Here is a 42,050-nt window from a genome sequence, read left to right as displayed (position 1 = left end):
GTGTAGCCGAACATGTTACGCACGTCGGTTACGCGCTCCGCGTTCTCGAGAAAGTTTTCGGCAATGTACTGCGCACGCAGCGGATCACCAGGCATGAGGACAGTTTCAGCAAATGCGCCGTCTACAGCATTAATATGTGGGGTAGCCATAGTGTGCTCCAATTATCTTTAGTTAAGAGAAAAAGCGTTCGATCACGGCTTGGTAAGCCATGCCGCCAAGGTAGATACCAACAATGCCCATGATCCCAGAAATGACCGGGGGAGCAGGCAATGGTAACTTGATCGCGCTGAAGAAAAAGCCAACGATGGCACCAGCGACGACCGCAAGTAAAATTTCGTTCATTATAACCCTCAAACATCTAGTTAGGTGCAGTCCAGCTCAAATCGGTACCTAAATTGCGACAGTCATAGCTGTCTTTATTGTCTTTTAAGTGGTTCCGCATGAGATGGGCCCAGTGTATGTAACCCGTGCGCATTTACGCGCGATCCTGATCACAACTATCCCCATATTAGCGCGTAAAACCCTTAATGATTACTAAATATGTTGATAGTGTCGATGCAATCGCTTGCGTTTTGCGCAAGTCGCGCGGTTTTTTCGTTTCTATAACGCGTGCTAGTGACGCATTGTCCGCATGTCGTCGACTCAATTGCGGTTTTTTTGCGCAAGATCAAAACAGTTTTGGTAAGCGTCGTTGGTATGCTTGAATGCAAGACATGATGACTGGTTTGTGCGTGCAAAACCTATCGCCTCATGCCATGCGCTTGATCAATAACATTATAAATATGAATAATTCTCACTTCTATTCGTGACTTAATTATTCAACTGCGTTAGCATTCCTCCACCGATTTTTACGAGGAAAGGGCTATGCAAGCTTTTCGTTCATTTTTTCAATTTATTTTTCTTACTGTTTCCTTAGTGCTAAGCGGCCATGCTGCGGCGAAAACAATCACCCATGCGATGGGCACGGTTGAAATCGACGGCGTACCACAACGCGTCGTTGTCTTGGGGCAAGGCAGTTTAGATGTACTCGATCGTCTTGGCGTTGAGCCTGTTGGCGTGGTGAAGTCCTTAATGCCGGATTATCTCGCTAAAACCTATCAAGACGATAAATATGTTGCGGTCGGGACGGTGAAAGAGCCTGACTATGAAGCCATTTTTACCGCAAAGCCTGATTTGATCATTGCGGAAGCGCGTATGGCATCGCTCATGGGCGAGTTAGAGGAAATTGCGCCGACTATCATGTTTAAAGCCGACTACGAGCACTATTGGCAAAGTGTGCAAGCCAACTGGCGCATGCTTGGCGAAGTGTTTAATAAGCAAGATAAAGTCGACGCAATTATTGAGCAAATGAGCAGCAAAATTGCGCAGACGCATGAGAAAGCGGTGGCGGACAACTTTAACGCGCTGATGGTCATGAGTAACGGTAGTAAAGTGGCGATGTTTGGCGAGAATAGTCGTTTTGGTATGGTGTTTGATGAGCTAGGCTTAAAGCCAGCGACAAGCGACGATGTGGAAGTCGCCGGCTCACACGGTAACTTGATTTCATTCGAATATATTGCTGACGCCAACCCAGATGTCTTATTAGTCCTTGATCGTGAGCAGGCGATTGGGGAAGGTGAAGGCAAGGCGAAAGCGCGTTTTGACAATCCTTTGGTCAATAAAACGCAAGCTCACCAACAGCAACGTATCAGCTATCTCGACCCAACCGCTTGGTACATCACTATGGCTGGCATGACGGCGATGGATAAGATGATTGATGATGTAAACCGCGTGCTTTAATCATCATACGACAAACAAGCAGACCCAGGCTGGACCTGGGTCTTTGTGGTTCTAGACCTCAACGGTAGTGATTCTGTGAAGTATCTTTCTATTCCTGTCCTTGTGGTGTTGGCGATCTTGTCGATATCCATTGGTGTGGCGCATGTGTCCCTCGCGAGCTTATGGGCGGGCGACCCAGAAGCGTGGACGATTTTTACCACCAGCCGTATTCCTCGTTTACTGGCTATTTGTCTGGCTGGTGCGGGCTTAAGTGTGGCTGGACTCATCATGCAGCAGATATGCCAAAACCGCTTTGCCGCGCCTGATACCACGGGCACCATTGATTGTGCGCTGCTGGGTTATGTACTGACGTTGGTTATGTTTGGGGGGGCCAGCCAATGGCTGGATCTGTCCGTTATTGTGGGAATGGCAATGGCCGGCACCTGGTTGTTCGTCCACTTTCTCCAACGTCTGAAGTTTAAGAATACCGTGCTGGTTCCCTTGATAGGGATCATGTACGGCAATGTGGTCTCTTCGCTGACCCAGTTTTTAGCTTATAAGTACGATCTGATTCAAACCTTGCAAGCGTGGACGGTCGCCAACTTTTCGTCGGTGCTGGCGGGAAATTACGAAGTGCTTTTTGTGGCTATTCCAGTATGTGGTATCGCCTATGCGTATGCCAGCCAATTCAGCGCCGCCAGTATTGGTGAAAGCTTTGCCAAAAACATCGGCCTTGATTATCAAAAGGTGGTGCTATTTGGTGTCATGGTGGTTGCGTTGTTGTCTTCCGCTGTGGTGATGATTGTCGGCGTTATCCCTTTCCTTGGCTTAAWTGTGCCTAATGTTGTCTCGCTTTTTATGGGCGATAACATTAAACGTAACCTACCTTGGACAGCCTTTTGGGGCGTGGTGTTGGTGCTGAGCTGCGACATTCTGGGCCGCGTCATTATCTTCCCCTATGAAGTCCCGATCGCGATGATTATTTCTATCTTAGGCGGTGCGGTGTTTATCTATCTGGTGATGAGGGACAAAGCCAATGCGTGATGGTATCAAGCTCTCTCTTGTCGCAATGGGTGTGGTGCTCGTAGCAGGGTACTTTTTAGGGCATGGATTAACGGCGGATAATTACGCGTATTTTCTTTCACGACGAACCCCTAAGGTCTTAGCTATTACGCTCGCTGCCGTGGCGATCTCGGCTTCTTCGCTGGTGTTTCAAACCATCACCAACAATCGGATTTTGACGCCTTCGATTCTGGGCTTCGATAGTTTATACGTCCTTTTGCAAACCGTTTTATTGGTGGTATTCGGCTCAAGTAGCGTATTGCTGATCAATGCTTACGCGAACTTTACCGCCAGTGTGGTGCTAATGACGATCAGCGCGACTGTGTTGTTCACACTTTACTTTCGTCGCCATCGCGCCAACATCTACACCCTGCTGTTGATTGGTATCGTGCTAGGTAGCGTATTTGGCAGTATCAGTCAGTTTTTTACCTTGTTGGTTGACCCGAGTGAGTTCGCTGTATTGCAAGATGCGATGTTCGCCAGTTTCAATAATGCCAACCGTGAACTGGTCTATGTCAGTGTGCCGGTACTCGCTGCCTGTTTGCTGGTGCTCTATCGATTGAGCAATCAGCTTGATGTGTGCTTGTTGGGTGAGGATAACGCGACCAGCCTTGGCATCGATACACGTCGACTCACCCTAAAGGTAATGATGGTGATTGCGGTGATGATTGCCTTATCAACCGCTTTGGTCGGGCCGGTGCTCTTTTTTGGTTTGGTTGTGGTGAGCCTTGCGCGGCAAATGTTTGTCAGTTATGAGCATCGATTTTTAATTGTGGCCACGAGTGTGTTGGCGGCATTTTTGTTGTTAAGTGGCCAGTATGTTGTCGAGCAATGGTTTGGGTTTGAGACCACGGTGAGTGTGATCATTAACTTTGTCGGTGGGGCTTACTTTTTGTATCTCCTGACGAAAAACAAGTTTTAACATTATGATTGAATTAATTGGATTATCGAAAGCTTACGGCCAAGCACAGGTGGTGAATCAAGCCAGTGCTCTGTTTCCTCTCGGTAAAGTGACCGCTATCATCGGCCCTAACGGGGCGGGGAAAAGTACGCTGCTGTCGATGGCGAGCCGGCTGACAGACAGTGATGCGGGTGAAGTCTTGATTGGCGATAAACCGCTCAGTGAATGGAGCAATGAGGCATTAGCAAAAAGGCTGGCCGTGTTGCGTCAAGCAAACAACGTCAATATGCGCTTCCGGGTGCGTGAACTGGTGGCGTTTGGACGCTTTCCCCATTCCAAAGGGCGGCTATCCGAACAAGACAATGCCATGATTGACGATGCGTTAGCGCAGCTGGGGCTAACAGAGTTGCAAGATCGCTTTATTGATCAGCTCAGTGGTGGCCAACGGCAAATGGCATTCATTGCCATGGTGGTCGCGCAAAACACTGACTATGTTTTCCTCGACGAGCCACTCAACAATCTCGATATTCGTCATTCTGTGGCGATCATGAAAACGGTACGAGAGTTGGCACACCGATACAATAAGGCGGTCGTGGTCGTGATGCACGATATTAATTTTAGTGCGTGTTATGCCGATAACATGATTGCGATGAAAGCGGGTGAGGTTGTTGCCAGTGGTCGAGTAAAAGATGTGGTGACTAAACCCATCATGGAGCRGATTTACGAGATTGATTTTGAAGTGGAGGAGATAAACGGGCAGCGCATTTGTCTGTATTATGGCGTCGCGACGCCGTCCCCGTCGATGGCCGCCATCGAGTCCTAACTTTCTGGGCGACTAGCCGCCACTCGCGGCTAGTCGCCTGTGTCATCTCGCCGCCACGCCTCATATAATGAGGGCGTTCAGGCGTCATTGAGCGCTCACTTGTTGACGTCTACCCGAAAGCGCCAAGTGCTCCATCTAAATATAATGAGCCTAAGCGAAATTAATTTAGGTGGTGGTGAAAGGCGCACCACCACGAAGTGGTGGCTTTAATCAAACCCTTCTTGCTGATCTAGGTATTGCTTCACGATCTCAAGTGGCGCACCTCCGCAACTAACCAGACAATAACTTCTGCTGTAAAAAACTGGCTTCCAGTAAAACTTACCCAAGTACTCAGAAAACTTCTTTCTAACAAGTCTTGATGTGGAAGTTTTTAAGCTGTTCACCATTTTGCTTGGTTGTATTTTGGGGTTCGCAGAAATCAAAAGGTGAAGATGATCTGGTTCACCGTTGCACTCCAAGAGTTCACAATCCCAAGCTTCCAGTAATCTTTTATACTGAGACTCTAAGTACGCAGCAACCTCTGGCGTGATACAATGACGGCGATATTTAGTCACAAGAACCAAATGGTAGTGAATGTTATAAACGCTGTGATAAAGCGTGTTTAGAGCTTGTTTTTTCATAACAACTAAATATAATCATTTGTATGAAAAAAGCAATCCGTAAAGTCACATACAAACTGAAACCATCGGCTTCTCAAGAAGAGTCGCTGATGGATTTGTTTGTGCATCATCACCAGTTGTACAACTGGGCTTTACGTGATCGCATCGAAACTTACCGCAATTCTGATTATGGCCTTAGCTTTTCAGAGCAGTGCAAAATTAATACTCTCTGGCGCAACACTCGCAAAGCGCATGGCATTTTCAATGCCAACGCTCAGAGCGAGCAGGTCACTTTAAAGCGTGTTGCATTGGCTTTTGACGGATTTTTTCGTCGATTGAAGAAAGGCGATAAGAAAGCTGGCTTTCCACGATTTAAGCCATTTCAACGATTTAAAGGCTGGGGTTACAAAGCGCATGGTGATGGATGGAAACTTCACCTAAAAGAGAAAAAACATGGCGCAGTTTATCTGGCTAATGTCGGCATCGTTAAGATCCGAGGCAAAGCCAGAAACGCTGGCGGTAAGCCAAAAACTGCCGAGATCATTCGCAAGAATGGTGAGTGGTTTATCTCGGTTTCAATGGAATACGATTCCATTGAAAGACAGTGTGGCACTAAAGCCATTGGTCTTGATTGGGGTGTTTCTCATTATTTTTCAACCATCGATCAAGATGGTCATTTTGAGCAAGTCGAAAACCCTCGCTACCTGAGAAACAGCAAAGAGCGATTAGCTTCTTTGCAACGCGACCTTGCGTTAGCAAAAAGGGGGACTCGCGCCCATCGCAAACTGAAGCACAGAATTGCTAAATTGCACCAAAAAATCGCCCGTCAACGACTCGATTTTACTCATAAAGAAACTACAAAATTAGTGAAAGTGGCGGCATTAATTGCCACTGAAAAACTAACCGTTAAGAACATGACCAGCACCGCCAAAGGGACTGCTGAGAAGCATGGGAAGAACGTAAAACAAAAGGCTGGCTTGAATCGGGAAACCCTGAATACCGCGCCAGCCATGACTCTTAATTTGCTGTCCTATAAAGCGGAAGAAGCTGGTAGCGAATACGTTGAAGTACCAACAAAGCAAGTTAAGCCAAGTCAAACCTGCCCAGACTGCGGAGCTAAGAAGAAAAAAACCTTAACTGATCGCTGGCACTCATGCGATTGTGGCTGTGAGAAGCCCCGAGATGTAGCCAGTGCGCAAGTTAATTTAAACTGGGCGTTAGGTATTCAGGCTGGGAACCAGCCTAAAGAGGCAGCTTAGGCTTTCTTTTTGAAACTCCGTCAAAACGCGCAGCGTTTAGTGGGAGTTGTTCATTGGCGGCTTTTACGGGCTCACGCGTTAGCCACCAGCTGGCCAGTGAGCCAAATGTGACCATGGCCACGCCTTGCCAAAAGGTGAGCGTCAACGAAGTCGAAAGTAACACGGCCGACAATAAGGTCGACAAAATAGGGATGAAATAGGATAGGGTGGCCAAGACCATCAAATTGCCCTTGAGAATACCTATATTCCACAGCCCATAACCGCCTCCCATGGCGAGTCCAGCGAGCAGCACATAGCCGCTGGTTTGCCATGAAAGATGCATGGCGGGTGCGTCAGAGGCGAGATAGCCCACCCACAAAGTGACCGCGGTGGCACAGAAAAACCAGGTGATCCCGTTCTTACCCTGCGCGCGCATCTTGGTGAGGTTACAGTAAATCGCCCAAATAATCGCACCGCTAAACGCCAATATATAGCTAACCGGGTTCGACTGAATGTTGGCCACAAGGTGAGACCAAGATACGCCTTGCTTGCCTCCTACTGTCCACACCACGCCCATAAAGGCGACGACTAACGCAGGATAGAGCCACAGGCTTACTTTCTGACGGGTCAAAATAACCGAAAACAAGACAGTTAAGCACGGCCAGAGGTAGTTGATCACCCCCATTTCGATCGCTTGGGTGCGGGTATTCGCCCAAGCCAGTGAGAGCGCTAAGCACAATTCATACACGACAAATAAAACGCCGCCAATCAGCAAATATTGGCGCGGGAAGGTGTTGAGTTTGGGGAGGCCGACGACGACAATCAAACAAAGAGAGGCAAGCGTATAGATCGCCGCTGCCCCACCGAGTGGCCCAAGCAGTTCGGTGACATGACGGATAAAGGCGACATTGCTGCTCCAAAGCATGATGGCGCCGCATCCGGCCAGCGTATATCGGTTCATGAGGTAGCCGTCCAAGCAAAACCTCTAAATTGCCTTTTTTATTGGACGTGTGCAACCACCATCGCCACTGCGTATTAGGTGAATGAGTCAAACAGTAGTCGGTGGTCGTCGGGCACCGTCAGTGACTCGGCGGTGTGAGGGTATGCGTGGCAAGCAGTGTATCAAGCGGTGTTGGGTAGTCGATAAGAAACCCTTGCACGTAGTTAATGCCAATTTCTTGTACGCAGGCAAGTTTTTCTTCGTCGGAGACCCATTCCGCGACCGTTTTGTAACCCATGGTGTCACAAATGCTGACAATGGACTCCAGTATGACGCGATCGATTTTGTTTTCTCGGTCGGTCAGGTTAGCCACAAATTGGCCATCAACTTTAACCACATCCACATTGAACAGCTTTAAGTAATGAAACGAGCAGAGACCGGCACCAAAATCATCCAGCGCGACATGCGCGCCATGGTGGCGTAGTTCGTCGATAAAAGAGACGGCTGTGTTTAAATGACTAATGAGTGCTGATTCAGTGATCTCAAAACACAGTCGCTCGGCAGGAAGGACAGAAGCGCTTAATAGCTGTTTGAGTTGTGCCTGAAATTTTGGGTCACTGATTGAGTTTGCTGAGAGGTTGATGTTGAACCTGAGTCCTGACTCTGCCAACTCCGCGGCGCGCGTATTGAGCACATAGTTCACTACCCAGCCATCGATATCGCGAATGTAACCAAAGGCTTCGGCAGCAGGAATWAATTCCCCCGGATTCATAATATGGCCGTCGGTATCTATCATGCGTATTAACAGCTCGTACCAGTGTTCAACCACAGGCCCTTGTGCGGGGGCGACCTGTTGGCCATAGAGCGCAAAGCGGTTTTCAGTCAGTGCCCGTGTAATTCTTCCCACCATTTGCATGTCACTGTGGCGTCCCTGCGCGGTTCCTGAGATATCGTTGTAATCCACTATCTGGCCGCGCCCTGACGATTTAGCCTCATACATCGCCACATCGGCGCGACTCATCAAATCCGAGAGGGTTAATGTCGCATCGTTCACATCCACTAACCCCACACTGGCACTGATGGCAAAAATGCGCTCGCCATAGGAGAAAGACAAGTGTTCAAGCTGTTTGATTAAGTCGGCGATCGTATGTTTCGCGTCGTGCATGTTGCAGTGCGTGAGCAGCAACGCAAACTCATCGCCGCCCAAACGCGCCACCACATCATCACTGCGTATGTTATCGGCTAAGGCTTGTGATACCTGGCATAGGACTTCGTCACCGGCGTGATGGCCGACCGAGTCATTGATGATTTTGAAAAGGTCTAAATCGATAAAGGCTAGCACGGAAGGCGACTGACTCTCGCGGGACAAGTGATTTTCCATCAGGGTTTCAAAGGCGCGGCGATTGGGTAGCTGTGTGAGCGAATCATGATTGGCGTTGTAGTCTAACTGTGCCATCAGCGCATGCTCATCCGACACGTCTCGCAACACAAACACATACCCGTGTTGACCATTTTGGTTACTGGTCAGTGGGGACATAGCCACCGACACATACACACGTTTGCCGCCCGCTAGAACCAGTTGGTAGGCGTCTTGTATTTGGGTTTCAAAAAAAGTCTCTGTTTGTTGACTGCTAAAACTGGAAAGCAGCACCCGTTGCTGGTTGTTGTAAAGCTCGAAAACCGCGTCCACAGGTTGGCCGAGTGGCAGCACGCTATCATTGGCAACAAGCCACTGCGCGGTGTTGTTGAGGTAGGCCAAGTTGCCCTGATCGTCGATGGTGATCACCGCATCGTTGATAGAGTTCATCACCACATCCAGCTGTTCACGCTCTTGGGCCAGTGCGTGGTTAAGCTCGTTGATTTCGGTATTGTCCCAATTGGCGCCGATCATCCGTACCGTGTTGCCATTATCGTCTATTTGTAAGCTGGCGAGAGCACGGATGTAGCGAATGCGTCCTTGGCTATCAATGATACGAAATTGGGTATCGAGCCGTTGATGATGCGTAAGCGCGTCCTGGAGTGTTTGGTTGATCGTCTCTGCATCATCTGGATGAAGACGTTGCTGCCAGGTGGCGAGTGTTTCACTGCCTTCGGCCTCGGGGACATCATAGAGGCGGTACATTTGTGCGTCCCACTCTAGCCTGTCTTCGTTAACGTGATACTCCCAAATACCAATATTGGCCGCTTTTGTCGCGGCTTCTAGGCGGCGGCGTAAGGTGTCTGTTTGCCGGTTAGTTAGATACTGCTCAGTGATGTCAATCACGGTACTCAAGACGGTTTCGGCTTCTTCCCCCGTTTGCCGTGCCGACGATTGACGCAGATAGCGATAGGCGTTCGCATCATTTTTAAACCGGAATACCTCCACCATCCWATCGGTGTGTTTGTCGACCAGCAGGCGCATAGATTGCTCCCAGGCGGCGCGATCATCTGGATGTATGCGACTGACCCAGTCTTGGTAGGTGCGTATCTGTTTGGCATTGATGCCGAGCAAAGGCGCTGACCACCCAGAAAACAAGAGTGCGCCCGTATCAACGTTGAGCTCAAAGACGGCAAGTTTGTTGATATCGAGGGCAAAACGCCAACGCTCAAGCCAACGTTTTTGTTCCCGCTGTGCTGCTTTGAGGGCGTTAATATCTTCGACTTGGCTGATTAAGTGAGTGACATGCCCAGCGTGTTTATCCCGCACCGCGGTGACGGAGAGGCGTCCCCATACTATCTCCCCATCCACGCGCACAAAGCGTTTTTCCAATCGCTTATTGTCAGAATGGCCCATGATCAGATCATTAAAATAATCCCTCAGCGACGATTGGTCTTGTTCTCGTGTGAACAAAGACACATGCGAGCCGAGTAGCACGTGGCGCTCGCAGCCAAAAAACTGCGCCAAACTGGCATTGGCATCTTGGATGATACCTCTGGGATCAAGTATCGCCATCCCAATCAAAGAGTTGTGCATGGCTTGCGTGAGCAGCGAGTGCTGCTCAATGTGATGCCGCTGATGACGGCGATAGCTATATGCCAGCTGTGTCATCACCACGCCGGTGCCCATGGCCGCGGCTGCCATTGCCATCCGAGACAGTGAAGCCTTTTGGTCCGCGCTCACTTGAAATGTGAGTGCGCCAAGGGCAGACAAAATGTCAAAGCTCAAGAGAGTCAGTGCGATGCAGCCTAAGCCAATCAAGCGGTTTTGCAACGTTGCGGCCAATACAAATAGGGCAGTCAGTACTAAAAACGGATGAGGGGAAAGAGTCAGTAAGAGGATGATAACAAGGAATGCACCTACAAATAGGGTGATCAAAGAGGTCCCAAATGTGCCTTGCCTTGTTAATGGCTCATCAAATCCATGGTTGAGATGCTTTTTAATAACTAGCAATAAAGGGAATAAGGCGACAAAACCGACAAACTCACTAATAAACCAGCGAAGTAGAAGATAATCGAAGGGTTGGTTGGTGCCCGCTGATTGAACGCTGGCGCCAAATATCGCACCCACTAGCGGACTCAAAAAGAGAGTGGGAGCGAGTCCTCGGATGAAAGGCCACATACTCTCGAGGGGATCACCGTAACGTTTACGCACTAAACGATAAGCTCCAAAACCGATGCTTGCCGTCGCGGTGTTGACGGCGGCCATACTGGCACTGAGCGACGCGGAAATCCCCATGAGTGTGTCTGCACAGTAAACACCAACAAAAAAACCGACGGCGGCGAAGAGTCTCGCGTAACGAGGAAAACAGCTAAACCCGAATGCGCCGGCCGCTGAGACATACCAGATTACGGCAAACTCTTCGCTTTCAGGAATGACAGCTAAAGAAAAGCACACCAGCGAGAAGCTAGTTGTCATCAATACCAAAAAGGCGTGAATCGCCTGACGCACTCGTTGACCGCGGAGCATGGCTCTCCCATTACTTACAATGACCTAGCCGTAGCTTAGCGCATTTTTCCTAAGAATTAACGACGTTTATTGCGTTTCCGCTATTTGTGCCGGTGCTGATTTATGTCGCGCCTTATTAAGTAGTAGCTGGGGCCTAGAATGGTTTGGTTACAAGCGTGTTCGATCTAGTGCTTTAGTCGAAATTTGATCACTTTCACCGCGATTAGGCATGAAGCATGGCATCAATAAATAAAGCGTGGCCGTTCTGTGTGTCGTGATACGACCGCATGCCATGACGTTGGATAAAATGGGTTCAGTGAGGAACAAAGGTGGTTCGATGACAGGGAATGCAATGAACAAACAATCATGGTTTTGGGTTGCCATAGGCACCACGTTGGCACTGTTAGTGTTGGTGAGTGGGCGCTTTTTTTCCGAGCAGTTTTATGGCGTGGCGGGGCTACTGGCTTGTCAAGCGCTCGTGACTGTGTTGGCAATGAGGGTGTACGCGTCGACACCCAAGGAGGTATCGAGGCAGGATATTGAGGAGGAAACCCAAACGCTACCGATGGAGACGGTTGGACGATTAGCAACGCGCGCCACTATGAACGCCATGAATGCGGCGGAAGTCTCGCATCGCTCAGATATATTGAAAACGCGACTAACCGACCAATTTTCTGCGGTGGTGGAAGTGACCGAGACGGCACAGCATATCGAACAGACGTTGGCTGATACCTGCCAAGCGCAGGCAGCGTCTGTTGAGCAAGTGACGCGCATGCGAGATCTGAGCTTGGAAGGTGCCGATAAGCTCACGGACTCCATTGAGGAAATGCGTGATATTAACCAAAAAACGGCTGAAACAGTGGCACGTATTAAAGCGCTAGACGCTAACGTCAATAAAGTGAGTGATGTCGCACAAGTCATTGATGCGATTGCAGAGCAAACGAACCTATTGGCGTTGAATGCCGCCATTGAAGCAGCACGAGCGGGAGAGCAAGGGCGTGGCTTTGCGGTGGTGGCCGACGAAGTGCGTCAGCTTGCTCAGCGTACGTCACAAAGCACCAGTGAAGTCGCGGAAATCATAAAACAGATCATGACAGAGTCGAGTAATGTGATGACCCATATTCAAACGCTGTCATCGGATGTCGAGTCAGGGACGTTGAATGTTGAAAGAGGGGGAGAGATTTTAACCGACCTCTCGTCCAGAGCCGATCAGGTTGAAGCCGCCGTGAGACAAATGGCGGATGGATCGTCACAAAACAGTGCAAGCCTCAAGCAAATTGCTTCAGCATTGACCCAAGTGCGGACTGGATTGAAAGACAGTGATAACCAGGTGATTGCGCTGAGCCAAGAAGCGGAAGGCTTGATGGAAACCACCGAAAAAACCAATGCCGTTTTTGCCGAGCTGTCTGAGGCGAGCCCGCATCAACGCTTTTTCAAAGCGGCCAGTTTATGTCGCGATCGCATAGAGGTGGCGTTTGCACAAGCCATCGAGCAGGGTGAGATCAGTAAAAGTGATTTGTTTGATCGCCACTACCAGCCGATCGCGAATACCGATCCTAAAAAATATACCACCCGATTTGATAGCTTGTGTGATCGGATCTTACCGCCTATTCAAGAGCCGATTCTTGAAGCTGATGAGAACATTGTTTATGTAATTGCCAATGACAACCATGGCTACGTCCCCACGCATAATCAGCGCTTTTGCCAGCCTCTCACCGGCGATTATGCGCAAGATATCACCGGAAACCGGACTAAACGCTTATTTGATGACCGAACAGGTAGGCGTTGCGGTCAACATACTGATACCATGTTGCTGCAGACCTACAAGCGCGATACCGGTGAGGTAATGCATGATCTCTCTGTCCCTCTTTTCGTTGCAGGTCAACATTGGGGCGCAGTGAGAATGGGGTATTATCCACCGGTATCGGCGGATTAAGCGAAAAGGAGTAGCAATGAATCCAGTTGCGATTGTAACCGGGGCAAGTGGCGGCATTGGCCGTGAGACGGCAAAACTATTGGCACAGCGTGGCTATGCCATTTGCATCAATTATCTGAGCAACAGTGAATCTGCTTTTGCGCTTGTTGATGAACTTCAAGCGATTGGTGTCAATGCCATTGCGGTTCAGGCGGATGTGTCGAGCGAAGAGGGCGTGAAGCGCTTATTTAGCGAAGCAGACAACCGTTTGGGAAATATCACTGCACTGGTTAACAACGCAGGGATCATGTTGCCACAGTCGGCGGTGAGCAGTATGGATGCCGAGCGGATCAACGCGATGTTCCAAGCGAATGTCACCAGTGCCTTTTTGTGTTGCCGCGAAGCGGTACACCGCATGGCGCAGTCCCGCGGCGGGAACGGTGGCGCGATTGTCAACGTATCTTCCGCAGCGGTAAAAACCGGATCGCCCAATGAATATGTTGACTACGCAGCCACCAAAGCTGCCCTTGATACTTTGACCATGGGGCTCGCTAAAGAGGTGGGGCGTGAAGGTATTCGTGTGAATGCGGTACGGCCAGGACCCATCGATACGGATATGCATGCCGCAGGCGGTGAGCCGGATCGTGTCGCCCGCGTAGCGGATAACATTCCACTCGGGCGTGGTGGCTCTACCCTTGAAGTGGCCGAAATGATTGCTTGGTTATTATCTGATAATGCCTCGTACTCGACAGGCAGCTTATTTGATGTGGCGGGGGGGATGTAACCGCGTTTTTTCATCAATTTGTAAGTAACTTGGGTTTTCCTCTGTCTATGATTAATTAGGAGGAGAAAGCCAATGGTTGAGAACATAATACCCAGTTTGGCGACCTTACCGTCACTGGGTTTATTTTTTGTGATTATATTTGCTTCGTATGTCTTTGAAGATGGTGCGATCGCGCTGGCTGCTTTTGTTGCTGTTCAAGCGGTATTAGCCTGGCCTATGGCGTTACTGGCTATCTTTATTGGTATTGCCAGTGGTGATATCGCGCTATTCTTACTGGGCCGGTACGCGCGACGCTACCGGCGTTTACGTGCCCGTCTGTTAATGCTAAAAGGCGTCCGTGACGCGCGCCACTTGTTGCGTCGGCATGCTTTTTTAAACCTGTTTCTTATACGCTTTATTCCCGGGCTTAGAACGGTCACCTACAGCCTCAGTGGGTTTCTTTTTATCCCGTTTCGTACGTTTTTATTGTCCGTGGGGGTTGCCACCGCCTGTTGGACAGGCGTGATCTTTTGGGGGGCATTCACCATTGAGCACAGTGAATGGCTAGCAGAGAAACAGCTCACTGGGTGGGCCTTTGCTATTGCGGTTATCGCGTTGGTGCTGATGAATCGTTTTCTTCGTCGTCGCGCATTGTTAACCCCCGCAAAAGGATCGGTATGACAAAGCCCTCGATGATGCTCATCGGTCAAGCTGGCATGCCCAATTACCCTGTGTCACGGCCGTTGGGCTGGTTTGAGTTTCTGCCGGCGTGGTGTTTCTACACGCCCGTCGTGGTTCAATCAATCGGGCTTGGCCTCTACTATCGCAGTTTGACATTGTCATTGATTGCCAACCCAGGCATCTCCCTTTCTGGAATGGTGGGTGAGGCTAAATCAGAGGTGTTTGCTCAAGCGGGCGACACGGCGCAACCATACATCGCTGCCTATTGGCGATGGACGCGGCCCAATGCCATCACCCCCAGCATTAAAAAAACGCTACTTGCCGAACTTGCGAAGGCAGGTATCACTATGCCGCTGGTGGCTAAGCCGGACAAAGGCTGTCGAGGGGCTGGTGTTCAGCGCATTGATACGGAAAAAAAGCTCTTCGCCTATATCCGCACATTTCCACCCGACAGAGACATTATTTTCCAAGCATTGGCACCTTACGACGCGGAAGCGGGGGTTTTCTATATTCGCTATCCCGGTGAGGAAAGGGGGCAAATATTTTCCCTCGGGTTGAAATACTTGCCCGCTGTGATCGGTGATGGTAGGCGCACCTTAGCCGCGCTTATCCAACACCATGATGCCGCCTCTGTGCGTGGACATCTTTATCATCAGCGCCACCATCATCAGCTTGATGAGGTAATACCAGCTGGCGTACGTATTCCGCTAGCCTTCTCGGGTAGCCACTGCCGCGGTGCCATCTTTAAAGATGGGGCGGCTTGGGTGACGCCGGCGCTGACGGCAAAAATAGATACAATCGCCAAAGACATTAATGGCTTTTACTTCGGCCGTTTCGATATCAAGTTTCGCGATATCGCGTCGTTACAACAAGGGAAGGGGCTGTGCATTGTCGAGATCAACGGCGCGAGTAGTGAGCCGGCGCATATTTGGGACAGTGAGGGGGGCTATTTCCAAGCCATCAGAGCACTTCTGCACCAATATCGGCATTTGTACCATATTGGCGCACGCTTGCGATTGCGGGGGCACCAACCACCTTCTGTGTTTGCGTTGCTACGCGCCTGGTATCAAGAAAGGCGCTGGATGAAGCAATACCCAGGAACGGACTAAAACGGCATGACATCTGCTTGTATGAAGATGATGGCGCCAAATTGCCGCAACATGTACTAAGGTGAGGGTATGCATTCGAGTCTAACCAAAGCAGATAGTGCGATTATTCGTGGTAACCTGGATGTGGCTTATCAGGCACAGCAGCTACTGGCGAGTGTCACGAACGAAGCTTATAGTCGTATGCAGGCTGATGGGTTTACCAGCACCATTGGCCAACATATGCGTCATGCGCTTGATATGTATTGGGCCTTACACCAAGGAGAGGGCAGTGGCGTCATGGATGCAGATGCACGCCGGCGAGGCCATCGTGTAGAAACCGATAAATCGCTTGCCCAAGCTGAATGGCAAGCCATAGCCAGCTGGTTGCACACGCTGTCTAATCAACAACTCAAGCAGTCCATACACGTATCGACACAAGTCACCTTATATGCCTCCAACACAGTGACCACCCCCTCAACCATAATGCGTGAATTGATTGCAGTGGCCAGTCATGCCACTCACCATTTTGCTATGATGCGCACAGCAGCCCACGATCTGGGCGAAGTGTTGGATAAAGAGATTGGCATCGCCGCCGCGACAGCAAGTTATCAGCGAGAGCAACATCAATGTGCACGCTGACATGGTTGACCTCGGAGCAAGGGTTTGAGCTGTGTTTTAACCGTGATGAGGCACGAGGTCGAAGCCGTGCAATACCGCCGAAAATTTATCAAATCGCGGGGACACGCGTGCTCATGCCGATTGATCCTGATGGGATGGGAACCTGGATAGCGGCGAATGAGTATGGACTATTGGTCTGTTTGTTAAATGATTATCAAGGTCAGTCGTCTGTTGTGCCCAAGCGTAGTCGGGGTCAGCTGGTTAAATCCGTGGCCCGAGCACGTGACTTAACCCAAGTTGGGCACATCGTCTCTGCGCATACAATGACGGATTTTTCACCGTTTAACTTGCTGGTGTTTCGTCCCGCTTCGCCAATTGGAACGCCACCTGGGTGCCCGGTCCCAAAGGCGTGGCACTGGGATGGGCAAACCTTACAGCGTATTGAGTGTGTGCCACCTGTCGTGTCGTCTGCGGTGGTACCGGATGATGCGCGTCGAACCCGCTCAGCGCTATTGGCATCAAGCCTGCACGCGAGCCCTTCCGTGCACGACTTAATCCAGTATCATCGTAGCCACGAACCTGTATTAGGTAGCTTATCTGTTTGTATGCACCGAGATGACGCGAGCACGGTGAGCTTCACCCATATTCGCGTCAGCTCGGCGACGACCAGTATGTACTATTACGATGGTGCACCGTGTCGGGTTAGCAGGCCATTGGTCACTCACTTACCGCTGGTGACCGATAACATTACGCCGTTAAAAGCCAACACTGGTTCCGACACTGACTGAACTGGTTTCCGCGTCGCCTCTATCAGCATAGGTTAATTCAAACGCCATTTTAGGGCCAACGGTGGGTTGTAATTCAAATCCCACAGTGCCGGTGGCGCCCCAGCCAATATCTTTATCTGTGCCGAACTCAGTTTGATAGTAGTTGCCGCCACCGCGTAGATAGATATTGCCCATTGTCATGGGAAAGTTAACTTGTAACCCAACCGGAATATAGGATGAAGTCAGCTTGGTTTCGGTGCCATTCTCATTGTCAAAGTCAGCGCTGGTTTCGCCATACCCGGTATATAAGCTCGTATAATCTGTCACGCGTAAGGTGCCATTGACTTCCCAAGTGTGACCTGTCTCCGTTTGAGAGCCGTATTTTACGTCGGTGACACTTGCGCTAGCGCTGATACTGAGCGGGGAGGTTTGCGCTTGTGCGGTTGTGGCCAGCAACATGCCAACACACAGTGTGGCGAGCGATACATGTTTGGTCATAGTAACTATCCTTTTTGACCGAGCGTGCAATTGACATCATAGGTTCAGTATAAGAAGTTAACGGCGTGCGTACACCAAGCTTGAGCGATATTTGTGCTTTAACGCTGTCTGGTGACAAAGAATCATCAGGATCGATTTTAAGTCTTGATGAGCAGTGCTATTGTATTGCCCCTTGTCTTTCAGCATGAATGCATGCGTGTTTGTTTCTCAAAGGGCCCTATAAATGAAATTTGCTGTTCTCAATCAAGCGATCTACGACCACCTTTACCGTGATATTGAAGCCTTTCGCACCACCTTTGACTTGCCCTGCAATGATCCTGACTCTCTCGACGACAAGGCCGATGATTTGCACACGGCGTTGGCGGTAGAAGAGATGACAGAGCTTGCGGAAGCCGACTCGCTGGTTGAGCAAGTGGACGCTATTGTTGATAGTGTCTACGTGCTGATGGGGCGCGCTGTTCAAATGGGGTCGCGTGGATACCGGGAACAACTCGAAGTGAGCTACATGATTGATATCTTGCTTCAAATCGCCTCGCGCCTAGGTGTTGATTTTGTGACCTGTTGGGATGAGGTGCACAGCAGCAATATGAGTAAAGTCTGTCGCAATCAACAAGAGTTTGCCGATACCCAAGCGTTTTACGCGCAAAAAGGGATAGACGTCGTTGCCAGCCCCAAAGAGGATGGCATCATCGCTAAATGTGCCGCCGATGTCAGTGTGGACGGCAAGCTTATTCGTGAAGGCAAGGTGATGAAATCGGTCTACTACCGTCCCGCTGACCTTGCCAAGTGTGTGATGGCCGAGTTGGCGTAGTCCTACGCTTCTCGCTTGTGTAAAACGCCACCGCTGATCGCGGTGGCGTTTTTGGTTGTGAGACGAGAATACCGATTAGAGTGAAAGCTCTTATCGCCGTGGTCCAAGGCGCGGCTGTCATAAAAAATTGTCAAAATTGTCTTTTTATCCAGCACGTCACTCGGCCTTTTTTCTTCTATACTTTTGCACCTAACGCTGATTTAAGTCTACGTTGAGGGTTTACAGTTGATTTAAAGTGGATGATGTCTGTTTTAGTGTAATCACTCAGGTTTCTGAGCGATGAACGCGTCGTTATCCAATGTAGGGAGAATATTGTGGAACATCCTTTTTCACTTGCAGGTAAAGTCGGCATTGTCGCCGGACTGGCCAATGAAAACAGCATTGCGTTTGGGTGTGCTCAAGCGCTGAGCCAAGCGGGTGCCGATGTGCTGGTCACTTATGGCACACCCAAGGCAGAGCGATTTGTGACCCCGCTCAAAGCGGCCATGGGCGATCCAGAACTGATGCTGTGTGATGTGCAGGACGATCAACAACTCGATGCACTATTTGCGCGTGCCAAGGAAAAATGGGGACGGGTTGATTTTGTTGTGCATTCAATTGCTTTTGCGCCTTTGGATGATTTACACGGTCGCGTGGTCGATTGCTCGCGAGAGGGGTTCTCGCTAGCGATGGATATTTCTTGTCACTCATTTATCCGTATGGCGAAACAGGCGGAGCCACTGATGTCTGATGGCGGCACGCTGTTTAACATGTCCTATTATGGGGCGGAGAAAGCCGTCGATAATTACAACCTTATGGGGCCTGTCAAAGCGGCGCTTGAGTCAACCACCCGCTACTTGGCAGCAGAATTAGGCCCAAAAGGGATCCGGGTGCATGCTATTTCCCCCGGCCCGATCAGAACCCGTGCTGCGTCGGGGTTAAAAGAATTTGAAGCCTTGGCCGTGGATGGTGAGACGCGCTCGCCCCTTCGGCGATTGGCAACCGTACAAGATGTTGGTCATGCTGTGGTGTACCTTAGCGCCGATGCCGGCCGTGTGTTGACGGGGCTAACCCATTACGTTGATGCTGGTCATCACCTTAGGTTTTAAGCGCAACGAGGCTAACACACACTTTTTTGACTTGATCGATTATTGAGGAGCCCACCATGTCAGGGACGAATAACGAGGAAGTCATCGAGAATAAGACGTACGATGAGATTTCATTAGGCGATGAGGCGTTTTTAGAAAAGCGCCTCACCATGGAAGACATTAAGCTTTTTGCAATCATGTCGGGGGATGTTAACCCTGCTCATGTGGATGATGATTTTGCTAAGAGCAGTCGCTTTCAAGAAGTGATTGCCCATGGTATGTGGGGTGGGGCACTGATTTCTACCGTACTCGGCACGAAACTACCCGGCCCCGGCACTGTCTACCTTGGACAAACACTGGCGTTCAAAGCCCCTGTCATGCTCGGCGATGTACTGCGCGTTGCCGTTCGTGTCGATAAAATGGACGAAAAACATCACCACATTGTGTTTGCCTGTCGCTGTGAAAACCAACGCGGTGATACCGTGATTGAAGGGGAAGCGCGCGTCCTCGCCCCCACCAAAAAAGTTCGGCGTCAACGCACCGTTTTACCTGAAGTGCGTTTATCTGAGCGCGGGCAATTGCATGCGATTTTAACCGCGGCCGATCACCCTGAACCTATGCACACCGCGGTGGTGCACCCAGTCGATGATAGCTCGATCCGCGGCGCGGTCGCATCGGCGAAACAGCAGCTCATTATTCCCACCCTCGTCGGGCCTCGCGACAAAATAATGGCGGCGGCGGACAAAGCCGAGCTGGATATTCGTGACTTTGACATTGTCGATGCACCTCATAGTCATGCGGCGGCAGAAAAAGCGGTGGCCATGGCGCGTGCGGGGGAGAGTGAGGCGCTAATGAAGGGCGCGCTGCATACCGACGAATTGTTACACGAAGTGGTCAAACGAGAAGGTGGGTTGAGAACTGAGCACTGCCTCAGTCATGTGATGGCCTTTGATGTGCCGACCTACCCGCGCCCGCTATTTATTACTGATGCCGCCATTAATATCTATCCAGGATTGGCTCAAAAGCGCGATATTATTCAAAATGCCATCGAACTGGCTCATGCGATTGGCAATAGTCATCCACGGGTGGCGATATTGTCGGCCGTGGAGACCATTAACCCGAAATTGAATGCGACCCTCGATGCCGCGGCACTGTGTAAAATGGCGGAACGTGGTCAAATAACGGGCGGTATCTTAGACGGACCGCTTGCGTTTGACAGTGCTGTTTCCGAGGACTCTCGCGTAACCAAAGGGATTGACTCCCCGGTTGCAGGGTGTGCGGATATTCTGGTGGCTCCCGATCTTGAGGCCGCCAATATGTTGATGAAACAATTGAGCTATCTTGCCGATGCCACCGGCGCGGGTGTGGTGGTGGGGGCGCGTGTGCCCATTATGCTCACCAGCCGTGCCGATGATGCACTAACCCGTATTGCGTCGAGCGCGCTGGCGTTGTTGCTTGCCGATCATCAACGCAAAGCGCTGGATAAGTCCAATAAGTAGGTGATGATGGCAAATATTCTGGTACTCAACAGTGGCTCGTCGAGTTTGAAATTTGCGCTATTCGACACAAAGACAGTGTGCAAAGGGAAGCCCGTTGCTGACCAAGCGCTTAGCCTGCAATTTCGTGGTCAGTTCTCGGGCCTAGGCACTGAGCAATGTGCGGTATTTGTTGAGGGGGAGACAGCAGCTTATACACCGCCGCCAGCGCAGGCGCAGGATCACCAAGCAGCGATGCTTTCACTGTTGACTTGGCTGGAACAACAAAGCCTGCTTGATAACCTCGTTGCGGTTGGCCATCGTGTGGTTCACGGTGGCACTTATTTCAAACAGTCCACTGACCTTGATGAACGCACTGTTAAATTGTTAGAAGCATTAACGCCACTGGCTCCCCTTCATCAACCGTACAGCTTGGCTCCGATCAAAGTCTTGCAAGCTCGGTTGCCTGGTATGCGTCAGATTGCCTGTTTCGATACTGCGTTCCACGCGCAGCAGCCGTTGGAAGCACGACAATTTGCCCTTCCTTACTCGATGTATGATAGAGGCTTTCAACGTTATGGTTTCCATGGCTTGTCCTATGATTTCATCTCGCGTTGCTTACCCGAAGTGATCCCTGACTTTGAGCCTGAGTCTAAGGTGCTGGTGGCACACTTAGGCAATGGTGCGAGCCTGTGTGCCATCCAAGCCGGACAAAGTGTGGCTTCCACCATGGGGTTCACTGCGCTTGAAGGCTTACCCATGGGCACGCGAAGTGGCGCCATTGATGCGGGATTGGTGCTGCACCTGATCACCGAAGAAGGAATGACACCCGACGACGTCAGCACACTTTTGTATAAAGAGTCGGGTCTATTAGGCTTATCCGGGATCAGCAGTGATATGCGCACTTTATTATGCAGTGATAAACCCAGAGCCAAACAGGCGATAGCGCACTATTGTTATCGAATTGCGCGAGAAATCGGTAGCCTATGTGCGGCAATGGGCGGTGTCGATCATCTGGTGTTCACTGCTGGGATTGGCGAGCATGCTGCACCTGTGCGCGAGCGCGTGGTGTCACAGTGTGATTGGCTAGGCATGCGCTTGGATGCGTCGGCCAATCAAGCCAATCAAGCCTGTATATCCGCATCGGATAGTCAGATCGGTGTGTGGGTGATCCCCACTGATGAAGAGCGTGTTATTGCCGCTGATTGCGCCGCGATGCTGTGATGATTATCGTTTCTTTGCGTTGTTTGCCGCCAATGGGAGGAGATATTGGCTCAAAACGGTTCAACGTGAATTGATGATTGCAGCGCCCGTTAGACGCTAAAAGTGTGATATTCCATACAAGATTTTTTCTAGGAGTGCACCGAGCGGGCGTAAATCGTTATGCTAGCGCCGAGTTAGAGGATGCAAGGATGTTGTTATGATGCGCTGGGTATGGATGAGCGTGTTATTGCTTAGCCTCACAGGTTGCGCGCAAAAGCTTGGTCGGCCATTTGATATTAAAAATCTGGCCAAGTCAGACATGGATTTAATTACCGATATTCACATTGCTGAAATTCGTGATCTCAGCGAAGCGCTCATCGTGAAGTTATATAAGCGCAACCCGCGCGAGCTTAAAAAAGTGCCTGGCATGACCATTGAAAAGCGTGTGTCGCAATTGATGACAACGGAGCGCCCTGACAATGGCTTTCGAGAGCTAGGGGGAATGGATGGTATCGCGCTGTTGCCTTTAGCCTTTTCAAGTGAATTTGAGGGCGACCGCGTGTTTGCGCTGATGGCTGGTGTTACTGGCATGATCAGTGCCAGCTATAATCATCAACTTGAGTTTTTTTTGCTCGATGATATTGATCAACAAAAACTCTATAACAGTGCGCGAAACCTAGAGAAGATCGCTTGGTTGTTGAATAATGAAAAGGACGACAACGGCCAACTGCTGTTGCTGAGTAATGGCATGGGCAAAAATGGGGTGCCCAATTATAGCTACGAACGCTTACTGAGTCAGATGATCATTATTCAAGATATGATGGCGGTGATGGTGGCAGACAGCACCAACCGTAATATCAATCAGGTTGTGCACAGTATGGCGTCGATGACGTTCTTCCCTATCTAATTAACGAGGCGGTGCAATCACCGCCTCGCCCCTTACCAGCCGATGTCTTGGCCTTGATAATCGATAAAGTTGCCGTTCTGACTGTCCGTGAGGGTATCGAGCACATGTTTTAGTCCTTGTGCCGATGTGGCGGTATCAATCAGGGCATTGGGTCCACCCATGTGCGTTTGTACCCAACCAGGGTGGAGAGCAATCGAACGAATGCCTTTACTTCGCAGGTCAATAGATAGGCTTTTGATCACAGCATTGAGCGCGGCTTTTGAACTTCGATAAATATACCCGCCACCTGATTGGTTATCACTCATGCTCCCGACTTTTGAGGACAAGAAAGCAAAAATGGGTGTATGGCCACTTTGGCTTGCCTTTTCAAGATGCGGGGTGAAATGTTCAGCGATAACCAGTGGTGCGATGGTATTGACCTCCAGCACGTCGCGCCATGCGGCTGTGTCCACTTCACCGAATTGATAGCCTTTGGGGCCATAAAGTCCAGCATTATTGATCAGCAAATGGATAGGTGTSTCGCTAAGCTGTGAGGCAAGATGCTGTATTGCGGTATGATCCGTTACATCCAGTCCGTGCGTGGTGAGTGTTGCGTAGCGGTTTTTTAATGTCATTAAGTGAGGCGCAGAGCCGGGGAAGCGGCAGCAGGCAATCACCTGCCAACCGTGCTCAAGGTACAACTCGGTGAGCGCTAGACCAATTCCACGGTTTGCGCCTGTGATAAGGAGTGTTGGCGTCATTGTTGCCTCATAGTGGCTGATTTGGTTCCACTATTATATGACTAATCCCCCGTCGACTTTAAGCGTCTGCCCTGTGATAAAGCTCGCGTTATCACTGGCGAGAAAGCTGATCGCATTGGCGATGTCTTGGGCGGTGCCCATTCGTCCCAGCGGGGTTTTTCCTTTCATCATCTCAATGACTTTATCGGGTAAGTTTGCTGTCATGGGCGTTTCAATAAAACCGGGGGCCACGCAGTTAGCGCGTATTTGTGCCCCATGACGGGCAAGCTCTTTTGACCAGGTTTTGGTCATGGCTATCACGCCACCTTTTGATGCCGCGTAGTTGGTTTGACCAATATTACCATCGGTGCCGACGACGGAAGACAAGCTCACAATCGCGCCTTTCTCTTGCGCTATCATCAGTGGCGCGATCGCTTGTGTCATGGTAAAGACGCCTTTTAGGTTAACGTCAATGACCGCGTCCCAGTCACTTTCGCTCATTTTGGTGAGTAGGTTGTCTCGGGTGATGCCAGCATTGTTCACCAGTATATCGATCACTGCGTGTTGTTGGTGCAGGGTCTGCACCCAATTCGCGACAGCGTCTTGATCGCAAACATCCAGCGCGACGGGCACGATAACCGCATGCGTCTGCCAGTCTTGCATGTTGTTAATATTCCTATCTAGTGCATAAATTTTGGTAGCGCCTTGCTCAACAAAGGTTTCAACAATCGCGCGGCCAATCCCTTGTGCGGCACCTGTAATGACACAGTGTTTACCGGTCAGCATGGTGTTTCTCCTCATTATATTCATCGTGATTTTCTTGGGCGTTGGGTCACCTAAGCCCCTGCTTCTGCGTTGGTATCTCACGGCCAACGTGAGATAACGTGCAACAACTAGGCCAGTGGTGACATCCTCTATAGTAAATAGAGATATCAATTTGTGGGCGTATAGGCTAAAATTTAATCAAGTTGTCACCGTGTTCGAGAGAGGACCTATGCCGACGTCAATCAATTCGCAACCTTTAGCGCAGCAATACATGCAGCGCCAGCGCGATCGTCAAGATGACCAGGTCAATGGCGGTCTCAATAACTCGATGGGCGTGCAAGAGCGTGCCGAGCTGATCCGTAAAGAGCGGGAAGAGCAAAAAGAAGCCGCTGCATCGGGCGAGCAGCGTGAGGATAAGCGTGATTATCAAGCTCTCATTGATCGTGTTGCGGAACAAGAAGCGCAGAAAACGCGCGCTGATGCCTATAACCAACAGCAACAAGCGTTGATGGATCAAGTGCAAAAAACCATCACACCCAATGGCCAGCAAAATAGTTATAGCCTCAAGGTGTAATCCTTTCATCCGCCCGCTTTTTGGTCGCCGCCTCTGGGCGGCGTTTGTGTCTTTGCTGTGTGGTTTTTATCTTGCGTTGCAAAAATGTAAAACAAAGCAGGGTGTTGGTCGCTATTCTTTACACTTCTAATTGGCTTAAATCCCTAATAAAACGCGGCTATCAGCCTTTTTCTCTCACTGTTCAGTATAAGTGACACCATGGGTTAACAATTAGTTAACCTGTTGTCCGCCTGTCTTCTCTAGTCCCAATCACCGTCTAATGCTATCTCTAATGCTACACACAAGGAGGAAGCGATTATGACGTCAACCATGCAAGCACCTGTCAAAACGATTAATCCATTGGGCACAGATGGATTTGAGTTCGTCGAATACACAGCGCCCGATCAAGCGGGGATTGATGCGCTTAAAAATTTGTTCTCACTGATGGGTTTTGCCGAAATTGCCAAACACAAACACAAGGATGTTTGGTTGTATCGTCAGGGAGACACTAACTTTATCGTCAACGGTGAGCCTGAATCACAAGCGCAAGGCTTTGCCAAGCAGCACGGTGCGAGTGTCAACGCCATGGCGTTTCGCGTTCAAGATGCGGTACACGCGATTGCGTATGCGGCTAAACAAGGCGCCAAAGTGGTTGAACCAAACATCGGTCCAATGGAGCTTAGTATTCCCGCGGTATACGGCATTGGTGATTCATTGCTTTACTTTGTCGACCGCTATGGCGACCAAAGTATTTATGAAGTCGATTTTGACTTTTATCCAGATTGGCAATCGCGCCTGAAAGAAGCGGATGCAGGATTGAAAGTCATCGACCATTTAACCCATAACGTGGATATTGGCAACATGGACGTGTGGGCTGACTTTTACGAGCGTATTGCCAACTTCAAAGAGATCCGGTTTTTTGACATTGAAGGCAAAAAGACTGGGCTAAAGTCACGTGCTCTGACCGCGCCTTGCGGAAAAATCCGTATTCCCATCAATGAGTCAAGTGATGACAAGTCACAGATTGCAGAGTACTTGAAAGAGTACAACGGTGAGGGGATCCAGCATATCGCCATGACCACCGACAACATCTACCAAACCGTGCGGACGTTACGTCAACGAGGTATGGCATTCATGGATACGCCGGACACCTACTATGAGAAAATCAACGAGCGTGTCAACGGCCATGAAGAAAGCATCGACGAGTTGCGTGACACCCGTGTATTGATTGACGGTGACGTAGACAGCGGCATCTTGCTGCAAATTTTCACCAATACTGTTATTGGGCCGGTCTTCTTTGAAATTATCCAACGTAAGGGTAACCAAGGCTTTGGCGAAGGTAACTTTAAAGCCCTGTTCGAGTCTATCGAGCTGGATCAAATGCGTCGTGGTGTACTGGACTAACTGAAACGGCATATAACAAACCCGCTTGGGGCAGCGATACGGGTTATCCGGATAAACTGACTCCAATCGGTAGCGTGTCATTATTTGTAGACATTGCGTGTGGCAGGCGCTCCCTTGGGAGCGCCTTTTTTGTCCTTTTTCGCCTACTAACTAGGACATTTCTCGCCCAAAACAAGATTAGACTCTATGATTAGCAGAGAAGCTTTGCCACTAAAAAGGTGATTATGAAGGTAGGTAGCCCCCTGACACGCCCTTCGCTTTCTGCGGGAATCGTTACCAAGCTAGCCTTAAGCTGGATCGTACTGACTGCACTGTTTACGGCGCTTCTTCTGCTGGGCGATTACCAAACGCACAAAGCAGATGTCGAGCGCGCCTTGCAACAGGTAGGCAACAGAGATGTCAGTGCGATGACTGGGCATCTATGGCGTGTGGAAACGCAAGCTTTTGAGCAACAGATAGAGCAGCTCATCGCCCAACCTGAGATTGACTATATCCATGTATATGATGCCGATGGCTCGTTAATTGAGCGCGGCGTGGAGCCTGCTGCACAGTCGTTGCAAAAGCGTTGGTCGTTAATTGCAACCGACGAGGGGAACGAGTATACCCTTGGGCAACTTGAGGTGGCGTCAAATTACACGGCGTTAAACGCCTATTTTGGTGATAGTGCCCAGTGGGTTTTTCTTGGATGGTTGGCGGTGTCAGGATTGGGAATTATCAGCTCTATGTGGATTGTGCGCCGCCACTTAGATAGGCCGTTATTGGCGCTACACCAGCAAGTTAACCAGTGGGAGAATGGCATACCCACACCGATTCAGGTTCCACGCCAATTTCATCATTGGCGGGGTTTTGAAACGCGTTATAACGCCATGATCACAGCGCTAGGGCAACAACTGACGCAGCTAGAGGACGCGAAGCACGACGCTGAAAAGGCCRGTCAAAAGAAAAGCGAGTTTTTGGCCAATATGAGCCATGAGATCCGCACACCAATGAACGGCATTATTGGGATGGCCTCACTGTTAAAGAGCACACGCTTAAATGACGAGCAACAAGAGTTTGTCGAGATGTTAGAAACGTCGTCGATGTCGTTATTAGATATCATTAACGACATCCTCGATTTCTCTAAAATCGAAGCAGGTAAGTTAGAGTTGGAACCATTAGAACTCAATATATTTGAGTTAGGAAAAGATCTCGAGAACCTGTTCATTCTTCGTGCCAAGGAAAAGCAACTCGCCTTTCGCTGCGAGATAGACGCTGATATTTCCCCATTGTTGATCGGCGATGCACCGCGATTACGCCAAGTGATGATTAATTTGGTGGGTAATGCAATCAAGTTTACTGAGCGTGGAGAGGTGGTTGTCTCTATCAAGCAAGTGAGCGACGAGGATACCGCCAGTGTGCTGCGTTTTGAAGTGAGCGATACCGGGCCAGGCATTCCCGTTGAAGAACAAAGCCGTATTTTTGGTAAGTTTGAACAAGGTGATTCTTTAACCGCCGCCGCTCGAGGCACAGGGCTGGGGCTTGCGATCTCACAGCAAATTGTCAATTTAATGGGGGGGCGAATCACCCTCAACAGTGAAGTGAATGTGGGCAGTCTATTTACGTTTACCGTGCGTTTTGAGTGTGCGGATATTCCTTTAGCCACGCCGGTCGAGGCTTATCTTTTTGCCGGTGCGCCGATGTTATTGGTAGACGATAGTCGTTTAAACATGCGCATCACCACGGCACAATTGAGCAACCTTGGTTGCMAGGTTACATGCTGCATGCACCCGGATGACGTGATCCCTTTAATTCGCGAACGCCTGGATAGCCACTATCCCTTTAAAGTGATTTTACTCGATAAAGTGATGCCCAAAATGGATGGCTTTCGCTTGGCAGAACAGATCATTGCTACATTTGCAGATAAAAGTCCTGCGATCATGATGTTAACGGCGGCGCCTGATGCATTAGATAAGCCGCGGATTGAACGCTCAGGCATAGAGGGTTACTTAGGCCGTCCCTACCAATTTAATGACTTAAAAGCGCATTTGGTGCGGATCTTACAACAGCGACAACCGACACTGGGGGTCGTACGCTCTACCGGAAAAGGCACCTCACTGGCTGGGTTGCATGTCTTAGTCGTGGAAGATTCCAAAGTTAACCAACGAGTGACTGAGGCGATATTGACTCAGCTAGGGGTACATGTCCGTTCGGCTGCCGATGGTGAGCAGGCGTTAGCGCTATGGAAAAGCCAACCTTTTGATGCGATTTTCATGGATTGTCAAATGCCTGTGATGGACGGTTATCAAGCCGCTGAACACATCCGGGCACAAGAATCACGCTTTAACCGAACCCCCATTATTGCACTGACCGCGAATGCGACAACGGAAGACAAGGAAGCGTGCTTAGCCGCGGGGATGGATGATTATATTGCCAAACCTGTTAGGCAGCATGAGCTTGCGACCATGCTGAGAAAACATACCTTTACCTCGCAAACCTACTTAGTGACGCATTAATGGCGTAATACAAGGAACGTGATATTAGTTACAAAAATATCAGAAAAAGGAAACAAATACTGGGGCGATTCAAACGATTTTCGTTAGGCTTCTAATCTTTTGGTGGGCGAAACACCGATAACAATTAGAAAGCAAAACGAAAAGAGGAAACATGAAAATCAATAAACTGCTCTCAACGGCGGCGGCGTTGCTGCTTAGTCTCAGTGCGCATGCGGGTCAGCTTAATGTTATGGCGTATAACATTATGCAACTAAGCAACCTACAAGACTGGGATCAAGCTGAGCGTGCAGCCCGTCTGCCGCAAGCCATTGCCGACATGGACACGCAGCCTGATGTGATCTTGGTGAGCGAGGCCTTCAACGCTGAAGCTGAGCAAGCGATGAATCAGCTTGCAAGCCTGTACCCTTATCAAACACCGAATACCGAATGTCGGACAAGACTGCAGCGGAGAAGGTTGGGATGCGCTGACTGGGGATTGCTCCAATTCTTTATTTGTCGTGCGTGGCGGCGTGACGATTCTCTCCAAGTACCCCATTTTGACTCAGAAAGCGCACGTTTATCATCACAGCCTGAAAGGTAGCTGGGACTACCAAGCCAACAAAGGTTTTGCGTATGCCAATATTGATAAAAACGGTGAGATCTTTCACCTGATTGGCACCCATTTACAAGCCACGCATGATGGGATGTCTGATGAGGAGCACCAAGTGCGTCTGGGTCAGCTAGGTGAAATTAAAGACTTTATCGAAAAGGCGGCGATCCCGGCTGACGAGCCCGTCATTATTGGTGGTGATATGAATGTGGAGTGGAGCCGCCAAGATGAAATTAAAGACATGAAAGCGGCCTTAAATGGCGCATTACGCTTCACTGAACCGGAAGTAACGTCTTTTTCTGCCAAACACAATTGGTTTACGAAAGCGAACGCGTATCACTTTGACTATGACCTTAACTACAACACCACGCTAGATTATATTTTGTGGAGCCGTGATCATGCCGTGCCCGCCAATCAACCTGAGATGCAGGTGGTACAGTTAACCGCTAACGACCGTTGGTATTGGGACTACCTTGAAGGCGAGTGGCCGCAAGCGGCTGGACAAACCTATCATGATGGTTACTACAATGAACTCTCTGATCACTATCCGGTCATGGTACAGTTTGAATTTGAATAATTTCAGCGCTTGATAGATCGCATTGATATCGGGCTTAACCATGTTGAGCCCGCTTTCCCCACCCTCCATAAACGTCAGCGAGACACGGCTTATTTCTGCGCTTAGCCCAAGACAGTCTGGAATTTTGGACTACGCTTATTGAAAGGATCGCTGGGCATCTCATCTTGGATAACGCTTCATAGGGACACGCCGAGGCGTTGATGATTCTCTTATTGGCGACCTAGCGATAGTGTTAAGGGGCTTGAGGACAACGATCAGAAGACGAGGGAAGCATGACTAGGCCGCGTTTCCATATCATCTATGTTGACGATGACGAACTCACATTAAAGGCGATTGGTCGGGAGATTCGCCGCTTGAAACCAAGTTGGGCTATCAGCTTGATCAAGGATCCTACCCAGTGGGAGAAAGGCCTATTAGATGATCAGCCCCCGTCTTTGGTGATCAGTGCTCTCTTGATGTCCAAGCTCAAAGGGGATGCATTATTAGACCAAGTTAGGGCACGCTTCCCGGGTACGATACGTGCGCTGATAACAGGGAACACACGCCAAAAAATTACTGAATTAGCAACGCCCAGTGTGCACTTCGTCTTACCCAAACCCTTCTCTGAAGATGACTTCAATAATGTGCTGAATAGTGTTGAGCGTCTCCATAAGTTGCCGATTGATGCTGAAACGCGTAACCGGTTGGTCGGTATTGAGGACTTCCCCGTCTTGCCTGACTGTGTGCGCCGTTTACGTGCCACGATTAATGATCCCGATTCGGACATGGAACAAATTGCACGAGTGGTCAGTGAAGAGCCTCCCTTAGTTGCCCGACTTTTACAGCTTGCTAATTCTGCTTATTTGGGCTTTCGAAACCGAACATGGTCACTAGAGACAGCGATAAATCGATTGGGCATTCAATCGGTCGAGTCAATTGCCGCGACAATGGTGGGACATAATGCCTTTAAGCACTTGTCCACCCAAGAACACTATGCGGTGGTGGATGAACATATTGAACTGGCTAATGTGAGTAAGTCGCTGGGGCTATTCCTCGGGTATGACAAAGCGCGCGCAGAGCGTTTGTATCTTGCATCAGTGTTGTCTGCGTTAGGGGAGCTAATGGCGCGAGAGCTTGGCTGTCGTGACAATGGCTACAATCCCATTTGCGATTTACCCGTTCGTTTTGATACCGCGCTCGTCGTCTCGAGTTATATCATTATTTTGTGGGGCTATGACTATGAGTTTGCAGAGATTGTGCTCGCAAGTGGTGCCATCCCATTGTCCCCTGACAGTGAGCGCACCAAGGATGGGGCGCTGTTGCATTACTGCCGTCAGTGGATTAATGCGAACGATATCGACAAAGCCAAGCTTTTACAGTCTTGGTCGGCCAATATCGGCGCTTTTTTTACTCAATCGTATAAAGAGACGATCTGAGTGCGTCAGATCGTAATATGACGGCGTTTTTCCTGTGCATATAGCATAAACATGTAAGGGGCTCGTGAAGGATATTTTTTACCCGCGCAGTGAGGCATCATGCTGACAGCGATTGCTCCTAATAGTGGCAGTAATAGCATTAACGCCAGTGACGCGTAGGGGCTGAACACTAGCACTGCCGAGGCAATCAACGGGCCAGCTAATCGGCCGAGGCTTAAGCCAATACTGATGGAGGTGATCGCTTGCATACGACGCGCCTCACCGGCGAGTAACACGGCCCAATGCTGATTAGCAGGCACCATCCCTGCGACCGTTAAGCCGTAGATCACCCGAGCCAGTACCGCAAGCGCCAACCAAGGCCATGGGTTAGCGCTGCTCTGTGCGCCCAGTGTCGCTGCGAGCAATAACGCGAAGCTAATCGCCATGCCGGTTAGTGCTTGCAGGACCACAAACTTAGGACCATATTGGTCGCTGATCCGTCCCAAAATGGCGCGGCAGGGAGAAATAACACGCTTCCTACAGCAATAATCACTGCCCATGTCGACAGTGAAAAGCCACTTTGCGCCACCAGTAGGGGGAGCGAGACCAAGAGTCCGTTCTGACCGATGCCCATCAAAGCCGCAATCAAGGTCAAAGTGATCAGTTGCCACCTGGCGGTTTGTTTCGCGCTTTTAGGGTGTGTCATCACAACTCCTTACAGACACGGCTTACTGGGCAATGTTGTGGTGCAACTATGGTTGAAACACATTGGAAGAAAAGGCGCCCAGCGAGGACTGGGCGCGAAAAGGAACATAATTAGAACGTGGCGCTGTAGCTCAAGCTAAAGGTGCGGCCAACGCCGGCGTAGTCAAACAGTGCAGCGGCAGTTTGTTTCGATGGTTCAGGCTGTTCACTGTAGGCGTTTTGTGCTTTGCGGCTCCAAATGGTTTGATATTGCTTATCAAGTAGGTTTTGGATACCAAAGTTAATCTGGCCGACTGGCAAGGTATAGTAACCATTAAGGCCGACTAACTCGTAACCTTCTAGTTTATATCCTGCTTCGTCCGACAAATCGCCGACATGCTGGAGGTTGAGCTCGGTGCCCCAATCGAAGTTATCGTAACCCACTGCTACCATCGCGGTAGAAGGGCTGGCATTGTAGATACTAAGCTCATCCCAGCTACCATTGTGCTTGGTTTCGCTTTGCACTAAGTGACCCTGTGCACGGCTATACCAGCTATCTGTGAGGTAGTATTTGATTTGCCCTTCCAAACCATAAATACGCTTTTTGTTGCTATTTAATTCTAAATCAGCGCCTTTGTACTTGTAGGTTTTATCAGATAGGGAGTAATACGCTGCAAGCTGCGCATTGTAGTCTTGTTGCTGGGTACGCCAACCGAGCTCAAAGGAGTTCGTTTTTGCACCGTCGAGCGGCGTGTTGGATACACTCACATAGTTTCCGTCATGATTTCCGGTTTTATTGTAATCGGCCTGCCCATAAAATTTTCCCGGATCGGGCATATTAAAGCCCTGGCTAAAGTTAGCCCACACTTGTTGGTTGTCGGTCAGGTCATACTTGAGTCCCGCATTCGCAAGCCAAATATCTTTATCCGTCGTACCACCGGGGATAGTATCTGCGCTCTTGAGTGGACCAACGAGTATTTTCGCTTGCTCAGCAAAACCGATAAAGTCATCGCCTTTATATTTGGTGTACTGATAGCGTAATCCGGCAAAGGCATTGAGCTTATCGTTAACGGTCCAATCCGCTTGCGCAAAAATGCCTGCATTTTGGGTCGTAAAGTCGGGATAGCGGCCTATATCCCCTATATGTTTGAACTCAAGGCCATTGCTAGCATAGCTAGTGTCAGGGTCATAAACACGCTGGAACGCATCAAACTCTTCGTGACTATAATCGACACCATAGTTGAGTGTGAAAGCTCCCAACTCCTTCTCTAATAATAACTTTGCACCGAGAACGCTATTGCTCTGCTCTGACGCACTCTTGGTGAAAGTGTCGCCAACTAATCTGGGATATGGGAAATATCCAAAAGTTTCTTCACGATAGTAAACTTGCGCAAGTAATGAATGATTCAGTAAATCAACATTACTATATTGAGCGTTGAGCAGCATACGTTCAGTGAAAGGTTGTTCGTCAAGCTCTAGCCCTTCTGAACGCTTGAGTTTATTAGAATCTAATAAGCCAGAAAATACAGTAATCTTTTTGTTATTAATACTGATTTTAGGCCCGTAATCAATCCCATAATCCGTATCCTGCTGACTGTCATAGTATTGCGCGGTTAGGGAAAGGTGCTGTTCGTCATCAGGGCGGTAATCGAGGCTACCCATCACATCAATGCTGTCATTAAATTGGGTATCGGTTTGGGTCACATCGGGCAGAATAGGATCGCCATTGCCGTCGTAGGCCGCGCCTTTGCCTTCATACGCTACTGACAAGCGCCCTTGCAAGCTATCACTGCCGCCGGAGACCGCGACCGCGGCTTGCTTGGTGAGATCGTCGCTGTTGTTAAACCCAGTGGTGACGCCAGTCTGCACCTCGAGTTGCGCATCGCCCGCTTCACCGCGTTTGGTGATGATATTGATAATACCGCCGGTTGCGCCTGCGCCATAAATGGAGGTCGCGCCTGATAGTACCTCAACACGCGCAACATTAAAGGGGTCGATACTATCCAGCTGGCGGCTGATGGTGCGAGCGGCATTCAGAGCAACGCCATCAATCATGATTTGCGCGCTGCGGCCACGTAAATTCTGTGAGGCGTTGGTGCGTGCGTTGGTGCTGCCAAAGTCAAAGCTTGGGATCAGCTTCCCGAGCGCGCCTTTTAATGACTCACCGCCTTGAATTTCACGGGTTAACTCTTCATTGGTGATCACCCAGTTAGTGCTGGCGGAATCGGCGATGGTCGTTTGAATCTTACTACCGGTTACAATGATGGTTTCGGTATTGGCCGCAGAAGGGGCGGCATGGGCGAGATGGGCGCTGATCACTAACGCCAGCGGCGAGAGTGAAAAGCCGACTGCTTTTATGGTGTTCATAATTATCCTTATACGTCACAACCCTGCAGGGCATGATGAGGCTGCGTCCCTGCAGTACTTCTTCGTCACTACCTTAACTCCAAAATCAAATGATAATGGATATCATTATGATTATTGATCTTTGCTAACGTTGTCAATACATTGATAACCGAATTGCCATATTTCACCTAAATTGTTGAAAAATAACGTATAAAAGGCGTAGTAAATGTAAGGGATTAATAAAGATTGTTCTGATAGATATCAGTGCTCAGAGGTACGGTGGCGCATCAATGAGGTCAGGCGTTTTCGTGTGGGGAAGCGAGGGAAGCTAGGAGGCTTATCAAAAAGGTCTACTGACTCGTAGACCTTTTGTTGTTTTGTGCTCGCGGAATTACTTACCGCTCTTACTTTGCTTGGTTAACTCTTTGATAGTGCGGCTGATTTCACGGCGCTGCTTAGAGATCTCCGCATTTTTGATGATGTGGTCATCAACGCGATCTTCATAATCGCCTTTCATGTTTTTGATGATCTCAACGATTTCCTCATACGACATCTCAGGCTGGATGTAGTCGAGCAAGTTTTCTAACAACACCACCCGCTTTTGGTTGTCGCGGATTTTCTTGTCGTTGTCCTGGATTTCGCGCTTCAATTTGTTCTTTTGTCGTGAGTGCTTAACAATCTCGTATACGCTGGTCATAGTAGTCGCCTTCTATTTTTTGAAGTATGAAAAAATTAAACCACAAGCGCTGCGGCAAACCCAGTCTTTTTGCGCTTGAAGTGGGGAGTTTTTAAACACTTGAATAAAACAGGCGGGTGAAGAAAAGACATGGTGAGGCCTGTTTATCAACAACCCCATTCAGCTGGCTAAACCGTCACCCTACCTTCTTCGCTAATTGATGGTGGCAACGATAACAGGCGAGCATTGACAGTGTCATGACACATATCAAGGCTCACCGATAATGCGGTCATACCCTTAGTAATCGGTTGGACTGCCTTCGAGCTTGACCGATGAGCCCGATGTTTTCATCATTGCGCCGCGCAACATGGCCTGTACCAGCTCAGTGGCATCGAATTTCGTCAGTGCTTCGTGCGCCCCGACTTGTTTCGCACGATCAACACTGATATCACTCGATAATGAGGTATGGAGGATAAGATACGCCTCGGCGAGTTTATCATCGCTGCGGATTTCAAACGCTAACTCATAGCCATCAATCCCAGGCATTTCGATATCGCTGACAATGATATCAAATGGCTTGCCGGCTGAGGCGGCATTTTTCATCATTTGCAGCGCTTCTAGGCCATTGTTGGTGACAAAATAAGGAATATTGATACTGTCGAGTGCCTCTGAAAGCTGTCGCCTAGCGGTCAGTGAATCATCCACCAAGAGGATATTCATCGGTTTAAGCTTTTCACGATCCACGTCAGCCAGGATGGGGTGTAATTTATCAGGCGCAGAGGGGAAAATGTGTTCCATGATGTACTCCACATCGAGAAGCTGCACCAGCTTATCGTCGATGTGCATCACCCCGGTTAAAAAAGCACGTGTTCCCAAGGTTTCAGGGGGCTCGGAAATAGAGCGCCAGTCGCACTCGCTGATTTTATCGATACCACGTACCAAAAAGCCCATCACCCGACGCTGACAGTCGGTCACGATAATGTAGCAAGACTCCCATTCTGACTTAGCAACGGGTTTGTAGCCAATCGCTTTTGCCATATCAATGACAGGGGTGGCGATGCCACGGAAGCTAGTGGTTCCGATCACCGTTGGGTGAGATCCCGGCAAATCCGTGAGCGGCTGAAAGGGGATGATTTCTCGTACCTTTAGCGTCCCAATCGCGAAAGATTGGGTGGCGGTAAGGCGGAACATCAACATGCCTTGTGCTTGATTCGCTTTGCTCTTCATAGCATCACTCTGCGTGTTATCGTCATTCTTTTGAGTATGGTAACAGTGTTGTCTTTGATCACCTATTCTTACCCCCAAGGATAGGGCTAACGGGCGAAAAGATAAAACTTTTGCCTGCTATTGTCTCATATTTGACACTTATTGATAGTCTCATTTAAACGTGGTGTATACCACGCTTTTTAGCCATGCCTTTTGCTAAGATAGCGAAAGATATAGACTCGGTGAGCCAGTCATTTAGGCGTCACCTTACGCAAAGAGGTTGCCTGTGGCTGTATCTTACCTAAAATAAGAAAGACACACGCTTTTTGTCACGGGACGTGAAGTCACAGTGCAACGCGACACAAAAGCCCCCCAACATTGAGGCACGTTAGCAAGGGTTTACGTGTCCGGATAAATGCGAATGAGCAGTAACACGACGGTTGAGTAGACTATGACCAATATTTTAGATTCGGTAGATTCGCGGACACGATTGGTGGGTGAAAACCGCCTCGAGCTTTTAATGTTTTACCTTGGCTCTACCCAACCTTTTGCCATCAACGTGTTTAAAGTACGTGAAGTCATTAAAGTGCCAAAGCTCAACCAAATGCCTGGATCGCATCCTAATATTCGTGGCGTTGCCATGATTCGTGGCAAATCTATTCCGGTGATTGACCTACGCCAGTCCATCGGCATGGGATCGATAGGCATGTCGGATGAGTGTAACGTTATCGTGACTGAATATAACCGCACTATCCAAGCATTCCTCGTTGGGCAGGTGATCAATATCAAAAACATGGGCTGGGATGAGATCATGGAGCCGCCTTCCAGTTCAGGGCGCAATAATTACTTAACGGCCATTACTCGCCAAGACTTTGACGGGCAAACGCGTTTAGTGGAAATTGTCGATGTGGAAAAAGTACTGGCTGAGATCGTTGCGTATGAAGTTGGCGTTTCTGAAGATGTCCTCGACCCCCACTTGACCCCTTATATGGCGGGACAGCGAGTCCTGGTTGTTGATGACTCATCGACGGCGCGGGCGCAGGTTAGTGAAACCTTGTCGCAGTTTGGTGTCGAGTGCATCATTAAAAAAAATGGTGCGGAAGCACTGCATTTGCTGAAGAGTTGGTGCGATGAAGGTAAAAACGTGAGTGACGAAATTTTGCTGATGATCACTGACGCGGAAATGCCGGAAATGGACGGTTATAAACTGACGCATGRAGTGCGCTCTGATAGCCGGATGAGTGATTTATACATTGCATTGAACACCTCATTAAGCGGGAGCTTCAATGAGGCAATGGTWGAGAAAGTGGGCTGTAATCAGTTTATCTCTAAATTCCAGCCCGACCTGTTGGTTAATGTGGTGCAGGAGCGTTTACGCCAAGTTGTGGCGAGTTAAACCGCCTAGGCACCCGTGTGAACAAAAGCGAGCCGTGGCTCGCTTTTTTTATTGAACAAGGAGGGAGACGATGAAAACGGTATTTCTCATGCGCCATGCAAAATCCAGTTGGGATGATCCTAGCCTTGATGATCACGCGCGTCCGCTCAACCCGAGAGGATTTCGGCAAGCGCCACAAATGGCGGAGCGCTTGAACGCGTGGCTGCATCAGCCGCAAACGATTGTGACCAGCACCGCGCAACGGGCAAAAGACACTGCCGTGCTGGTGGCACAAACGCTTGCCGACAAGCCGCCCATTGTTTTAGAGGAAAAGCTATACAGTGAGCATGCATCGGCAATCATTCATACCATCCAAGCACTTGAGTTAGAGCACGATGTGGCGATGATTATTGGCCATAACCCCGCACTAAACGATTACCTATATGGCGTGGGGATGACTAAGGATAATTTACCGACGTCAGGGGTGGCTGTGGTGCAGTATCCGGTCGAACATTGGACAGAGGTCGCGAATACGCATGCACAGCTTTGTTTTCTCGACTGGCCCAAGCGACTTCGCGGTTAGTTTAGGATCTGGGAGAGGATGACGTCATATGCATACTAGATATTGTGCGACCTAAACTATATTTAGCGCTGTGAGGGCAAAGTTATCTACTGTATCTGTGGATAACCCCGTTAATTTCTTTGTAAGCAATCGCGGCAATGCACGTGAGTCGTGGAAAGCAACCCCAACACGATCGATTGACTAAAAAACGAACAGCTTAATGCTGTCTATATGGCGGTTTTTCACTCGTGTTGCGATAAATGTGCGATACTCGTAACACCTTGACCGCATGGGTATGATGGGGGATCCGCTTGGTAGCAACTTTATTGGCGTTCACAGGAGAGCAGTCGTGATCACGGTAGACAAACATGAGGGCTTATCAGTTAGGGTGGCTGTACTCAACGAGGAAGTCAGTGCCCAAGAAGTTGAGTTTTATCTCTTTGTCCCTGGTGAGCTTAAGTTTGGTAAGCATGTGCTGTCTGAAGATGAATTCTATTACCGTGTTCTCACCAATAGTCGGACGTATTTTACGTCTCGTTATCATCTGCCCTTGGTACATGCTCGCCTGGCTAGTCGTGACAAACTGCCAACCGAACAATATCGAGTCAGTTTGAGTCTCTATGCGTATCAGTATGCGCTATCGCTCGAAAAAGCGACGCATGATTTTTTTGAATCCGTTTCTGGGCTCGAGGATGAACAGGCGCTAGAGCAATTAGAAGACACGATAGAGATGGCGGTGGAGATTTTGCGACGACTCCGGCGCTACAAACCGCAAAACACCAAGCTACTCAAGTATTACCATAATATAGATAATTATTTATCTTGGTTAACGGAACAACGTTTTCTGTCGTTATTGGCCCATATGCCGCGTGGAAACGTCTACAAGGATGTACGCCAGCAATTGATTGAATTGTGCCAAGCCGAAGAGGCGCACCGTCTCGTCAACCGTTATAACTCGGATAAAGCGCGCCGCGATCCCACTCGTATGGTTAATAAGATGCGCCTTGCGCGCCGTTTGATTGAGTTTCCCGTGACGATTCGCCAAGTGCCGCAGGCGCTGGGCAAAAACCTAAACAAACTGGCTAAAGCCACTGCGACGGCGTTTGTGATGCTATTTGTCACTACCGTTATTGTGCGTGCACGCCAATACTTAGGCGAGATTACGTTATCGTTCGTGTTGGCGATGGCGGGTGTGTATGCGTTGCGGGAGATCTTTAAAGATGACCTACGTGATGCGTTGTGGCGCTGGATTCGTAAAGGACGTCCCAAGTGGCGAAAGCGCTTTATTGATCCTACATCCAATCGACAAATAGGTCGGCAGTTAGAGTGGCTAGATTATATTGATTATGCTGCTCTGCCAGATGAAGTGAAAAAACTGCGGCGTGGTAAACTTCGTCAACGAGAAGAAGCGGTGGTGAGGCTGAAAGTGAAGACACAGCTCGAGACGACCCGTTTTTTGTCGGGCTATGACACCACCCGTGACGTGTGGAAGTTTGACTTCCGTTCTTTTTCTCGCCTTATGGATCGCGGTAGTCAGCGCTTATACCGGCTCAATGAAGGTCAGGTACTCAAAGACTCGGTAGAGAAGCGGCATCAATTTAACCTGGTTAGTTGTCAGCGGATAAAAGGGCAGCCGACGGTATATCAGCGTTGGAAAATTACGGTTAACCGTTCAAAAGTGGTCGACATTGAAGAAGTGTTTGATTAATCATTAATCAACTCCCTGTCTTGATGATTTAAGTGATCGATGCAGAACGCATAAAAGTCTAGCGCCGATAGCGGTTTGGCGAAGAAGTAGCCTTGAAATTCATCGACGCCCATCTGTTTTAGACTGGTGAGTTGCTCTTGTGTTTCGACGCCTTCGGCGACCACGCGAATACCGAGTTGGTGTGCCATATAACAAATGGTATCTACCAGCACATGCTGGCGCGATGTATGGGCCATGCCGGTGACAAACGAGCGATCAATTTTGACTTTATCAAAATTCAGATGGCTGAGTACGGACATGGATGACCAACCGGTGCCGAAATCATCCAGTGCGATCCGAATACCTACATCGCGCAGTTGATTCATCAACAGATTGAAGCGGCCCATATCTTCAATGGTCATCGTCTCTGTCACCTCAAAAATCAGTTGTTTACGTTGCTCGGGGTGGTCAGAAAAGACAGTGATGACATCGGCAATTAAGGACTCGTTGAAAAATGAATCGGAGAGATTGATGGCGATATCAATACGTTCATTGATGGTCTGCCATTCGGTGTTTAATGCCAAATAGACTTGGCGCAAAAGCCAAGCGCCTAGTGCCCGACCCAGGCCTGATTCTTCGGCGATATTGATGATGAGGGCTGGGTTTATGGGGCCAAATTCAGCATGGTCCCAACGAATCAAACACTCACAGCCAAGGCGTGTTGACGTCGCCGCCACTATGGGCTGGAACAATACATAGAGTGCATCTTGATAGGGGTCGTCGAGGTGCGCCTTGAGTTCATCGCGTAATTGACGACGTTGCTTGGCTTCTTGCTCATATTCCGCTTTGAAGATATCAACACTATCTTGTGTCACAGGCGCTTTCTTGGCCTTCATCAGGGCGAGATCGGCGTTGTTAAGTAGCTGGTTGGCAAACTGGCGGTGATTCCTGATGACATTATCATCCAAATCGAGGCTCTTGGCGACACCAATGGCTACCGCTAATCGATGGCCGGGATAGACACTGTCGATCGTGCTTCGCAGCGCGTTGCACAAAGGTTGAGTAAAAAAGCTCAGTTGGCGATTATCGGTGTATGCGAGAACCGCAAATTCGTTGCTGCTGATCCGTGCGCAAGGATAGCCGTAGGGCAAGCACATGCTTTTCAGCTCATTGGCTAACTGCGTCAGCGCGAGATCGCCTTGCTCATAGCCCATCAGATCGTTTATGTCTTTAAAACGGCGAACATCGATCAATAACAAGGTATGTATTTGTTTTTTATCAGCGGCTTTGTAGAGGTATTCCAGCAGATAGTTACGATTGGGTAGACCGGTAAGACTGTCGTGCCATGCCATTTTCTGTTGCTTGCTGCTGTTACGGTAGAGGCGATAGGCAAACAGTATCAACAACACCATCAGTATAAAAATGGCCGCATACATGGTTTGTAACTGGTGCTGTAAAAACGCGCGCTGCTCGATAGCGGCAGGGCCGGTGAAGTTATTCACCATCAGGTTACGCACTTGCGGTAGAACAATATCCATCTCATGCAGAAGGGCTTCTAGCCGCTGACTGTTACCATTCAATACCGCTTGCTCATATTGCTGAATTAAACGAAACGCGCGCTGCACCACAGGCTCAGCATCAAAGGCCCGGCGCATGGGCGCGGCTTCTTGGCTACTTAAAAACGTATCATAGCGACTCCACAAGATGTCATAAGAGAGGATAAGAGACTGTTTATCTGATGCGGTGGCGAGGTACAAGGCAAGCTCATTACGGAATTCTAAGGTTTCGAGCTCCATTTGTGCGAGTGCCCATGCGGACAATTGGGTATGAAGGGCTTGCCTTGCGTAGGCATTGTGAAACTGGTAAAGCGCCCCGGCCGCGAAGGCTAAAGTGGTAAATACAAAAATGATGAAACCAATAAGAGGGCGCTTGACCATGCCGTTACAATCCTTTACTACTGTGTGTTGCCTAGCAAATTTGTGGTTTGGTCTAGAGGCTCGTGGTGCAGGCAAAAACCGGGATTGAGCCCATCAGTCCGTTGT

The 42,050-nt window shown here is 49.4% G+C and carries 38 protein-coding genes and 1 pseudogene; 25 read left to right on the top strand and 14 right to left on the bottom strand.

Going from position 1 to position 42,050, the window contains the following annotated elements; genetic code table 11:
- Together deoD and BZG14_RS09355 are read right to left on the bottom strand one after the other, a co-directional pair.
- Positions 1-149 (bottom strand): annotated as a pseudogene (deoD, locus tag BZG14_RS09360) (purine-nucleoside phosphorylase); the annotation flags it as partial.
- A gap of 22 nt (positions 150-171) precedes the next feature.
- Positions 172-342 (bottom strand): XapX domain-containing protein, encoded by a 171-nt coding sequence (locus tag BZG14_RS09355; RefSeq protein ID WP_021023774.1) that lies wholly within the window; start codon positions 340-342, stop codon positions 172-174.
- A gap of 522 nt (positions 343-864) precedes the next feature.
- On the opposite strand from BZG14_RS09355, the gene BZG14_RS09350 reads away from it, so the two are divergent.
- The 4 genes from BZG14_RS09350 to BZG14_RS09335 all read left to right on the top strand — a co-directional run bounded on the left by BZG14_RS09350 (position 865) and on the right by BZG14_RS09335 (position 4,544).
- Positions 865-1,779 carry a siderophore ABC transporter substrate-binding protein gene (locus BZG14_RS09350; RefSeq protein ID WP_077485122.1) on the top strand — a complete coding sequence of 305 codons (915 nt, stop codon included), beginning with the start codon at positions 865-867 and terminating at the stop codon, positions 1,777-1,779.
- A gap of 75 nt (positions 1,780-1,854) precedes the next feature.
- Complete coding sequence (locus BZG14_RS09345; protein WP_077608601.1) at positions 1,855-2,802, top strand: ABC transporter permease; 948 nt, start codon at positions 1,855-1,857, stop codon at positions 2,800-2,802.
- Complete coding sequence (locus BZG14_RS09340) at positions 2,795-3,742, top strand: iron chelate uptake ABC transporter family permease subunit (RefSeq protein WP_077608600.1); 948 nt, start codon at positions 2,795-2,797, stop codon at positions 3,740-3,742. Before BZG14_RS09345 ends, BZG14_RS09340 begins: the two co-directional genes overlap by 8 nt.
- A 4-nt stretch (positions 3,743-3,746) precedes the next feature.
- Complete coding sequence (locus tag BZG14_RS09335; protein WP_077608599.1) at positions 3,747-4,544, top strand: iron ABC transporter ATP-binding protein; 798 nt, start codon at positions 3,747-3,749, stop codon at positions 4,542-4,544.
- 206 nt (positions 4,545-4,750) lie between these two features.
- Here BZG14_RS09335 and tnpA read toward each other — a convergent pair whose 3' ends face one another.
- Entirely contained in the window at positions 4,751-5,164 is a 414-nt protein-coding gene (tnpA, locus tag BZG14_RS09330) for an IS200/IS605 family transposase (RefSeq protein ID WP_077485128.1), read from the bottom strand.
- Between the two features lie 23 nt (positions 5,165-5,187).
- Between tnpA and BZG14_RS09325 the strand changes: the two genes are divergently transcribed.
- Entirely contained in the window at positions 5,188-6,402 is a 1,215-nt protein-coding gene (locus BZG14_RS09325; protein WP_077485131.1) for an RNA-guided endonuclease InsQ/TnpB family protein, read from the top strand.
- On the opposite strand, the gene yddG is transcribed toward BZG14_RS09325, so the two are convergent.
- Complete coding sequence (yddG, locus tag BZG14_RS09320) at positions 6,386-7,342, bottom strand: aromatic amino acid DMT transporter YddG (protein WP_077485134.1); 957 nt, start codon at positions 7,340-7,342, stop codon at positions 6,386-6,388. The genes BZG14_RS09325 and yddG overlap by 17 nt on opposite strands.
- A gap of 118 nt (positions 7,343-7,460) precedes the next feature.
- The gene (locus BZG14_RS09315) at positions 7,461-11,207 is read right to left on the bottom strand and encodes an EAL domain-containing protein (RefSeq protein WP_077608598.1); all 3,747 of its coding nucleotides are present in this window, start codon (positions 11,205-11,207) and stop codon (positions 7,461-7,463) included.
- A gap of 316 nt (positions 11,208-11,523) precedes the next feature.
- Between BZG14_RS09315 and BZG14_RS09310 the strand changes: the two genes are divergently transcribed.
- The 6 genes from BZG14_RS09310 to BZG14_RS09285 all read left to right on the top strand — a co-directional run bounded on the left by BZG14_RS09310 (position 11,524) and on the right by BZG14_RS09285 (position 17,039).
- Positions 11,524-13,122: a methyl-accepting chemotaxis protein gene (locus tag BZG14_RS09310; protein ID WP_158011740.1), complete on the top strand. Its 1,599-nt coding sequence runs from the start codon at positions 11,524-11,526 to the stop codon at positions 13,120-13,122.
- A gap of 16 nt (positions 13,123-13,138) precedes the next feature.
- Positions 13,139-13,885 (top strand): SDR family oxidoreductase, encoded by a 747-nt coding sequence (locus BZG14_RS09305; protein WP_069360920.1) that lies wholly within the window; start codon positions 13,139-13,141, stop codon positions 13,883-13,885.
- Between the two features lie 72 nt (positions 13,886-13,957).
- Positions 13,958-14,545: a DedA family protein gene (locus BZG14_RS09300; RefSeq protein ID WP_077485141.1), complete on the top strand. Its 588-nt coding sequence runs from the start codon at positions 13,958-13,960 to the stop codon at positions 14,543-14,545.
- A complete protein-coding gene (locus BZG14_RS09295) occupies positions 14,542-15,654 on the top strand; it encodes a hypothetical protein (protein WP_077485144.1) in 1,113 nt (370 codons plus the stop codon). Before BZG14_RS09300 ends, BZG14_RS09295 begins: the two co-directional genes overlap by 4 nt.
- Before the next feature lie 69 nt (positions 15,655-15,723).
- Positions 15,724-16,272 (top strand): hypothetical protein, encoded by a 549-nt coding sequence (locus BZG14_RS09290; protein WP_077485147.1) that lies wholly within the window; start codon positions 15,724-15,726, stop codon positions 16,270-16,272.
- Positions 16,260-17,039 carry an NRDE family protein gene (locus BZG14_RS09285; protein ID WP_077485150.1) on the top strand — a complete coding sequence of 260 codons (780 nt, stop codon included), beginning with the start codon at positions 16,260-16,262 and terminating at the stop codon, positions 17,037-17,039. Before BZG14_RS09290 ends, BZG14_RS09285 begins: the two co-directional genes overlap by 13 nt.
- On the opposite strand, the gene BZG14_RS09280 is transcribed toward BZG14_RS09285, so the two are convergent.
- A complete protein-coding gene (locus BZG14_RS09280) occupies positions 17,007-17,516 on the bottom strand; it encodes an outer membrane beta-barrel protein (RefSeq protein WP_077485152.1) in 510 nt (169 codons plus the stop codon). The genes BZG14_RS09285 and BZG14_RS09280 overlap by 33 nt on opposite strands.
- Positions 17,517-17,739: 223 nt before the next feature.
- Here BZG14_RS09280 and BZG14_RS09275 point away from each other — a divergent pair, with 223 nt between their 5' ends.
- From BZG14_RS09275 to BZG14_RS09255, 5 genes are all read left to right on the top strand, one after another.
- A complete protein-coding gene (locus BZG14_RS09275; protein ID WP_069360926.1) occupies positions 17,740-18,327 on the top strand; it encodes a nucleoside triphosphate pyrophosphohydrolase family protein in 588 nt (195 codons plus the stop codon).
- Positions 18,328-18,641: 314 nt separating this feature from the next.
- Positions 18,642-19,415 (top strand): enoyl-ACP reductase FabI, encoded by a 774-nt coding sequence (gene fabI / locus BZG14_RS09270; RefSeq protein ID WP_069360927.1) that lies wholly within the window; start codon positions 18,642-18,644, stop codon positions 19,413-19,415.
- A 56-nt stretch (positions 19,416-19,471) separates the two neighbouring features.
- Positions 19,472-20,893 (top strand): bifunctional enoyl-CoA hydratase/phosphate acetyltransferase, encoded by a 1,422-nt coding sequence (locus tag BZG14_RS09265; RefSeq protein ID WP_077608597.1) that lies wholly within the window; start codon positions 19,472-19,474, stop codon positions 20,891-20,893.
- Between the two features lie 3 nt (positions 20,894-20,896).
- On the top strand, positions 20,897-22,093 hold the full coding sequence (locus BZG14_RS09260) for an acetate/propionate family kinase (protein WP_198532046.1): 1,197 nt from the start codon (positions 20,897-20,899) through the stop codon (positions 22,091-22,093).
- Positions 22,094-22,289: 196 nt separating this feature from the next.
- Complete coding sequence (locus BZG14_RS09255) at positions 22,290-22,979, top strand: hypothetical protein (protein WP_077608596.1); 690 nt, start codon at positions 22,290-22,292, stop codon at positions 22,977-22,979.
- Positions 22,980-23,011: 32 nt separating this feature from the next.
- Here BZG14_RS09255 and BZG14_RS09250 read toward each other — a convergent pair whose 3' ends face one another.
- Positions 23,012-23,719: an SDR family oxidoreductase gene (locus tag BZG14_RS09250; RefSeq protein WP_077608595.1), complete on the bottom strand. Its 708-nt coding sequence runs from the start codon at positions 23,717-23,719 to the stop codon at positions 23,012-23,014.
- A gap of 33 nt (positions 23,720-23,752) precedes the next feature.
- Entirely contained in the window at positions 23,753-24,484 is a 732-nt protein-coding gene (fabG, locus tag BZG14_RS09245) for a 3-oxoacyl-ACP reductase FabG (protein ID WP_077485165.1), read from the bottom strand.
- Positions 24,485-24,692: 208 nt separating this feature from the next.
- On the opposite strand from fabG, the gene BZG14_RS09240 reads away from it, so the two are divergent.
- The 6 genes from BZG14_RS09240 to BZG14_RS09220 all read left to right on the top strand — a co-directional run bounded on the left by BZG14_RS09240 (position 24,693) and on the right by BZG14_RS09220 (position 31,493).
- Positions 24,693-25,037, top strand: coding sequence for a hypothetical protein (locus BZG14_RS09240; RefSeq protein ID WP_077485168.1), 345 nt, complete (start codon positions 24,693-24,695; stop codon positions 25,035-25,037).
- Between the two features lie 297 nt (positions 25,038-25,334).
- On the top strand, positions 25,335-26,420 hold the full coding sequence (hppD, locus tag BZG14_RS09235; protein ID WP_069360933.1) for a 4-hydroxyphenylpyruvate dioxygenase: 1,086 nt from the start codon (positions 25,335-25,337) through the stop codon (positions 26,418-26,420).
- A 224-nt stretch (positions 26,421-26,644) separates the two neighbouring features.
- Positions 26,645-28,912: a response regulator gene (locus tag BZG14_RS09230; RefSeq protein ID WP_077608594.1), complete on the top strand. Its 2,268-nt coding sequence runs from the start codon at positions 26,645-26,647 to the stop codon at positions 28,910-28,912.
- Positions 28,913-29,063: 151 nt separating this feature from the next.
- On the top strand, positions 29,064-29,492 hold the full coding sequence (locus BZG14_RS15690) for a hypothetical protein (RefSeq protein ID WP_198532045.1): 429 nt from the start codon (positions 29,064-29,066) through the stop codon (positions 29,490-29,492).
- Entirely contained in the window at positions 29,449-30,078 is a 630-nt protein-coding gene (locus tag BZG14_RS15685; RefSeq protein WP_198532044.1) for an endonuclease/exonuclease/phosphatase family protein, read from the top strand. Before BZG14_RS15690 ends, BZG14_RS15685 begins: the two co-directional genes overlap by 44 nt.
- Positions 30,079-30,350: 272 nt before the next feature.
- Entirely contained in the window at positions 30,351-31,493 is a 1,143-nt protein-coding gene (locus BZG14_RS09220; protein WP_077608593.1) for an HDOD domain-containing protein, read from the top strand.
- 5 nt (positions 31,494-31,498) lie between these two features.
- On the opposite strand, the gene BZG14_RS16100 is transcribed toward BZG14_RS09220, so the two are convergent.
- From BZG14_RS16100 to BZG14_RS09200, 5 genes are all read right to left on the bottom strand, one after another.
- Positions 31,499-31,942 (bottom strand): hypothetical protein, encoded by a 444-nt coding sequence (locus BZG14_RS16100; RefSeq protein WP_443508822.1) that lies wholly within the window; start codon positions 31,940-31,942, stop codon positions 31,499-31,501.
- On the bottom strand, positions 31,924-32,178 hold the full coding sequence (locus BZG14_RS16095; protein WP_443508820.1) for a hypothetical protein: 255 nt from the start codon (positions 32,176-32,178) through the stop codon (positions 31,924-31,926). Before BZG14_RS16095 ends, BZG14_RS16100 begins: the two co-directional genes overlap by 19 nt.
- Positions 32,179-32,288: 110 nt before the next feature.
- Positions 32,289-34,523: a TonB-dependent receptor gene (locus BZG14_RS09210; protein WP_077608592.1), complete on the bottom strand. Its 2,235-nt coding sequence runs from the start codon at positions 34,521-34,523 to the stop codon at positions 32,289-32,291.
- Positions 34,524-34,893: 370 nt separating this feature from the next.
- Entirely contained in the window at positions 34,894-35,199 is a 306-nt protein-coding gene (locus tag BZG14_RS09205) for a DUF496 family protein (RefSeq protein WP_025744875.1), read from the bottom strand.
- A gap of 276 nt (positions 35,200-35,475) precedes the next feature.
- On the bottom strand, positions 35,476-36,405 hold the full coding sequence (locus BZG14_RS09200; RefSeq protein ID WP_069360940.1) for a chemotaxis protein CheV: 930 nt from the start codon (positions 36,403-36,405) through the stop codon (positions 35,476-35,478).
- 430 nt (positions 36,406-36,835) lie between these two features.
- On the opposite strand from BZG14_RS09200, the gene BZG14_RS09195 reads away from it, so the two are divergent.
- From BZG14_RS09195 to BZG14_RS09185, 3 genes are all read left to right on the top strand, one after another.
- Positions 36,836-37,780 carry a chemotaxis protein CheV gene (locus tag BZG14_RS09195; protein WP_077608591.1) on the top strand — a complete coding sequence of 315 codons (945 nt, stop codon included), beginning with the start codon at positions 36,836-36,838 and terminating at the stop codon, positions 37,778-37,780.
- A gap of 70 nt (positions 37,781-37,850) precedes the next feature.
- Positions 37,851-38,342 carry a SixA phosphatase family protein gene (locus tag BZG14_RS09190; protein WP_069360942.1) on the top strand — a complete coding sequence of 164 codons (492 nt, stop codon included), beginning with the start codon at positions 37,851-37,853 and terminating at the stop codon, positions 38,340-38,342.
- Positions 38,343-38,670: 328 nt separating this feature from the next.
- A complete protein-coding gene (locus BZG14_RS09185; RefSeq protein ID WP_069360943.1) occupies positions 38,671-40,029 on the top strand; it encodes a hypothetical protein in 1,359 nt (452 codons plus the stop codon).
- Here BZG14_RS09185 and BZG14_RS09180 read toward each other — a convergent pair.
- Entirely contained in the window at positions 40,026-41,945 is a 1,920-nt protein-coding gene (locus BZG14_RS09180; RefSeq protein ID WP_077485183.1) for a putative bifunctional diguanylate cyclase/phosphodiesterase, read from the bottom strand. The two genes, BZG14_RS09185 and BZG14_RS09180, sit on opposite strands and share 4 nt — an antisense overlap.
- Between the last annotated feature and the right edge of the window lie 105 nt (positions 41,946-42,050).

Origin of the sequence: Salinivibrio sp. IB282 (genome assembly GCF_001995685.1) — a bacterium.
Classification (GTDB): Bacteria; Pseudomonadota; Gammaproteobacteria; order Enterobacterales; family Vibrionaceae; genus Salinivibrio; species Salinivibrio kushneri.
This window is presented reverse-complemented; position numbering and strand designations above follow the sequence as displayed.

Bases quoted from the DNA above. Each gene is read 5' to 3' on its own strand.
- BZG14_RS09240 (WP_077485168.1), top strand. From the start codon at position 24,693: ATGCCGACGTCAATCAATTCGCAACCTTTAGCGCAGCAATACATGCAG.
- BZG14_RS09300 (WP_077485141.1), top strand. From the start codon at position 13,958: ATGGTTGAGAACATAATACCCAGTTTGGCGACCTTACCGTCACTGGGT.
- BZG14_RS09255 (WP_077608596.1), top strand. From the start codon at position 22,290: ATGATGCGCTGGGTATGGATGAGCGTGTTATTGCTTAGCCTCACAGGT.
- BZG14_RS09350 (WP_077485122.1), top strand. From the start codon at position 865: ATGCAAGCTTTTCGTTCATTTTTTCAATTTATTTTTCTTACTGTTTCC.
- BZG14_RS09325 (WP_077485131.1), top strand. From the start codon at position 5,188: ATGAAAAAAGCAATCCGTAAAGTCACATACAAACTGAAACCATCGGCT.
- BZG14_RS09310 (WP_158011740.1), top strand. From the start codon at position 11,524: ATGACAGGGAATGCAATGAACAAACAATCATGGTTTTGGGTTGCCATA.
- BZG14_RS09285 (WP_077485150.1), top strand. From the start codon at position 16,260: ATGTGCACGCTGACATGGTTGACCTCGGAGCAAGGGTTTGAGCTGTGT.
- BZG14_RS09295 (WP_077485144.1), top strand. From the start codon at position 14,542: ATGACAAAGCCCTCGATGATGCTCATCGGTCAAGCTGGCATGCCCAAT.
- BZG14_RS09200 (WP_069360940.1), bottom strand. From the start codon at position 36,405: ATGAAGAGCAAAGCGAATCAAGCACAAGGCATGTTGATGTTCCGCCTT.
- BZG14_RS15690 (WP_198532045.1), top strand. From the start codon at position 29,064: ATGAAAATCAATAAACTGCTCTCAACGGCGGCGGCGTTGCTGCTTAGT.
- fabG (WP_077485165.1), bottom strand. From the start codon at position 24,484: ATGCTGACCGGTAAACACTGTGTCATTACAGGTGCCGCACAAGGGATT.
- BZG14_RS09210 (WP_077608592.1), bottom strand. From the start codon at position 34,523: ATGAACACCATAAAAGCAGTCGGCTTTTCACTCTCGCCGCTGGCGTTA.
- BZG14_RS09275 (WP_069360926.1), top strand. From the start codon at position 17,740: ATGAAATTTGCTGTTCTCAATCAAGCGATCTACGACCACCTTTACCGT.
- BZG14_RS09340 (WP_077608600.1), top strand. From the start codon at position 2,795: ATGCGTGATGGTATCAAGCTCTCTCTTGTCGCAATGGGTGTGGTGCTC.
- BZG14_RS09290 (WP_077485147.1), top strand. From the start codon at position 15,724: ATGCATTCGAGTCTAACCAAAGCAGATAGTGCGATTATTCGTGGTAAC.
- BZG14_RS09265 (WP_077608597.1), top strand. From the start codon at position 19,472: ATGTCAGGGACGAATAACGAGGAAGTCATCGAGAATAAGACGTACGAT.
- BZG14_RS09355 (WP_021023774.1), bottom strand. From the start codon at position 342: ATGAACGAAATTTTACTTGCGGTCGTCGCTGGTGCCATCGTTGGCTTT.
- tnpA (WP_077485128.1), bottom strand. From the start codon at position 5,164: ATGAAAAAACAAGCTCTAAACACGCTTTATCACAGCGTTTATAACATT.
- BZG14_RS09190 (WP_069360942.1), top strand. From the start codon at position 37,851: ATGAAAACGGTATTTCTCATGCGCCATGCAAAATCCAGTTGGGATGAT.
- BZG14_RS09280 (WP_077485152.1), bottom strand. From the start codon at position 17,516: ATGACCAAACATGTATCGCTCGCCACACTGTGTGTTGGCATGTTGCTG.
- BZG14_RS09220 (WP_077608593.1), top strand. From the start codon at position 30,351: ATGACTAGGCCGCGTTTCCATATCATCTATGTTGACGATGACGAACTC.
- BZG14_RS09260 (WP_198532046.1), top strand. From the start codon at position 20,897: ATGATGGCAAATATTCTGGTACTCAACAGTGGCTCGTCGAGTTTGAAA.
- BZG14_RS09305 (WP_069360920.1), top strand. From the start codon at position 13,139: ATGAATCCAGTTGCGATTGTAACCGGGGCAAGTGGCGGCATTGGCCGT.
- yddG (WP_077485134.1), bottom strand. From the start codon at position 7,342: ATGAACCGATATACGCTGGCCGGATGCGGCGCCATCATGCTTTGGAGC.
- BZG14_RS16095 (WP_443508820.1), bottom strand. From the start codon at position 32,178: ATGACACACCCTAAAAGCGCGAAACAAACCGCCAGGTGGCAACTGATC.
- BZG14_RS09180 (WP_077485183.1), bottom strand. From the start codon at position 41,945: ATGGTCAAGCGCCCTCTTATTGGTTTCATCATTTTTGTATTTACCACT.
- hppD (WP_069360933.1), top strand. From the start codon at position 25,335: ATGACGTCAACCATGCAAGCACCTGTCAAAACGATTAATCCATTGGGC.
- BZG14_RS09205 (WP_025744875.1), bottom strand. From the start codon at position 35,199: ATGACCAGCGTATACGAGATTGTTAAGCACTCACGACAAAAGAACAAA.